This is a genomic window from Paeniroseomonas aquatica, from assembly GCF_030409335.1.
GTDB classification, from domain to species: domain Bacteria; phylum Pseudomonadota; class Alphaproteobacteria; order Acetobacterales; family Acetobacteraceae; genus Belnapia; species Belnapia aquatica.
Genome location: NZ_JAUFPN010000127.1, coordinates 1 through 56,198 on the forward strand (window position 1 = coordinate 1; position 56,198 = coordinate 56,198).

A 56,198-nucleotide genomic window follows, 5' to 3' on the forward strand; every position below is an offset into this window, starting at 1 on the left:
GCTCGCCGTGCTGCGCCGCGGCCACCCTTCGGCGGCAGCGGACCACGCCTGGGCGGTCGGCGCCGCCGCGGCCGGGCAGGCGCCGGCGGTGGCGGCCTGGCTTGCCACGCCGGCCGGCGCGGCGCTGCCCGTGGACCTGCTGCAGGACCTCCTGCACCTGGCCGTCGATGCCCGGGCGCTGCCGCTCGCCCTCGAGGTCGCGGAGCGCCTGGAGGCCGCCCGGGGCGCGACCGAGGACCGGCAGCAGGTGATCCGGCTGCTGCTCGAGCTCGGCCAGCCGCGCCGGGCGCTGGACCGGCTGCGCGGCCTCCCCGAGGGCGACGCATTCCCGGAGGCGCTGCGCGAGGCGGTGCTGCTCGATGCCTGGCGGCAGGGCGCGCCGGTACTGGACGAGGCACGGGCGATCGCCCGGCAACGCCTCGCCGCGGCGGCGACGCCGGCGGCGCGGGACGCGGCGGTCACCCTGCTGCTGGAGCTGCGGGCCGAGGCGGAGGCGCTGCCGGTGCTGCGCGCGCTGGCCGTGGAGGCCCCGCAGCGCTGGCTCTGGGCGCATGAGCGGGCGGCCGTCGCGGCGGGACGGCGCGGCGAGGCGCTCGCCCTCTGGGCCAGCCTCGCCGCCCGGCCGGGCGTGCCGGCCGAACTGCGGCGCCAGCTCGCCTTCCGGCTGCTGGAGGCCGGCGACAAGCGGGGGGCGGAGGGCGGGCTGCGGCTGCTCGCCGCGGCGGCGCCGCCCGAGAGCCCGGATGTGCGCCAGCTGCTCTACCTCTGGGGCCCGCGCCCGGGAGGCGAGGCCCTGGACTGGATCGAGGCGCGTGCGCGGCGGGCGGAGGGGGCGGAGCGGGCTGCCTGGATGCGGGTGCTGACCGACCGTGGCGCCCCGGCCCGGGCCGTGGCGGTGCATCGCGCCGGGGCCGGGGCGGCGCTGCCCGCCGGGACCGCCGCCTGGCTGGCGGCGCTGGAGGCGCAGGACGATCGTGTCGCCCTGGCGGCGGCGGTGCGCGAGGTGCTGCCGGGCGCCACCTCCGGCGACCTGCTGCGGCAGCTGGCGCGCCTCGCCGCCCGGGCCGGCGAGGCGGAGCTGGAGCGGCAGGCGCTGGAGCGGCTGGCGGCCAGCGGCGGGGCGGGGCCGGAGACGCAGCGCCGGCTCGGCGTGCTGGCGCATCTCCGGCGCGACCGCGCCGCGGCGGAGCGGCTGCTGCAGGCCGTCGTGGCCGCCGAGGCGGACGACTACGAGAGCTGGACCATCCTCGGCGACATCGCCGCCGCCCGGCGCGACCCCTCCGCCGCGCGGCAGCGCTACGCCGAGGCGCTGCGGCGGCTGGAGGAGGCCGCGGACCGCTCCACCCGGGCGCGCGTGCTGCGGGCGCATCTGCTGCACGGCCTGGGGCGCGAGGCGGAGGCGGCACGGCTCTATGAGGCGCTCCTCGTCGAGCGGCCGCGGGACCGGTCGCTGCGGGCCGATTATGTCGCCCTGCTGATGGAGCAGGGGGCGGTGCGCGCGGCGCGCGCGGCGCTGGTGCTGCCGTGAGGCCTGCGCTGCTGCGCGGCCTGGCGATGCTGCCGGCGCTGCTCCAGGCCGGCGCCGTCGCCGCGGCGGCGCTCTGCGGGCCCGGGGGGGCGACCGCGGTGCCGGGGGAGGCGGCCGCCATCCTGCTGCCGGGGCTGTCCGGCGCGGCCAGCCGGCAGACCGGCCGCGAGGTGCTCCTCGCGGTCCCGGGCGCGCTGCCGCCGGTCGACGCCGAAGCCCTGGCCGCCTGCGCCGACGGGCTGCTGCAGGGCGTCAGCCTCGGCTACGACAGGCTGCTGCTCACCCTCGCCCCGGGCGTCACCCTGGCGACGCGGCCGACCGCCGAGGGCCTGCGCCTCGCGCTGGCGCGCGAGCCGGCGGCCGCGGCGCCGGATGCCGCGGCGGGGGAGGGCGATGCTCCGGCCGAGGACGCGGGCACGCTCCGGCTGCGGCTGCTCGAGGCCCAGCTGGAAGCGCGGACCGGCCAGCTCGCCCGGGCGCGCGACGGCTTCGAGGCGCTGCGCGGCGCCATGCCCGACAGTCCCGAGCCCCTGGCGGGCCTCGCCGGCATCGCCGAACGCAGCGGCCGCGGCCGCGAGGCGATGGCCCTCTACCGGGAGGCGCGGGGGCGCGACCCGGAGGCCCCCGACCTCGCCGAGGCGATCGCCGCGCTGGAACGCAGCGCCGGGCCGCGGTTGCGGGCCGACCTGGAATACCGCGAGTCGCAGGGCGGCGTGGGCACCGGCCGGGCCAGCGCCGTCATCGGCGGGCTCGACCTGCAGCAGCCCTTCGGCGACGGCTGGCGGCTCGGCCTCGCGGCCGAGGTCGCGGGCATCGACGCGGCCCAGGTACAGCGCGGCGACGGCCGGGTGGGCTCCTTCGCCGGGGCGCGCGAGCGCGGCGAGCTGTCGCTGCGGCGCGACTGGATGGGCGGCCAGGCCGTGGTCGGCTCGCTCTTCCTGACCGAGGGCACGGCGGGGCTCGGGCTGCGGGCCGAGCTGCCCGACGATGCCGGCGCCACCCTGCTGCGGGCCGAGCTCCGCCGGCCCTACTGGGACTTCTTCCAGGCCATGATCGACCGCGCGACCCGCGACCGGGTCGCCGCCGGCCGCCGGCAGGTCCTCGCCAACGACCTCACCGGCAGGCTGGAGGTCGGGGCCAACCGCTACGGCATCGCCGGCGACCGGGATGTCGGCAGCACCGTCTCGCTGACTGGCGAGCTGCGGCTGGGCAACCTGGCCGGCCTGCGCGGCCTCTCGGCCGCCTATGTCCTGGAGGCCGAATACCTGCTGCGGCGGGACGAACGCACCGGCGCCGCCGGGCAAGGCTACGCGCCGCTGCAGCTGCTGGACCGCGAGGTGCATGCCGTGGTCCTGGGCCACGCCCGGTCCTGGCGCACCGGCACACCTGGAGGCGTGGTCACCACCGAGCTCTCGGCCGGCTACGGCGTGGACCGCTACGGCCGGGCGGGGCCGATCGTCGGCGGGGCGTTAGGCTATGCCTTCGACCGGTTCGAGCTGCGGCTGCGCGGCAGCCGTGTCGAGAACATCGGCCGGGCACGGGGTACCACCTCGGTGTTCGGCGCCAGCCTCAGCTGGTACTTCTGACATGACTCCAGCCCCGGTTGCCGCCGAAGGCCTGCCGCGCCGCTGCCTCGGCCTCCGCCTCGCGGCCATCCTCGAGATCCTCGCCCTGCTCGGGGCGATGCTCCTGCTCGACCGGCTGGCGCTGGGCAACGACCGCTTCGCCAGCCTCTCGCCGCATCCGTTCTGGATCGTGGTGCTGCTGGCCGCCGCGCAGTACGGCGCGCGGGAGGCGCTGTTCGCGGCGCTGCTCGCCACCGTCGCGCTGCTGGCTGGCCAGCTGCCCGAGCAGGCCTTCGGCGAGGATCTCCCGGCCTGGCTGCTGCGGGTCAGCACGGTGCCGGTGCCCTGGTTCGTCGCCGCCGTGCTGCTGGGCGAGATCCGCGACGGCCACCGGCGCCGCGCCGAGGGGCTGGCGCAGTCGCTGGCCGAGCTGCGCATCCAGGCCGCGGCGATCACCCAGGCCTATGAGCTGCTCTCGGCGACCCGCGCCGAACTCGAGGCCCGGGTCGCCGGCCAGGTACGGACCGTGCGCGCGACCTATGCGGCGGCCCGGGCCATCGAGCGGCAGGAAACCGAGGAGGTGCTGATCGGCGTGGCGTCCCTGGTGCGGGAGATGCTGAACGCCTCGCAATTCTCGCTCTTCCTGCTGAACGGCCAGCGGCTCGAGCTGGCGGCGGCGGAGGGCTGGGGCAGCGGCGACCGCTTCAGCCACGGCTTCGATGCCGCCTCGCCGCTGTTCCGCGCGGTGGTGGCCGAGCGGCGGGTACTGACCACGGTCCGGCCCGGGGACGAGGCCTTGCTGCGGGGCGAGGGTATCCTCGCCGGGCCCTTGGTCGGCGGGGAGACCGGCCGGGTGGTCGGTATCCTGAAGGTGGAGGCCATCCCCTTCCTCGAGCTCAACCCCACCACCGTGCAGAATTTCCACATCCTCTGCGACTGGATCGGCAGCGCCTTCGACAAGGCGCTGCAGCATGAGCGCCTCCTGGGCACCCCGGCGGACGCACCAGCGGACGCGCCGGCGAAGGCCCTGGCACCATGAGCGTCGCCTCCCCCGCGGCCGCCCTTTCGCTGGCCTGCCTGGCGACGACCGGAGCCGAGGCGGCGGTCGCCTGGGCGGCCTTCGACGCCGCCTTGCCGGCGACGACGCTGCTGGCCTCGCAGGCCGCGCTCTCGGCCGTGCTGCTGGCCGGCTGCGGGCTCCTGTACCGCGGCGGCGCGCGCAGCCCGCCCGGCCTGCTGCTGCTGCTCGGCAGCGCGGCGATGGGGCCGGCCGGGACGGTGGGGGCGGTCCTGGCCCTGCTGCTCCATCGGCTCTTCGCGCGCCGCGCCACGCCCTTCGCGGCCTGGCATGCCGCACTCTTCCCGGAGGTCGAGGTCTCGCCGGTCCGCGCCCTCTATGAACGCATCGTCCTGCGCGGCGCCGGGCCGGATGCGCGCGGCGGCGTGGCGCCCTTCGCCGACATCATGGCGCTCGGGACCGTGGCGCAGAAGCAGCTGGCGATCAGCGTGATCGCCGACGAATTCCGGCCTGCCTTCGCGCTGCCGCTGCGCGCGGCGCTGAACGACGCCGAGCCGGCGATCCGGGTGCAGGCCGCGACCGCCATGGCGCGCATCGAGAACCGCTTCCTCGAATGCGCCATCGCGCTCGAGGAACGGCGGTCGGAGAGGCCAGAGGATCCCCTGTCGCTGCTCGCCCTGGCGCGGCACCACGACGCCTATGCCCATACCGGCCTGCTCGATGCCGGGCGTGCCGCCTCGGAGTGGCGCCAGGCGCTCGAACTCTATGAGCGGGTGGCGGCGCTGCGGCCGACGGATGCCGGGCTGGAGCAGGCCCGCGGACGCCTGCTGCTCCGCCTCGGCCGGCCGGCGGAGGCGCTGCAGCGGCTCGCGCCCCTGGTCCGGCAGGGCGCGGCGCCGCCGGAGGTGCTCGCCTGGTACCTGGAATGCCTCTACCGGCTCGGTGACCGCGGCGCCCTGCGCCGGGCGGCCGCCGAGCTGGCACCGCAGATCGAAGGCTCGGCGCTGCCCTTCGAGGTGCGCGAGGCGGTCAGGCTCTGGGCCGCGCCGGATGCCGCGACGAAGGAGCCCTCGACATGCGCCTGACGACCCGCCCCCCGGCCCGCGAGGCCGATATCTGCATCGTGCTCGAGGGCGCCTATCCCTTCATCGCCGGCGGCGTCTCCTCCTGGACGCATGAGCTCATCCGGGCGCAGTCCGACCTCAGCTTCCACCTGGTCACCCTGACCGCGGACGAGACGCCGAAGCCGCTGCGCTTCGACCTGCCGGCGAACGTCATCCAGATGACCGAGATCCCGCTGCAATGCGTCGAGACCCGGCTCGAAGGCGGCCGCGAGGTCGAACGCCTGATCGGCGCGCTGGCGGAGCCGCTGGGACGGCTCTGCGCGGGCGGCGGCCTCGAGGCCTTCAGCGGCGTGCTGGCGGCACTCAAGCGGCACCCGCGCGCCGCCATGCGGGCCGCCCTGATGAATTCGGAGGCGAGCTTCCGCATGGTGCAGGCGATGTACGAGGCGACGGTGCCGGGCAGCTCCTTCCTCAACTACTTCTGGAGCTGGCGGGCGCTGGCCGGCGGGCTGTTCTCGGTGCTGCTGGCGCCGCTGCCGCGGGCGCGGGTCTACCACGCCATCTCCACCGGCTATGCCGGCCTGCTGGCGGCGCGCGCCGCGCTGGAGACGGGGCGGCCCACCCTGCTCACCGAGCACGGCATCTACACCAACGAGCGGCGCGTCGAGATCGCCATGGCGGAGTGGCTGGCCGACCGGCTGCCCGGGCTGCTCGGCATCGAGGCGCGGCGGCGCGACCTGCGCGACGTCTGGATCGACGCCTTCACCGGCTACTCGCGCGCCTGCTACGAGGCCTGCAGCCGGATCACCACGCTCTACACCGGCAACCAGGTGCTGCAGCTGCGCGACGGGGCGCCGGCGGACCGCCTGCGGATCATCCCCAACGGCATCGACTACGAGGGCTTCTCCGCCATTCCGCGGGATCCGGCGCCACGGCCGCCCACGGTGGCGCTGATCGGCCGCGCGGTGCCGATCAAGGACGTCAAGACCTATATCCGCGCGGCCGCGCTGCTGCGGGCGAAGGTGCCGGAGGTCCGCGTCCTGCTGCTCGGACCGACCGAGGAGGATCCCATCTACTTCCGCGAATGCGAGGAGCTGGTGGCGCATCTCGGCCTGCAGGGCACCTTCGAGTTCGCCGGGCGGGTGAAGCTGCACGACTATCTCGGCAAGGTCGACGTCGTGGTCCTGACCAGCATCAGCGAAGCCCAGCCGCTGGTGCTGCTCGAGGCCGGGGCCGCGGGGGTGCCGAGCGTCGCCACCGACGTGGGGTCCTGCCGCGACATCATCGAGGGCCGGGCGGACGAGGACCCGCCACTGGGCCCGGCCGGCTTCGTCACCCCGCTGGCGGATCCGACCGCGACGGCGGAAGGCATCGCGGCGCTGCTGCTGGATCCCGCCCTGCGCGCCCGCTGCGGCGAGGCGATCCGGCAGCGGACCGAGCGCAGCTACAACAAGCAGGTGGTCGACCGGCTCTACCGCGAACTCTACGAGGAGCACCTGGCGCTGCCCGACCGCCCGGCGCCGCGGGTGGCGGCCTGATGGCGGGCGTCGGCTTCGCGCTGCGCCGCCTGGCGCAGCAGGACACGCTGACCGCCGGGGTGCGCGCCTATGCGCATGCGGCGGTGATCTCCTCCGGCCCCTGGCTGCTCACCATCCTCGCGCTCGGCGGCGTCGACCTGATCGGGCGCGGGCTGCTGGAGCCGGAGGCGCTGCGGCGGTTCTCGCTGGTGGTGATCTACAATTTCGCCTTCTCGCTGGTCACCACGGGTCCCATCGTCATGGTAGTCACGCGGCGGCTCGCCGACATGATCCATGCGCGGGAAGCGGCGGAGGCGCCGGGCATGTTCCTCGGCGGCCTCGCCGTGGTGCTCGCGCTGCAATCGGCCATCGGCCTGGCCTTCTACGGCTTCGCCGTGGACATGCGCTTGGCCGAGCGGGTGCTGGCGGTGGTCGGCTTCCAGCTGGTGGGCGGGATCTGGCTGGCCGCGGCCTTCCTCTCGGCGCTGAAGAGCTACGGGACGGTGTCGGCGAGCTTCGCCCTGGGGATGGGATGCGGCTTCCTCGGCGCCGCGCTGCTCGCGCCGGCTCATGGCGTGCTGGGCATGCTCTTCGGCTTCACCGCCGGCCTTCTCGTCCTGTTCTTCGCGCTGGCCGCCCGCATCCTGGCCGAGTATCCCGGCCCGGCCCTGCGGCCCTTCGCCTTCCTCGGCGAGGTCCGCCGCTACTGGGAGTTCGCCCTGGTCGGCCTGCTCTACAACGCGGCCATCTGGGTCGACAAATGGATCATGTGGCTGGGCCCGGGGCAGCTGACGACCGCCGGCGCGATGCCGTCCAACCCGGCCTACGACGGGGCGATGTTCCTGGCCTACCTGACCATCGTGCCGGCGATGGCGGTCTTCCTGCTGGCCGTCGAAACCCGCTTCTTCGAGCGCTACCTGCGCTTCTACCGCGCCATCGAGGCGCATGCGACCTTCGCCGAGATCGCCGAGAACCACCGCGGCATCCTGCGCGAGCTGGGGGAGGGGCTGCGGAACCTCGCCGTGCTGCAGGGGGTGGTGTGCTACCTGGCGATGCTGGTCGCGCCCGGCCTGGTCGGCATGGCGCAGGGCGGGGTCGAGATGGTCTCGATCTTCCGCTTCGGGGCCCTGGGCGCCATGTTCCACCTGCTGCTGCTGGCCGTGATGGTGGTCGTGGCCTATTTCGACGTCCGGCGGCTTCTGCTGTCGATCGCCGCGGTGTTCCTGGTGCTGAATGCCGGCCTGACCCTGGGCGCGCTGCAACTCGGCCTCGGCTACAGCGGCTACGGCTATTGCGCTGCGGCGCTGCTGACCCTGGTCTATGCCTATTCGATGACCGCCTCGCACATCCTGCGGCTGCCCTACATGACTTTCGTCGGCAACAATCGCGGGCTGCGCTGATCCGTGGGGCTTCCGTGCGGATCAGGCCCTGGTCGGGCCAGGCCAAGCCGGCATCGCGCGGGGAAAGCGGCCGAAGCGTGGCCATGATCAGGGGTGGAGCCGGCTAGCCGCGCCGTCCTATGCCGGCAAAGGCGGGCCGACTTCAACGCTGTCAGTCGATGAACGCCTGATGGCGTCCCCAAGGGGAGGGGAATCCAAAGCATCAAAATATCCCGTTTTCTCTAAGTGCGAGGCTTTTCCTGGACTATAGCCCGAAACGTTGCTACGAAACGATGCTACAAAACAGTCCGAAGCAACCTAATGCCATCCCTCCCGAAGTACCTCCACCTGCGCGGCACCACTTACTATGTCCGCCGCCCGATCCCGCCCGACCTCCAAAGCGCCTTCGGGAAGAAGGAGCTATGGATCAGCCTTGGTACAACCGTGCGGAAAGAGGCGGAGGGTAAGTCCCATGGGGTCCTGGCGAACCTTGAGCGGGACTTTGAGGCCAAGCGAAGGCACCTGGACGCCGATAGGGCCGAAGGAGAGTTCCTGGCCTCTCCAACCTTCAACGGCGTTCTTGAGACGACGGCGAGGCTGGCCTTGGACCTCCACGTGGGGGGCGGGTCATATGCGCCAGCCACAAAAAGCGAAGCCGAGGCAAGGGCCGTGGCTTTTGCCCTGCTCACCGGCTTTCAACAACCTCGGCCTATATCCCGCGAACAAGCCCTCGGGGAGGTTGACCGCGTCATCGACGAGATTGATGTGCAGGCCGCCACGGCAACACTTGTCATCGGCAAGGACGAGGACGGAGGGCCAATCTTCGGCGTGCCGGAGCGGTACGTTGAGCCGGTGATGGCATACATTCAGGAACTGGCCGACGCGGATAAGCGGACCTTGTCGGCCCAAAAGCAATTGATCGCGGGTGCCGGGGGGACGGCGCCTTATAGTCCTACCAGTAGCGTTCCTAGCGCGTCCCTTACCGCCCTTTCGACCCAGTGGGTGGCCGAGCGGAAGCCAGCAAAGTCATCTCAGGCAGATATGCGGACGGCCATCACTCGCTTCGAGCGGGTAAACGGCGCGCTTGGGTTTGCGGATATCACGGATGAACACGCACGTCGGTTCAAGGCTAGCCTGATCGCTGATGAGGGCCTTAAGAACGCTACCAAGCGGAAGTTATGGGGGATGCTTGGAGCGTTGATGAGCGTTGCTGTGAACGATCGGTTGGTAGAGGACAACCCCTTTGCGCGCGTCAAGATTTCCCTCAACGACGATTCAGCAGCGCGTGAGGTCCTTACCTCGAACGATCTGGCAAAGGTGTTTGGGAAGCTACCGCTCGAAGAATGGTGGATTGCTCGGATTGGCCTCTACAGTGGGGCGCGGCTTGGCGAAATCTGCCAACTAACCAAAGGTGATATCCAAATTATCGATGGCGTTGCCTGCATAGTCATCAGGCCTGACGCTGAGGCTGGTAAATCCGTCAAAACCCGTAGCTCGATCCGAAAGGTCCCTATTCATCGGCAACTGTTTGCGGACGGACTGCTAGAGTGGGTTGAAGGGCGGCCGGGCGATCGCTTGTTTACCTTTGACCACGCAGCCGCCAGCAAGCGTTTGAACCGCCGAATGCGAGACGCAGGAATGGGTGAAGGCAAGGTGTTCCATAGCTTCCGACATACATTCAAGGGCGTGGCAAGGCGCTATATGGAGCAAGAATGGCACGACCATTTGACGGGACATGCAGCGGCTTCGGTGGGGCAGACGTATGGAGACTATGACCTGCGTACTCTAAAGGAGAAATTGGACCTGATCGACTTCGGATTCGATCGATTCACGAACATTTAGCTGCTATTACTGGCAGCTCTCAGGTCTTCCCACAGTGCGCCTGTCCCGAACTGGGCTGCCGGAATTCACGCTCGCCGAATTTATGGCGCCACAACGCAGTGAGTCGATGATAGCTCAATCCTATTAAGTCGTTCGCTTGATTGCACAGCTAGCTGCGGCAGGCATTTCAGTTAGTTTTCGGGGTCTACAAGCCTCCCCTCGTCACGCACCCGCCGCCGCAAGCCAATCAAAAAATGTTCGAGTCAATATTCCTGGTCTTGAATAGATGCTGTGGCGCGGCGGTAGATCAGACACCCTAGCTTTAGCCCAACTTGCCTGGAAGGTGGAATCACTCCCACCTTCCATTTCAAATCGGGCGAAAGACGCACAGAAACAACGTTGAGCCCAGACAAAATAGCAGCCCGAAATGTATATAAACTGAATATTATTTTATTTGGCGAAATGCCTCGACGTCGCGGTAATCTGCAGCATTTAGACACGCCACCCCAAGGACACTATTTCCGACTTCCTGGGCTAGGCCGGCGTTACCCTTGCGGTTTGCAACGCACCAACGGTGTATGGCAGCTACGCAGTCAGGGGCTTGTGCCTTCCCAGTACTGTCGCAGCCTCCGTGATGGGTCCGAAGGTAATCGATTGGCACATCTTCGTAGACGTTGGGCTGGAAGCAAGCGACTCCCCAAGCGTCGAGTCCAACTTCCTGCACAAGCCCTGCACCGCCTCTTCCTTCGGCTGCACACCACCGATGACTTGCGGACATACATTCCGAACTTTGTGACTTTGCATCAGCATCGCATCCTGGGTGCAACTGCCTGATTTGCGTCCGACGCACGTCCCCATACCAGGAAGTTCTAAAGCAAGCCACACCAATAACATTGCTTCCTACTTCCTGGGAAAAGCCGCCACCACCGCGGCTCTCACAATATCTGTGGATCGCTGCCGCGCAATCGGGGGACCGGGAGACATTTGGAAAACACCCGTCATGGTAAGCATTTAGGTTTTCTGCGGCAAAGGCGCTTGAAGCATAGAATATTTGTGCGAGCCCAATTAGGGCCAGAAGGCCGATTATTTTTATTCCCATTTTTTTCATGGATGCCTCCATAAAGATAAAACAGGCACAACCGCGGCGGCGCACGGTGCAGGCCTCCTAGAAACATAAGTCGGCTGCTTTTGAAACCATGGCCCGCCATCATCTACCTTATGCCTAACCTTGCTGTTTTGCCAGTTTTTTTAGCTTCCCTCGCGCAGCTAAACCTCGACCGCTGGCGCTCAACATCACTGCGGCGCCGCAGGAGTTAGTTGGTACACTAAAGATAGAACTTCTCTCTGCGCATTAAATGAACGGGTTGAGTTGGTATGCCACTATCGATGATTAATGCATCAACAAATCGATACTGCAAGTTAGTTAAAATAATCATGCAGTGAAGATCAATATGGCTTTATCGCCAATGATGTATAATGAGGTGGCCCGGATCAGTCAGACAGATTGATGGCCGGGATAAGCCCGATCCTGTTTGTCGTAAGAATGCCAATTTCGTCCCTTCTTCTGCCACATACACGTCGTCGAAGGTCTACCCCGCCGGAGCGTTGTGGGGGTGAGCGGCCCTAAATAGCTAATTCACTTAGACCGAACCGCACCATGACCTCCTCCGACTTTCAGGCAGGAGCCGATTCATAGTGTTCTACACGCGACAGGCCAACAGCTTGCGCGTTGCCCAGTCATCACCACGACCATAAAGAGCAAACCGCGCCGTATGGGCAGGAGGCTAATATCGGCGCAGCGTAGCGTTCGATTTGATGCAGGAATTACTTCGTCTCGGTCGGATTTATGTGCCAACACTCGGCTTTGACTCTTGGCCTCAGTTTGGTAGGCATGGCGACGCGACCGAAAATGACAGAGATGCTACTATAGCCTATGCAACCTCATCCACATCTTGCTCCAAAATATTGGCAGCAATGTTGGCACGCGAAACTGTCAGCTTGGCTGTAACGGAAGCTTCGCGTTCGGCAGCGACGCGTAGTAGGTCACAAGTCAGCTTCTCAGCGGATGCTGGAACAAGGATTCCGTCATGCAGGGGAAGCCCTAGGGTCCTTTTGTTTTGGAGCCCCTGCACGACTGTGAGCATGATATCGGACTCGATACCCATCAGCATATGCGGCAATACCCGCTTCGGGTCCGCAACATGGGTAAACTCTACCGCTACGCGCCAAGGCTCTCCTAGCCAGGGGTAGCGGCGCAGGACGGCAGCCATAACCGCGAGTGGATCAATGTCCGCGAGGGATGGAGTGGCAAGGAGGCGGTCCTTTGCCCACTTACGAACGGGGCTACCCTTGCCTAGTGTGGCGTTGATCCATGCCTTAACCACTTGCCTGGAAAAACCGGGCACATCGTACAAATCCCCATCAGGCAGTTTGAGGCCCATCAGGCCATGCATGATCGACAGATGCGACGCGCTGATGTCGATTTCCGATACGGCCTCACCGGCAATGCGGATTTTAGCGAGGCGCTCCGAAGCCGGCATACTTTGGTAGTTGCCTTCGCCAGCCGCGTGCAAGCGTCCATAGAGTCGGAAATCGCCTTTGAAGTGCCGCGACCAGCGCGGTGGGCGGCAACCCACCACCGGCACTGTTGCCGCAAAGCGGTTGAGGGCCTCGACTTCGGCGCTCAACGCAGAGCCAATGGGATCATCAGACGGAATCGCTAGGTTAGGCCCTCGCACCGCGTTCGGATGTGCGGGGATGGCTTGCAGGACAATCGGCTGGCGAACCTTTGGCACCTTTGACGTGGGGTCACGGCGCCAACCGAAATCGGTGGCGACGGTGTCGATATCGATCCCGTATTCATGGGCAAGGTTGAGGTGTGGATTCCAATCCAAGGCGGCCAGGTATTCCAATCTGNGAACCAGACCTCGATCCGCTCAGCCTCGGGGTGGTCGGCCGCGACCTGCGCGAGGGCTTGCACAAAGCCCCCTTTTTGAACCGCTCCTGGGCGGCGCGGTCGGTCTCGGCATGGCGGGATCGCGGCGTCTGCCAGGACAGGTCGAGGCTGCGCATCAGCTTGCCCATGCCGGTCTCGCTGTAGCTCACGCCGAAACGCTCCTGCACGATCTGGCAGAGGTCGATCAGCCGCCAGGTCGACACCCCGTCCGCTTCCGGATCCGGCCCCTGTGTGGATTCCAATCCAAGGCGGCCAGGTATTCCAATCTGATGGCGGCCACCCTACCGATCTGATGGCGGCCACCTTTCCAATCTGATCCCGGCCACCCTCCACAGAGCAGGAGGTTCGCCCGGATCGGAGATCGTTTCGAAGGTCAGTGTTCACCTGGCTCCAGCGTTCCCCCGTCGCAATCGATGGAGGGGATGGGATGCCGACGGAGAGACTGTCCATGCGGCGGATACGGCAGGTCCTGCAGTTACATTTCGGGGCGCGCACAAGTGCCCGGGTCATCGCTCGTGAGGTGGGGGTGGGCCGCAGCACGGTGCAGGACTACCTGGCACGCGCGGGCGCGGCGGGGCTTGGCTGGCCGCTGGCGCCCGAGCTGACGGATGCGGCGATCGAGCAGCTGCTGTTTCCCGCGCCGAGCTGCAAGTCGGGTGCCCGGCGCTACCCCGAGCCGGACTGGGGAGCGTTGGCGCGAGAGATGAAGCGTCCCGGGGTCAGTTTGATGATCCTTTGGGAGGAATACGCGGCGGTTCATCCGCAGGGGTATGGCTATAGCCGGTTCTGCGAGTTGTTCCGGGCGTTCGAGCGGCGCCTGTCGCCGACCATGCGGCAGACCCATGTTGCCGGGCACAAGGCCTTCGTTGATTACTCCGGCAAGAAGGTGCCGATCGTCGACCCGCTCACTGGCGAGGTGCGCCTGGCGGAGATCTTCGTCGGCGTGCTCGGCGCGTCGAACCTGACCTATGCCGAGGCGAGCTGGACGCAGAGCCTGCCGGATTGGATTGGCGCGCATGTCCGGATGTTCCGGTTCTATGGGGCGGTGCCGCGACTGCTGGTGCCGGACAACCTCAAGAGTGGCGTCACCAAGGCCTCGTTCTATGATCCCGAGTTGAACCGCACCTATGGCTCGATGGCGGCGCACTACGGCGTCGGCATACTGCCGGCGCGACCCAACAAGCCCAAGGACAAGGCGGCGGTTGAGGCCGGAGTACGTTTTGCGCAGGGCTATATCCTGGGCCGCTTGCGGCATCTCACGTTCTTCTCGCTGGCCGAATGCAATGCCGCGATAGCCGCGGCCCTCGAGCGGATGAATGACCGCGAGATGCGTCGCCTGGGTGTCAGCCGCCGCCAACTCTTCGAAGCTGTCGAGCGCGCCGCCATGCAGTCCCTGCCGGAGCAGGACTATGAGTACGCCGAATGGCGTCTCGCCCGCGTCGGGCTCGACTATCATGTCGAGGTCGCGGGCTTCTGCTACTCGGTGCCGCATGCGCTGCTCCGCGAGCAGGTCGATACCCGCGCCACCGCCCGCACCATCGAGGTGTTCCACCGGGGCAAGCGGGTTGCGGCTCACCTGCGGCACTACGCCGGTCCGCGACATCACACCCAGCCCGAGCACATGCCCAGCGCGCATCGGCGCTATGCCGAATGGACCCCTGAACGCCTGCAGCGGCAGGCGCGCGACATCGGCCCCAGCACGGAGGCGCTGATCCTTGCCGTGCTGGCCCGGCGGCCGCATCCGGAGCAAGGCGTCCGAAGCTGTCTCGGGGTGTTGCGGTTGTTCCGCGGCATTGCGGCAGCGCGGGCGGAGGCAGTCAGCAGCCGGGCGATTGAGATTGGGGCGCTGTCGCACGACAGCGTTGCCTCGATCCTTAAACACCGGCTCGACCAGAAGGCGTCGCCGCAAGCCGCGGACGGCACGCCTCTGCTGCACGACAACATCCGCGGATCTCGTTATTTCCATTGAGGAGAGCAGCCTTGCTGAACCACCCGACACTGGATCGCCTACGCGAGCTTGGCCTGAACGGCATGGCCAAGGGCTTTTGCGATCTGGCGGCCAATCCCGAGAGCAGCGCTCTCGAGCATGCCGAATGGCTGGGCCTGCTGGTCGAACAGGAGGCAACGCTACGGCAGCAGAAGCGTTTCGAGGCCCGCACGCGCACTGCCAAGCTGCGCCATGCCGCCAGCATCGAGGATGTCGATTTCCGAACCCCGCGCGGTCTCGACCGGGCGTTGTTCCTGCGCCTGGCCAGCGGCGATTGGATCCGCGAGCATCGGCACTGTCTGATTACCGGGCCCTGCGGCACTGGCAAGTCGTGGCTGGCCTGCGCCCTGGGCGACAAGGCCTGCCGTGACAACTTTTCGGTGCTCTACCAGCGCAGCTCGCGGCTGTTCGCCAGCCTGGCACTGGCGCGCGGTGACGGCCGGTACGCCCGACTGATGCGGCAACTCGCCCGGGTCGACTTACTGATCCTGGATGACTGGGGACCGGAGCCCCTGGCGGCCGAGCAGCGCCGCGACCTACTGGAGATCGTCGAGGATCGCTACAATACCGGCTCGCTGATCATCACCAGCCAAGTGCCGATTGGGCGTTGGTATGAAATCGTGGGTGACCCCACCCTGGCCGAGGCGATCCTTGACCGGGTTGTCCACGCCGCCCATCGCATCGAGCTCAAGGGGGAAAGCCTGCGCAAACTGCGCGCCTCTGCTTGACCCTGATTACCTGACCATGACATGAGCAAAACCGACCTGCGAGGATGATCGGGCCTGGCCGCCATCAGATTGGAATGGTGGCCGCGATGAGATTGGAATTGGTGGCCGCCTTCGTCGGAATCCGCAGTTGAGGAAGCGGTTGTCAGGCCAAAACCTTGAAACGATGCCCGCTTGCCCATCCTTGGAACGCCCGCCTTGCCGCTGTTGGATCAGTCCAGCCGCCTTCATCCCGCCTAAAGCTGCCAAGAAAGACCTTCGGCCTACGTCCTCCCCGGTGAAGCTATGGACGTTCAGCGTGCGGGAGGTAGCGGCGGGAGGCGTGCAGGACCACGCTCCCAGGAGGTTGGCGACGAGAGCCCCTGTTGCCTGATGGAACTGCCGTTGGGCGCTTTCGCTACGCCTTCTTTGCCGCAAACCTTTGTAGGCCTCAGCGCGGCAAATCTTACGAATGACCTCGGCAGTGAAAGCCTCCGCAGCGGGCGTCAATGGCGTCCGATGCAGGCTCAACAGTTTTGAAGCTGCGACTTGCTTTAACTCAAGCCGGTCAGGGGCAAGGGCGAACCCACCCGGTCGACGCAGGTTGGAAGGCGGCCTAACCGATGGCACCGGTTCGGCAAAGGCCGCCGCAGACCTTGGAGATAGCGGCTTCGTCGCTTTAGCCAAAAACAGCCATTCCTTCGCTTGTCGCTCTTTCGGTTTAAGAGTCGGATTGTTTTCCCTTTCAGGTTGATAATCCAAGCTAAGAATGTGTTTGGATGCTTCTTCTTCCGGTTTGTCCAAAACACTTGGAGTGATAGGAGAAAAAGAATCCTCTAAATTATCCTTATCTCTATACGCCCCCCCTCCGGGGAGCCTACTAATACCATTAAGGAAATCATCCCAATCGTCGTCGGCGTCGGTATTCGGTAGTACCTTGATATCATCAAGCATGATTCATCGCTCACCCCCGAGGGGGCTGTTAAAGGTTGAACATGCGGAATTGGTCGCATCGCCCGCGTTATGGGTTCGACGTCGCCAATATGATTGCAAAGGGGGTATGGGTACCGGTTGCGGTACAGAGTACAAGATCGGGAACACCCCAAATCCTGACCTCCAACATGGGCAAAAAGCTGGCGCTACGTCAAGCTAATTAGAGCCGCGCTTTGCGCAGTGGTTGCGCGCTAAGTCCGCGGTTTTCCGGAGCCTGGGTGTATGAGATATCGGGGGTACCCCCTGAGCCCAAGCCCACCCCTGCGCCTCCGTATGCCAGGAGGCCACTCCCATACAGAAGCCGATTTAGAGATCGTGGCGGGCGTTTATGGCTGCCCTGACCGGTGGTGGTCGATGATACCCCTGAGGCACACTATAATGGCTTCCGAAATGCCTTTTTCCTAATCCTTACGCACTAGTGCATTCTCAAAAATAGTCGATTCAGACCCCTCGGATGCGTGTCAAGATGGGCGAATGGCCAGAACGCTCGTACGTGGCAGGTGGCACCGTCGCCTACCGTTCGCCGATGAATGGCGTTTGCAGTCCATTCAGCCAACCCTAACCCATGGGTGAAGGAACCGCCGGGGCATGGATATCAACACCCTAACCACCCTATGTTTTCGGTAAAGAAGCATGCAAGTATGGTCTTGGCTAAGCCCATAGTCACCTGAATAACCTGTTCCTAGTACACGGTGCTTGGCCTTGGGAGGATACGACATGACAGCCTACCTAATCGCCAACATCACAGTCACCGATCCTGAGCGTTACCCGCCTTACCGGGCGCAGGTGCCCGGCGTCGTCACGCAGTATGGGGGACGCTTTCTCGTCCGCGCTGGAGCGGTTCACCCGTTGGAGGGCGAGTTGGGCTTCGATCGCTTTGTAGTCATCGAGTTCCCTTCGCTCGAAGTCGCCAAGCAATTTTACGGCAGCCCTGAGTATGCTCCGCTACTCAAGTTGAGGATGGAAACCACGCGGTCCCAAGTCGCGTTTGTGGAGGGTGCTTCACTTTAATACTCAGACCCTTTCGGAAGATGCAGGCGCCAGCGAAGTCGTACCTGTCCACCACGAGGTAGGCAGTAACAGCTTGTATCTTCCGTCTGTGTCGCTGCACTGGTCGGGTGTGCACTTGGTGTCATTGGGCACTAACTTTTGTCTTAGTGTCCGTCCGGGATCAACCTGTGTCTTATCATACTAATAGCCTTGGTTGATAACCGGTTTCGACTGTGAATAGGCTTTCATCCTCAGCTTCGATCAGCGGTAGATTGGGTATGACTTGGGACGACGCGCTCGCAATCGGATTGCAACTGCCCGGAATGGAGGCTTCCACCTCCTACGGCACACCCGCCCTCAAAGTGAGAGGCAGGCTCGTGACACGTCTGCTCACCGAAGATGACAGCCTCGTTCTCCTAAGTGTCCCACCGGACGAACGCGCAGTACTAATTGAAATAGACTCTCAAGTCTTTCATATTACTCCCCATTATGAGGGGTACCCGGCTGTTCTTGCCCGATTGGCAACCTTGGAATCCGAACGGCTTTTGCCGTTCCTGAAACGTCGCTGGCGAGAAGTTGCGCCAAAGCGCGTCGTCGCCAGCTACGAAGAGGCGCGGGTCAAAAGCCGATAGGGTGGAATTTTACACGCTGCGGATGAACCTCCTGTTTTTTCGTTAAGGCTATTGCGAAGCATTGAATGAAGCTGGACTTGCTTTCCTTCACTTATCCGCTTGTCGCCGCTTCGAAAAATTTCTGACGGACTCTTAGACTGTGTCTCGTCCTATCGGGCACTTGCTCTAAGCCAAGTTTGACTGATGCGCCTGCCAGTCAGTGCCCAACTAAACCTGAGAAGGTGAGGTCGTCGTCACAACTCAGACTAAGATAAAATAGTAAATATATCCGAAAACAAACATTAAGCTAGTTGAGGCAAAAACGCCCAAAGTCCCCATGACAAAGACGAAGAACATCAGCATCAAATCATGTAACTTACCTCGCACGGTTCGGTACATGCTTTTCTGTTATTAGCTTTGACTTGTCGATTCCATAAACCAGGATGGCCCGAATGCGCCCTCCCCACATTCGGGCCACTGGCGGATGCATGGCTGATGGACTAGCTACACATCCACGACTGCAACGCTACCTGGGCTCGCGTGCAGGCGCTGGGGCCAACGACTCACCAGGGGTAGACCGCGCTTGCCTAACCGCGGCCTCGCGGTCGGCATCGTTATCTTCCGCGCCAAGCCACCGCGCGACAAACCCGGCCACCACGGCTCCTAGGATTGGAGCGATCCAGAACATCCATAGTTGACCAATGGCCCAGCCACCCTGAAACAGAGCGGGGCCGGTACTGCGAGCCGGGTTTACGCTAGTATTAGTGATCGGGATGCTGATCAAATGCACCAACGTCAGCCCAAGACCGATCGCAATCGGGGCAAAGCCTTTTGGTGCCCGTTCGGACGTTGACCCCAAGATGATGGCTAAGAAGAAAGCCGTCATCACCGCTTCGGTTAAGAAAGCGGAGCCGAAGTCGTAGCCGCCTGGGCTATGTTCACCGTACCCATTGGAGGCAAAACCCGAAACGACTGCATCAAAACCTGTTTTGCCATTGGCGATATAGTACAGAATAAAGGCGCCGACGATGCCTCCGGCGACCTGTGCAGCAATGTAGCCGGGAGCCCGTCTTGCCTCGAAACGTCCGGCTGCGACCAAGCCAAGGGTGACGGCGGGATTCAAATGGCAACCTGAAATGTGCCCAATCGCGAACGCCATTGTTAAAACTGTGAGTCCGAAGGCGGCTGACACGCCAAGAAGTCCAATACCTACTTCGGGAAACGCGGCGGCGATCACCGCGCTACCGCAGCCTCCCAAAACTAGCCATAATGTTCCAAGAAATTCAGCCGTCAGTTTGCGGGCGCTTGGCATACGAAGATCCTTTTGGCTGAAATATGTATCGCACCAAAAAACCGACTATTATTGGGTTTTTGCCGACGATGTCGGCAAAGTGAACAATTGTGTCGAGGATAATTTCCAGTTTTAATCAGTCGGCTAATTTTCTTCCTAGAGATATATCAGGTCTGGTTAATTGGAATTCAATGGTTGATTAAATTCCACGTAGTATATGGTAAAACACTTTGACTGAGTCATCTTGACCGCAAGCCTTTGGTTCCACAACAAGTATCTATATCTGGAAAAACCAGCAACTTGGAGTTGGTATAGGAATCCGGTCACCGGGCCTTAGGCCAAACTAATGTCAAGCCTGAATGTGCAGATGAATTTTAAATACATCCATCGCAGGAGATCGGGATAGGGCTTCCGGCGAACACTTTGGGTCAGGGCTACAGGCTCGAAACCGCCGTCGCCAGCTAGACAAGGCTGCACCTGTAAAGCCCGACACTGGATTGCAGCGGAGGCCGCTACAAAATGATGCTACGATCTGCGCCAATCCGACAGACCTAAGCGAATGATATTGCTCGATAAACGCCTGATGGCGTCCCCAAGGGGATTCGAACCCCTGTTACCGCCGTGAGAGGGCGGTGTCCTAGGCCTCTAGACGATGGGGACCCGGCAAGGCGCGCCTTCTACCCTCAGAGCGCCGGGGGATCAAGCACCCTTCCGCCGTTTTTCTGCCGCCGCCGTCGCCGCCTGGTACCGGCCCTCCCGGCAGGCGGCCGAGCAGTACCTGACCTCCTCCCAGCAGCGGGCCCATTTCTTCCGCCAGGCAAAGGGCCGGCCGCAGCCCGCGCAGATCTTGTCCGGCACGCCGCCGCCCGTCCGGCTCACCGGCCCAGCCGGATTTCGCCGATGACCTTGCCGAGCTTCGGCTCCACCACGACCACCCGGTCGCCGTCCGGCCGTTGGACCCAGACCCCGATGCCGCCGTCGGTGCCGGCGATGCCGGCGATTCGCGCGCCCTCGGGCTGGGCCAGCGCCGCCTGCCAGCTGCTGCCCGCCGCACCCCCGCCGGCACGCTGGACGAGCATCGCAACCAGGGTCACGGTGCCGCCGATGATCAGCACCCCCATCACAATGACCATGACCTTGAGCGCAGCCACCGATACCCCTCCCTCTGCCGAAACCCTGACAGTCGTCGCCGGCCCGGACCATGCCGGCCTGCGCGTGGACCGTTTCCTCGCGGAGGCGATAGGTTCGCTCTCCCGCTCCCGCGTCAAGGCGCTGATCATCGAGGGGGCGGTCAGCCGGGACGGGGTGCCGATGCGCGATGCCTCCGAGGCGAGCCGCCCGGGCAGTACCTACGCCGTCCGCATCCCCGCCGCCGTCGCCGCGATCCCCCTGCCGCAGGACATCCCGCTGACCATCCTCTTCGAGGACCGCGACCTGATCGTCCTCGACAAGCCGGCCGGCCTCGTCGTCCATCCCGCGCCCGGAAACCAGGACGGCACCCTGGTGAACGCCCTGCTGGCCCATGCCGGGGAGGATCTGCCGGGCATCGGCGGCGAGAAGCGCCCGGGCATCGTGCACCGCCTCGACAAGGACACCTCCGGCGTCATGGTCGTGGCCAAGACCGAGCAGGCGCTGCGCAGCCTGTCGGAGACCTTCGCCAGCCGCGACCTGGACCGCGAATACTTGGCGCTGGTCTGGGGCCTGCCGCAGCCGTTGAGCGGGGAGGTGAGGGGCGACATCGGCCGCCACCCCGCCGATCGCAAGCGCATGGCCGTGGTCGCCCGCAACGGCAAGCATGCGCTCACCCACTACGCCACCCAACGCGCCTGGGGCACCGCCTGCGCCCTGCTCCGCTGCAAGTTGGCGACCGGCCGGACGCATCAGATCCGGGTGCACCTCACGGAGATCGGCCACCCTCTGGTGGGGGATCCGGTGTATCTTCGGCGGACTCCGGGCGCGGCGAAGCTGCTGGCCGAACCGGCCCGGTCCACGCTGCTGGCCTTTCCGCGTCAGGCGTTGCATGCCGCGACGCTGGGCTTCCGCCATCCGGTGACCGGACAGCCGCTCAGCTTCTCGGTGCCGCCGCCGGCGGATTTCGCGGGATTGCTGGGAATGCTGGACCGTAACCGGGAGTAACCAACCTGCACGGTCGGTTTTTGTTGCCTCCGGGCACCACCTTTGCTAAAAAGCGGTCGGCAGCGTTCGACGGGTGCCGATGACCCACTGCTAAAGCCTTGCTCGCCTCGTCGTGACCGGGGCAGGCGCGGTCGGGTGGGCCCGGCGGACGTTCAGACTGCCAGATTTCATCGCTGAGCCGGATCCCGCCGTCACGGGGAGGTCCACCAGCGCAGGAGGCAGATACCCGTTATGGCTTCCAGCTCGGTCATTCCGATCGCCCCAGAGGGCAACCTCTCCCGCTATCTGCAGGAGATCCGCAAATTCCCCATGCTGGCGCCGGAGGAGGAACTCTCCCTCGCCAAGCGTTGGAAGGAGAGCGGCGACGAACGGGCCGCGCACAAGCTCGTCACCAGCCATCTCCGCCTCGTCGCCAAGATCGCCATGGGCTATCGCGGCTACGGCCTGCCGGTGGGCGAGCTGATCTCCGAGGGCAACGTCGGCATGATGCAGGCGGTGAAGCGCTTCGACCCGGAGCGTGGCTTCCGCCTGGCGACCTATGCCATGTGGTGGATCCGTGCCGCCATCCAGGAATACATCCTTCACAGTTGGTCGCTGGTGAAGATGGGGACGACGGCTGCCCAGAAAAAGCTCTTCTTCAATCTTCGTCGCTTGAAGGGCCAGATGGCCGCGCTCGAGGACGGCGACCTGAAGCCCGAGCAGGTGGAGAAGATCGCCCGCGTCCTGGCCGTGCCGGAGCAGGACGTGGTCTCGATGAACCGCCGCCTCGCCTCGCCCGACCACAGCCTGAATGCCCCCGTCCGCGCCGACAGCGAGGGCGAATGGCAGGATTGGCTGGTCGACGAGGGCGAGACCCAGGAGAACGAGCTGGCCGATCGCCAGGATCTCTCGAACCGCCGCATGCTGCTCGGCGAGGCGCTGAAGACCCTGAACGAGCGCGAGCGCCATATCCTGATCGAGCGCCGGCTGAAGGACGAGCCGACCACGCTGGAGGAACTCTCCCAGCAGTATGCCATCAGCCGGGAGCGGGTTCGCCAGATCGAGGTCCGCGCCTTCGAGAAGCTGCAGAAGAGCATGAAGACCCAGATCGTCGAGCGCCGCCTCGCGGTCTGACCCTCCAGGGTTGCGGTGACTGAGGCGATGGCGGCGGGGCGACCCGCCGCCATCGCCAATTCCGCCGCATGACCATCATCGCATCCGGTGATTGGCTCCGGCGGGCCGGAGGCCCCATCCTGCCGGCACAGGAGATTCCCATGGCCGATGCCCCGCAGCCCGCCCCCGCCGCCGCCATGCCGGCCCATCCCGGCCTGCGCATCGGCCACGTCCACCTGAAGGTCGCCAGGCTCGACCGCGCCCTGGCCTTCTGGCACGGGGTCATCGGCCTCGGCATCACCCAGCGCATGGGCGACCAGGCCGCTTTCCTCGCCGCCGGCGGCTACCACCACCACATCGCCCTGAACACCTGGGACAGCGCCGGGGGGGACTGGCCGGCCGCGGGCACCACCGGCCTCTACCATGTCGCCCTGCTCTATCCCGATCGCGCCGCCCTCGGCGCCGCGCTGAAACGGGTGCTGGATGCCGGCATCGCGCTGGAGGGCGCCTCCGACCACGGCGTCTCCGAGGCGATCTACCTCCGCGACCCCGATGGCAACGGCGTCGAGCTCTACCGCGACCGCGCCGAGGCCGAATGGCCGCGGGATGCCGGTGGCGGGCTGGCGATGTTCAGCCGCCGCCTCGACCTCCCGGCGCTGCTCGCCGAGGCCGCCTGACGCCGCGCCGCCTCAGAAGGGGAGGTCGATCCAGGACAGGTGGCCGCCCTTGCCCGCCCCGGTGTCGAGGAAGACCGCGCGCCCGCCGCCTTCGCCCGCCTGCACGAAGGGCCGCCCGTCGGTCGCCCGGCGCTCGTGCCCGCAGTAGAGGGTGAAGCCGGCGGGGATGCGGTCCACCCAGTCGTGCAGCCGCTCGGGGAAGCCGTCCGGCATCATGCGCCCGGTCACCTGGCCGAACAGCGCCCGCGACAGCAGCGGATCCGGCTTCTGTGCCCCGGCCTGCGGCGGGGAGGGCTCCCGCAGCATCCGCGGGTGCCAGCCGCCGTGCACGAAGAGCCACTGGCCCAGCCGCAGCCAGGCGGGCGCCGTGCCGATCTCGGCGATGGCGCGGGCGGTCAGCGCCGGCCCGTCCGGTGCTGCGGCGAGCTGCGCCAGCGTCCGCCCCAGCCCCTCCGCCGTCATGCGCACCCGCTGGCCGAGCAGCGCGCGGCGCAGCTTGTGGTCGTGGTTACCCAGCAGAAAGCGCCCCCGCCGGGTCTCCAGCAGCGCGAACATCCGCCGCAGCACGTCCGGGCTGTCCGGCCCGTGGTCGGTCAGGTCGCCGAGTTGCAGCAGAAACAGGCCGGCCGCCTCCGCCCCCGCCACGGCATGCTCGAAGGCGGCCGCGTCGCCATGCACGTCGCCCACGACCCGCAGGCCGACGAAGCCGCGGGCCCGGAGGTCGGCCTGGACCGCCGGCATCAGGCTGCCGCGCCTTCGGCCTGGGCTTCGGCCGCGGTGACCATCTGGGCGAGGGCCTCCAACGCCCGCCGGCGCCCCTCGGCATGCTCGACCACCGGCCGGGGATAGTCCCGGTCCAGGATCAGCCCGGCCTCGCGCAGCGCTGGCTCCGGCGCCTCCCAGGGGCGGTGCAGGTAGCGGTCGGGCAGCTTCGCCAGCTCCGGCACGAAGCGACGGACATAGCGTCCGGAGGGGTCGAACTTCTCCCCCTGCAGGATCGGGTTGAAGACCCGGAAGTAGGGCGCCGCGTCGCTGCCCGACCCGGCCACCCACTGCCAGCCGGCGCTATTGGCGGCGAGGTCGGCATCCACCAGCGTGTCCCAGAACCAGGCCGCCCCGTGCTGCCAGGGCTGCAGCAGGTGCTTCACCAGCAGGGAGGCGGCGATCATCCGCACCCGGTTGTGCATCCAGCCGTGCCGCCAGAGCTGGCGCATCCCGGCATCGACGATCGGATAGCCGGTCCGCCCCCGCTCCCAGGCCCGCAGCAACGCCGCGTCCGGCGCCCAGGGGAAGGCGGCGTAGCGCTGGCGCAGCGGCGCCTCCGGCAGACCCGGCCGGTGCCACAGGACATGGTAGGAGAACTCCCGCCACAGCACCTCCGACAGGAACGTCCAGGCCGGCGCGCCCGGCACGACCTCGCCCGGCATCGCCGCCTGCACCGCCGCCCAGACCTGGCGCGGCGAGATCTCGCCCCAGTGCAGGTGCGGCGACAGGCCGGAGGAGCCGTCGACGCCGGGGTCGTTGCGCCGCGCCGCGTACTGCCGCACCGGCCCCGCCGCGAACTCCGCCAGCCGCGCCGTCGCGCCGGCCTCGCCCGGGGTCCAGACGGTGGCGAAGGCGTCGGCCCAGCCACGGCGGGGGAGCAGCGCCCAATCCGCCAGCGCCTCGCCCGGCGGCGGCGCCTCCAGGCCCTGCAACCGCTCCGGGGCCGGCAGCGGCGCCGCCGGCCCGCCCATGGCGGCCATCGCCTTGGCGAAGGGCGTGTAGACGGCGTAGGGCTTGCCGCTGCCGCTCCTGACCTGCGTCGGCTCCCGCAGCAGCGAGGAGGTCGACAGCCGCAGCTGCCGTCCCGCCGCCTCAAGCGCCTCGGCGATCCGCTGGTCGCGCTCGCGCGCCCAGGGCTCGTACAGCCGCCCGGCGAAGACCTCCGCCGCGCCGACCGCATCGGCCAGGGCGGGGATGACGATCTCCGCCCGGCCGCGCACCAGCAGCAGCGGCGCCCCGCATGCCGCGAGCGACCGGCCGAGCGATTCGAGGGAATAATGCAGCCACCAGCGCCCGGCACCGCCCGGTGCCCAGCGGCCGGCGGCATCCGGATCCAGGACATAGACCGGCAGGATGCGGCGGGCCGCGGCCAGGCCTCCGGTCGCGGCCGCCAGGGCAGGGTTGTCGGCGAGGCGGAGGTCCTGGCGGAACCAAACGAGTGCCGGCGGCGATGAGCTGTGCATCGCTCCCATTTAGGTCTTCCCCGATAAAACGCGACCTCCCCCTGCGGTGAACACGGGCGAACCGATGCGGGCCTGTCGCGTTGCGCAATCGAACGGGAGCGCTTCTCTTCCGTTGGCCTGGATCAGGCCTGCTCAACCAGTCGCTGCAAGACGAAGGATAAGAGCCTCATGATACACGCCAATCGCCGCCACCTGCTGGCCACTGCGGTCGCCGGCGGGGCGCTGGCACTGGGCCTGCGCCCCGCCCAGGCGCAGAACCGCAACGTGATGGAGACGCTGGCTGCCGACGGCCGCTTCAACCGCTTCATCGAACTCATCGGCCGCGCCGGCGCCACCGACCAGCTCCGCTCCACCGCCGGCGTCACCATCTTCGCCCCGGTCGATGCCGCCTTCGACGTGGTCAATGCCCGCATGACCGACCTGCTGCAGCAGGGCGCCGGCGGCGGCATCAGCCAGACCAGCGTCGACCCGCTGCGGCTGCGCGAGCTGATCGCCTACCACATCGTCCCCGGCTCCATGCCCTCCTCGGGCCTCACCGGCGACCGCCGCTTCAAAACGGTCAACGGCGCCGAGCTGCGCGTCGCCAACGAGGGCGGCAAGATCGCCGTCACCAACCCGGCGCCCGCGCAGCAGTCCGGCAGCTTCGGCGCCGGCGGCCTGAACGTGCAGGCGCCCGCGCTGGTCGTCGGCCCGGACATCATCGCCAACAACGGCATCATCCACGCCGTCAGCCAGGTGCTGTTCCCCTAAGCAGCCCGCGGCAACGCGGCCGGACACCGACGCAGGGCGCCCCGCGGCGCCCTGCGCCACCCCGCTCAGGCGAAGGGCGCTGCCGGCGCCGGCACCGCCGGCATGCGGCAGGGCCCGGTCGGCATGCTGAACAGCCGTTCCCGTCCCAGCAGGAAGGCACGCGCGCCCCGCGGGAACAGGTCGGCGATCGCCGGGTCGCGGACGTCGAGCCCACCGGTGAAGGCACCGAAGGCCGGCAGCATCACCCGCCGCCCGTCGGCGAGGAAGCAGGGCCGGGTGATGCCCCCGGCGCGCGTCGCCATGGTCGCCTTGGGATGGAAATGCCCCGAGATCTCCGCCCCCGGCTGCGTCGCGAAGCGGGAGGCGGGCGGCAGCGCCTGATGCCGGAAGACCAGCCGGCCATCCGTGAACTCCTCCGCCGCCAGCCCCGGCAGCCCTTCCGGCGGGTCGGGGTCATGGTTGCCGAGGACCCAGACCATCTCCAGCCCGGCCAGCATCCGCCGCAGCGCCTCGGCCTCGGCCAGCGGCAGCCGGGCGGCGCCGCCGCGGTCGTGGAAGCTGTCGCCCAGCGCGATGATCCGCACCGGCCGCCAGCGGCGCAGCAGCAGCGCCAGCCGCTCCAGCGTCTCGCGCGTGTCGTAGGGCGGCAGGAAGCGGCCTGCGGCAGCGAAGGAGCTGCCCTTCTCCAGGTGCAGGTCGGCGACCACCAGGGTGCGCCGGGCCGGCCAGTGCAGCACGCCGGCGGGGTCGAGCATCAGCCGCTCGCCGGCGACATGGATCGGCGCCGCGGTCATGCCCCGGTCACGCCGCGCGGTGCGGTGCGGATGAAGCGGGCGTTGCGCGGGCGGCGTTCGCGGTGGCGCGGCTTGTCGACGATGCCGGCGCGGACCCGCACCGCCTCCGTCACCTCGGCCAGCAGGCCGGAGAAGGCCTCCGCCCCGCCGGTCACGTCATCGACCATCGCCTCCGCCTCGGCCAGCAGCGCATCCTCGGCGCCACCGGCGACCCATTCGCGGCCCTCCTCGATCAGCGCCGGCACCGCCAGCGGCGAGACCCGGTCGAGCGCCATGTGCTTGATGCGGCCCTTGGCGCGGGCCAGCACCAGGCCGATGCGGGCCACGTCGGTCAGGCCGCCGGCGGCCTCCTGCCGGGTCGCCCGCAGCAGCACGTGGTCGGGCTCGTGCTTGCGCAGCACGTCGTAGATCAGGTCGGCATTCATGGTCATCTGGCGGGGGCGCTTTTCCTGGCCGGGGTAGTTCTTCTCGAGCAGCCCGGCGATGGTCGCGATGTTGCGGAAGGTGCGGCGGAGCATGGAGCTTTCGGCCATCCACTCCTCCAGCTCCTCGCCGAGGATGTCCTCCTCGAAGAACTGCGCGACATCGGTGGGCTCGAAGGCGCTCCAGGTCGCCAGCACGTAGTCGGTGGCGAGGTAGCCAAGCGGGCCGAAGCCGAGCCGCTCCATCCGCTTGGTCACCAGCATCCCGAGCGTCTGATGCGCCAGCCGTCCCTCGAAGCAGTAGGCGACCATGAACCAGCGGCTTCCGCGCGGGAAGGTCTCGACCAGCATGCCGTCCTTCTCCGGCAGCGCCGACTGCTTCTGCTGCAGCCGCAGCCAGTCGCGCACCGGCTGGGGCAGCAGCCGCCACTTCCGCGGGTCGTGCAGGATCTCCCGCACCCGCGCCGCCAGCCAGGTGCTGAGCGGCAGGCGGCTGCCGGCATAGGCGGGCACGCGCGGGTCGCCCTCGCCGCCGCGCGAGACGACGGCGCTCATCGCGTCCAGCGCCTCGAAGCGCAGGGTCTGGCCGGCGAAGATGAAGCAGTCGCCGGCGACGAGCGTCGAGACGAACCATTCCTCGACCTCGCCCAGCACCGGCCCGCCGCGGAGGCGCACCTTGATCAGCGGCGTCTCGACGATGGTGCCGAGGTTCATCCGCAGCTGCCGCGCCACGCGGGTGTCCCGCACGTGCACCAGGCCCTCGGCATCGCGGAACAGCTTGCGGAAGCGCTCATAGACCTTCAGCGCATAGCCGCCGTCCTCGACGAAGCGGACCACGTCGTCGAAGTCCCGACGCGACAGGGTTGCATAGGGCGCCGCCCGGGTGACCTCGGCGAAGAACTCATCCGGGTGGAAGGGCGCGTGGCAGGCCATGGCCAGCACGTGCTGCGCCAGCACGTCGAGCCCGCCCGGCCGCGGCGGGTCGCCGTCCAGCTCGCCGTGGCGCACCGCCTCCAGCGCCGCGGTGCATTCGATGACCTCGAAGCGGTTGGCCGGCACGAGTATGGCGCGCGAGGCCTCGTCCATCCGGTGATTGGCGCGGCCGACCCGCTGCAGCAGCCGCGCCACGCCCTTCGGCGCCCCGACCTGGATCACCTGGTCGACGTTGCCCCAGTCGATCCCGAGGTCGAGCGAGGCGGTCGCCACCACCGCCCGCAGCTTCCCCGCGGCCATCGCCGCCTCGACCTTCCGCCGCTGCTCGACCGTGAGCGAGCCGTGGTGCAGGGCGATCGGCAGGTTGTCGTCGTTCAGCCGCCACAGCGCCTGGAAGCAGAGCTCGGACTGCGCCCGGGTATTGACGAAGACGATGGTGACCCCGGCCTCGCGGATGCGGCGGTAGACCTCGGGCATCGATGCAAGGCCCATGTGCCCGCCCCAGGGCAGCCGGCCCTCGGGCAGGGTGATGGAGAGCTCGGGCGGGGCGCCGCCCCTGACCTGCACCAGGCGCACATCCCCGGCGCGGCCGCTCGGGCTGAGGAAGGCGCGCAGCGGCTCCGGCCAGGCGACCGTGGCGGAAAGCCCGACCCGCCGCGCCGCCGGCGCCAGCCGGCCCAGCCGCGCCAGGCCGAGCGCCAGCTGGTCGCCGCGCTTGCTGCCGGCCAGGGCATGGATCTCGTCCACCACCACCGCGCCGAGGCCGCCGAAGAATTCCCCGGCCTCGGGCTGGGAGAGCAGCAGCTCCAGGCTTTCCGGCGTGGTCAGCAGGATATGCGGCGGGTCGTCCTTCTGCCGCGCCCGGCGGTTCTGCGGGGTGTCGCCGGTGCGGGTCTCGATGCGGATCGGCAGGCCCATGTCCTCGACCGGGGCCATGAGGTTGCGGGCGATATCCACCGCCAGGGCCTTCAGCGGCGAGATGTAGAGGGTATGCAGCGCGCCCGGCCCGGGCGGTCGCGGGGTCCGGTGCAGGGTCACCAGGCTGGGCAGGAATCCGGCCAGGGTCTTGCCGCCGCCGGTCGGGGCGATCAGCAGCGCCGAGTCGCCCGCCGCCGCGGCCCGCAGCAGGGCGAGCTGGTGCGGCCGCGGGGTCCAGCCGCGGCCGGCGAACCAGGCGGCAAAAAGTTCCGGCAATGTTCCCATGCCTGGGCAATATGGCCGGGCTCACCCCGCCTGGGAAGCCTCCCCGGGGTGCATCCCCCGAGCCCAGATCCTGGGCGGACGCCGGCTCAGGCGCAGGCGAAGCGCAGGGTCACCCGGGTGCCGTCGTCGTTCTCGATCCGCAGGCTGGCATGGGCCTGGCGGGCCAGCCGGGGCACCAGGTGCAGCCCGAGGCAGCCCTCCGGCGTGTTGCGCTGCTGCCCGTCCGGCAGGCCGATCCCGTCGTCGGAGACCACCAGCTCGCCAAGCCCGGGCGCCGCCTGGCGCAGCTCGAGCCGGACGGTGCCGCCACGGCCGTCGGGGAAGGCATGCCGGGCCGAGTTGACGACCAGCTCGTTCACGATCAGCGCCAGGGGCGTTGCCAGCGAAACCGGCAGCGCCAGCCGCTCCTCGGCCCGCACCTCCAGCCGGATGCGCGGCTTCGCCACCACGTCGAGCGCGGTCTGCGCCGTCGCCGCCAGCTCCGGGCCGAGGTCGATCTCGGCGCCTTCGGCCACGCGGAACATCCGGTCCTGCACCAGCGTCGCCAGCATCACCCGCATCGCCGCGCCGCGGAGCGCCGCCGCCACCTCCGGGTTGGTCGCCCGGCTGGCCTGCAGCCCAAGGAAGGAGGTGGTCGCCTGGGCGTTGTTCTTCACCCGGTGATGCAGCTCGGCCAGCAACAGCTCCCGCTCCGCCAGCGCCCGCCGCCGTTCGTCGAGCGCCTGCTTCATGTCGGTGATGTCGACGCAGGAGCCGAAGTAGCCGGCGAAGGCGCTGTCCTTGCTGAAGGGACGGGCGGTGTCGAGCAGCCAGCGCCAAGCGCCGTCGTGGCGGCGCAGCCGGTAGTCGATGGAGAAGGGCTTGCGCGCCTCGAAGGCTTCGGCGGCCGCGGCCTCGAAGCGGGCGCGGTCCTCGTCATGCAGGCCTTCGGCCCAGCCGAAGCCCAGCTCGGCATCCAGCGTGCGGCCGGTGAAATCCAGCCAGGGCTGGTTGAAGAAGGCCCGCGAGCGGTCCGGCGTCGCGTGCCAAATCATCATTGGCGCATGGTCGGCCAACAGGCGGAAATGCGCGTCCAGCGCTATGCCGCCACCTCTTGCCGCCTCCGCCTGCACTGGCGACATCCAACACCCTTCATCCCTGCATCACGCAGCAATCGGCCCATCGCGGGCCCGACTTCGATTGACGCGCGAGACTGCGCGGGGTTCCCGCCCCGGGCCTCCCTAGCCGAAGAAGGGAAATACTTTCCCAAGTTCCGTGAAGCCGTCGTCATGGCGCCGTAACCCGCCCGACCGTCACGCCCTGCCGACATATCCCGCCCGCACCCTGCCGCGCCACAGGGAAATGGCCGCACCGCCGTGTGAGGCCCCGTCACCCACGACCATAGCCATGCCGGCACGGGACCTGCCAGTATCCCCGTCGAGCGGGGAAGGAAGCGGCGATGCGGCTGATGCAGTTGATCTACACCTCACGGCCCTTCGGCTTCGGCCCCGAGGCGCTGGACGACATCCTGATGAGCGCCCGCCGCCACAACCGCGCGAACGGCATCACCGGCGCCCTGATCTGCCGCGCCGATCTCTTCGTGCAGCTGCTGGAGGGGCCGCGCTCCGCCGTCACCCGCACCTTCGGCCGCATCCTGCAGGACGACCGCCACCTCGACGTCGCCCTGCTGCACGCCGATGACCTCGAGACCCGCCTCTTCCCCGGCTGGGACATGCGCGACGACCCGCCGCGCAGCTGGATGTGGAGCCTGGCCGAGGTCCGGGCCGGCGCCGCACGGGAGGCGACCGCGGCCTCGGTCCGCGCGATTTTCGCCCGGCTCGCCCAGGAGGTCGCCGAGCCCGTCCGCGGCTGAGCGGGTTCGGCGCGGGGCGGCGGCAACCCTCGCCGCCGCCAGGCATTTGAACGGATCACGAACGGGCCGCCCCGCCGCATGCCGCATCCCGAGACCTGGCTTCGCCCCACGCCTTCCGGCCTCTTCTGCGAGCCGGGCGGCTTCTACATCGACCCGGGCCGCCCGGTGGAGCGCGCCGTCGTCACCCATGGCCACGCCGACCACGCCCGGCCCGGCCATGCCGCGGTCCTCGCTACGCCGGAGACGCTGGCCATCATGCGGGCACGGATGGGGCAGGGGGCGGGCGCCACCCAGCAGCCGCTCCGCTACGGCGAGGCGCTGCGGCTCGGCGAGGTCACCCTGCGGCTGGTCCCGGCCGGGCATGTGCTCGGCTCGGCCCAGGTGGTGCTGGAGTGGCGCGGCAGCCGCGCCGTCGTCTCCGGCGACTACAAGCGCCAGGCGGATGCCACCTGCGCCCCCTTCGAGCCGGTCACCTGCGACGTCTTCGTCACCGAGGCGACCTTCGCCCTGCCGGTCTTCCGCCACCCACCGCCGGCGCAGGAGATCGCCAAGCTGCTGCACAGCCTGACGCTGTTCCCCGAGCGGACCCATGTCGTCGGCTGCTACGCGCTGGGCAAGTGCCAGCGGCTGATCACCCTGCTGCGCGCCGCCGGCTGGGACCGGCCCCTCCACCTGCACGGCGCCCAGCAGACCCTCTGCCGGCTGTACGAGGAACTGGGCGTCCCGCTGGGGGAGCTGCTGCCGGCGACCGTCGCCAACAAGGCGGCGCTGAAGGGCGCCATCGTCCTCGCCCCGCCCTCGGCCATCGCCGACCGCTGGGCCCGGCGGCTGGCCGAGCCGGTCACCGCCGTCGCCAGCGGCTGGATGCGGGTGCGCCAGCGGGCCAGGACCCGCGGCGTCGAGCTGCCGCTGGTCATCAGCGACCATGCCGACTGGGACGAGCTGAACCGCACCATCGACGAGACCGGCGCGCCCGAGGTCTGGGTCACCCATGGCCGCGACGACGCGCTGATCCATGCCCTGGCCCTGCGCGGCATCCGCGGCCGGGCGCTGCACCTGATCGGCCTGGGCGAGGACGAGGACGATGCCCTCCCGGCTGAGCCGGGTGCTTCCCCCATCCTGGCGGAGCCGGGTGCCGCCCCCCTCCCGGCCCCCGAGGCCACGGCATGAGCGTCGCCGCCTTCGCCGAGCTGCTGGAACGCCTGGTCTTCACCCCCGGCCGCAACGCCAAGCTGGCCCTGCTGCGGGACTGGTTCGCCACCCAGCCGGACCCCGAGCGGGGCATCGGCCTCGCCGCACTGACCGAGGAGCTGGTCTTCAGCGTCGCCAAGCCGGCGATGATCCGCGACCTCGCCGCCGGCCGCACCGACCCGGTGCTGCTCGCCCTCAGCCACGACTACGTCGGCGACCTCGCCGAGACGGTCGCCCTCATCTGGCCGGAACGCCAGGGCGTGAATGCCCCGCCGCCGCTGCTCTCCGAGGTGGTCGAGGCGTTGGAGGTCACGCCCAAGGCGGAGCTGCCGACACTGATCGCGGGCTGGCTGGACACGCTCGATTCCAGCGGCCGGCTGGCGCTGATCAAGCTCATCACCGGCGGCCTCCGCGTCGGCGTCTCCGGCCGCCTCGCCCGCGTCGCGCTGGCCGAATGGTCCGGCCAGCCGGTCGAGGCGCTGGAGGAGCTCTGGCATGGCATCCCACCGCCCTATGGCCCGATCTTCGACTGGCTCGAGGGCCGCGCGCCCATGCCGGACCCGCGCGACGCCCCGGTCTTCCGCCCGCTGATGCTGGCCCACCCCCTGGAGGACAAGGACCTCGCGGCGCTGGACCCCGCCGCCTGGCGGGCCGAGTGGAAATGGGACGGCATCCGCGTCCAGCTCACCGCCGGCCCCGGCGGCAGGCGGATCTGGAGCCGCGGCGGCGAGGATGTCTCCGCCGCCTTCCCGGAGATCCTGGCGGCGATGGACTTCCACGCGGTGCTGGACGGCGAGCTGCTGGTCATCCGGGACGGCGCCGTCGCCCCCTTCGCCGACCTGCAGCAGCGGCTCAACCGCAAGACCGCCGGGCCGAAGCTGCAGAAGGACCACCCCGCCGGCGTCCGCCTGTACGACCTGCTGTTCGACGGCGGCGAGGACCTGCGTCCGCTGCCTTTCGATGCGCGGCGCGCGCGGCTGGAGGCCTGGGTCGAGCGCCACGCCCCGCCGCGCATGGACCTCTCGGCCCAGATCGCCTTCGCCTCCGTGGCCCAGCTCGGCGAGGTGCGGGACGGGGCGCGGGCCGCCTCGATCGAGGGGCTGATGCTGAAGCGGGCCGACAGCGCCTATGTCGCGGGCCGGCAGAAGGGCCTCTGGTGGAAGTGGAAGCGCGACCCGCTGAGCATCGACGCCGTGCTGATGTATGCCCAGCGCGGCCATGGCAAGCGCAGCAGCTTCTACTCCGACTATACCTTCGGCCTCTGGCGCCCGGACGGGGAGGGGGGCGAGGAGCTGGTCCCGATCGGCAAGGCCTATTCCGGCTACACCGATGAGGAGCTGGGCTGGCTCGACCGCTGGATCCGCAACCACACCACCGGCCGCTTCGGCCCGGTGCGCGAGGTGGAGAAGGCGCTGGTGCTGGAAGTCATCTTCGACGCCGCCCAGCTCTCCGGCCGGCACAAGTCCGGCGTCGCGCTGCGCTTCCCCCGCATCGCCCGCATCCGCACCGACAAGCCGGCCAGCGAGGCCGACCGGCTGGAGAACCTGATGGCCTATGTGGAATCGCGCGAAGCGGTGGACTGAGCCGCGCGCAAAGAAGCCGGGGGCGCCTTCTCCGGCAGCGGGAACAGCGTCACGAAGCGCCCGGCCAGCGCCCGGTCGCCGGTGAGGCGCAGCACCCCCGCCGCCTCCAGCGCCGCCAGCGGCTGGCCGCCGTAGATCGCGCCGGCGATCACCGCCGGAGCGCCGTCGAAGACCACATCGGCGCCATCCAGCGGCCCGGCCGCGATCTCGATCCGCCCCGCCGCCAGGACGCCGAGATACCGCTCCGCCCCCAGCCGGAAGCCGATCCGCGCCGTGAGCCCTGCCGCCCGCCCCGCATCCAGCATGGTCCGCAGCGACAGCAGCAGCGAGGCCGCGCTGAAGGGCAGGGTGGGGTCATGCGCCGGGGAGCGTGCCGCCCAGCGGCCCAGCGCCTGGAAGATCGGCTCGCTCTCCAGCCCCCAGGGGGTGAGCTCATAGACCTGCACCGCCCCCGGCGGCGGCAGCCGGCGGCGCAGCAGGATACCGGCCGCCTCGAGCCCCTCCAGCCGCTGGGTCAGCACGTTGGCGCTGATCCCCGGTAGGCTGGCGCGCAGCGCGCTGAACCGGCGCGGCCCGAACATCAGCTCCCGCATCACCAGCAGCGCCCAGCGCTCCCCCACCAGATCGAGCGCATGGGCGGCGGCGCAGGCATCCGCGTACCAGCGATGCGGTGCAACGGTTGAAGTTATTTTTTCTGACTTCATGGTTGTATTTCATAACTTGATGCGGCAGGCTGGTCAAACACCAAGCGGAAGGCAAGCACCATGGCCCGGCTGATCTTCGTGAACCTGCCCGTCACCGACCTGCCGCGCTCGATCCGCTTCTACGAAGCCATCGGCGCCAGGCTGAACCCGCAGTTCAGCGACGACACCGCCGCCTGCATGGTCTTTTCCGAGACCATCCACGCCATGCTGCTCACCCACGCCAAATACGCCATGTTCACCACGAAGCCCGTGGCCGATACCCACAAGACCAGCGCCGCCCTGATCTGCCTCTCGGCCGAGGACCGCGCCGGGGTGGACCGCATGGCCGAGGCGGCCGCGCCCGCCGGCGGCCGCACCGACCCCGGCCCGGTGCAGGACCATGGCTTCATGTACGGCCGCAGCCTCGAGGATCCGGACGGCCACCACTGGGAAGTCATGTGGATGGACCTCTCGGCCATGCCGCCCCAAGCGGCCTGAGGCTTGCCGTGGCGCAAGGGCGCATGACGCCGGCGGGTCCCCGGGCTAGGCTCCGGCAGCCCCCGGAGCCGGCCCCGCCATGCAATTCAACCACGTCGCCAACCGCCTCGCGCCCGAGTATTTCGAGACGGTGGTGGAGATGCTGACCACCCAGCTCCGCTTCGTCATCCTCCGCCGGACCGAGCGCGCCATCTGGCTCCGCCAGCCCGGCGCCAACGTCGACCTCCAGTTCAGCCGCAGCCCCACCCCGGGACGCGATGCCGACAAGCTGCGCTCCCAGGTCGCCTTCCTCAGCGAGACGCCGCGGCAGGATCTCGAGGCGCTCGCCGCCTGGGCCGCAGCACATGGGATGGAGGCGTCGGTCGGCGCCTATTCGGACCGCGAATTCTACCTCGATGCCCCCGCCGCCTTCGTCGATTTCGTCATCGAGGCGATGCGGCCGGAGCTGGCCGATTACGGCGTCACCGCCTGAGCCGGTCGCGGGCCTGCCGCGCATGCTCCCGGGCTTGCATCCCTCACTCCCCCCTGCCAAACCCGCGCCCGCATGACCGATGATGTCCCCAATCCAGCCCTGCTCCCCGCCGGGCTCATGGATCTGCTGCCGCCCGAGGCCGAGCGCGAGGCGGTGCTGGTCGAGGCGCTGATGGCGGCCTTCGCCGGCCATGGCTACGAGCGCGTCAAGCCGCCGCTGCTGGAATTCGAGGACAGCCTGCTCGCCGGCTCCGGCGCCGCGGTCGCCGAGCAGACCTTCCGGCTGATGGACCCGGTCAGCCAGCGGATGATGGGGCTGCGCGCCGATACCACCCCCCAGGTCGCCCGCATCGCCGCCACCCGCCTCGGCCTGCAGTCCCGCCCGCTGCGGCTCTGCTACGCCGGCCAGGTGCTGCGCGTCCGCGGCACCCAGCTCGCCCCCGAGCGGCAGCTGCCGCAGACCGGCATCGAGCTGATCGGCAGCGCCGCGCCGGAGGCCGATGCCGAGGTCGCCCTGGTCGCCGCCGAAGCCCTGGCCCGGGCCGGCGTCGCCAGCGTCTCGCTGGACGTCACCCTGCCGACCATGACCCCGGCCCTGCTGGAGGCCGCCGGCGTCCCCGCGGCGCTGCGCCAGCGCCTGGCCCTGGCGCTGGACCGCAAGGATGCCGCCGCCACCGCCGAGCTGGCCGCGCAGGCCGGGCCGCTCGCCGCCGCCCTGCCGGTGCTGCTCGCCGCCGCCGGCCCGGCCGATGGGGCGCTGGCGGCGCTGGCCTCGCTCGACCTGCCGCCCGCCGCCCGGGCCATCGCCGACAACTCCCGCGCCGTCATCGCCGCCATCCGCGCGCGGGAGCCCAGGCTCCGCATCACCCTCGACCCGGTCGAGTTCCGCGGCTTCCGCTACCACGTCGGCGTCGCCTTCACCCTGTACGGACCCGGCGCCACCGGGGAGCTGGCCCGCGGCGGCCGCTACGTCTCGGCGAATGACGAGCCGGCGACGGGCATGAGCCTCTACCCCGATGCCGTGCTCCGCGCCGCCACCCGGACCCCGCCGCGGCCGCGGGTCTTCATCCCGCTCGGCGCGCCGCAGGATGCGGTGCGGGCGCTGCGGGACCAGGGTTTCGCCACCGTCGCCGCCCTGGCACCCACGGATGCCCCGGCCGCGCTACGCTGCACCCATGTCCTGCGGGACGGTGCCGCATTGCCATTCAACAAGGACGACTGAGCAATGGCCAATGTCGCGGTGATCGGCGCCCAATGGGGCGACGAGGGCAAGGGCAAGGTGGTGGACTGGCTGGCCAGCCGGGCCGATATCGTCGTGCGCTTCCAGGGCGGCCACAACGCCGGCCACACGCTGGTCGTCGGTGAGCAGACCTACAAGCTCAGCCTGCTGCCCTCCGGCGTGGTCCGCGGCAAGCTGGGCATCATCGGCAACGGCGTGGTGCTGGACCCGCAGGCGCTGCTGGACGAGATCGCCAAGGTCGCGGCCCAGGGCCTCTCGGTCACGCCCGAGAACCTCCGCATCGCCGAGAACACCCCGCTCATCCTGCCGCTGCACCCGGCGCTGGACAAGGCGCGCGAGGCCGCCCGCGGCGAGGACAAGATCGGTACCACCGGGCGCGGCATCGGCCCGGCCTACGAGGACAAGGTCGGCCGCCGCTCCATCCGCCTCTGCGACCTGGCCGAGCCCGCCACCCTCTCGGCCAAGCTCGATGAGCTGCTGCTGCACCACAACAGCCTGCTGCGCGGCCTTGGCGCCCCGGAATTCGAGAAGCAGGCGCTGCTGGACGGCCTGCTGGCGCTCGCCCCGAAGCTGCTGCCCTTCTCGGAAGCCATCTGGGAACGGCTGGACGCGACCCGCCACAACGGCCAGCGCGTGCTCTTCGAGGGCGCCCAGGCCGTCATGCTCGACGTCGACCACGGCACCTACCCCTACGTGACCAGCAGCAATACCTGCGCCGGCGCGGCGGCGGCAGGCGCCGGCATCGGACCGGATGCCATCGGCATGGTGCTCGGCATCGCCAAGGCCTATTCGACCCGGGTCGGCAGCGGGCCTTTCCCGACCGAGCTGAAGGACGAAATCGGCCAGGGCCTCGGCGAGCGGGGCCGCGAATTCGGCACCGTCACCGGCCGCCCGCGCCGTTGCGGCTGGTTCGACGCCTGCATGGTCCGCCAGGCGGTCAAGACGGGGGGCATCCAGGGCCTGGCGCTGACCAAGCTCGACGTGCTCGACGGCCTGACCGAGCTGAAGATCTGCACCGGCTACACCATCAAGGGCGAGACCTTCCGCCGGCTGCCGGCCGCCGCCGGCGCCCAGGCCGCGGCCGAGCCGGTCTATGAGATCCTGGAAGGCTGGACCACCTCCACCCGCGGCGCCCGTTCCTACGGGGAACTGCCGGCGGCGGCGGTGAAATACGTCCGGCGGATCGAGGAGCTGGTCGAGGCCCCGGTGGTGCTGCTCTCCACCAGCCCGGACCGCGACGACACCATCACCCTGCGCGATCCCTTCGCCGGCTGATCCGGGTGGCGGACACGGTCTTCGTCGTCACCGACATCGAGGCCGACGGGCTGCGCCCGGGCGAGCATTCGATGATCAGCTTCGCCTCGGTCGCCATCACCGAGGCGACCGGCGAGGACGTCGGCCGCTTCGCCGCGACGCTGCGGCCGGTGCCGGGCCTGGCCACCGAGCCGGCGACCATGGACTGGTGGCGGACCGAGCCCGAGGCCTGGGCCGCCGCCACCCGCGACCCGCGTGACCCGGCCGCGGTCATGGCCGATTACGTCGCCTGGGTCCGCGCCCTGCCGGGTCCGGCGGTCTTCGTCGGCCAGCCGACCCTGTTCGATGGCGCCTGGATCGCCTGGTACCTCTGGCGCTTCGCCGGGGTCCGGCTCCTCCATGGGCCCCGGCCGGGCAGGCCGTTGTTCGAGGGCGGCGGCCTCGACCTCGCCTCCTTCGCCATGGGCGCCACCGGCCGCCGCTATGCCGAGAGCGACCGGTCCCGTTGGCCGGCTGCCTGGTACGGCGGGCATGGGCACACCCATTGTGCCCTGGATGATGCCCTGGGCTACGCCGCCGCACTGCGGCACCTGCTGGCCACGGCGCGGCGGCAGGCCAGCCCAGAGCAAACTCCGATCTGATGGACTCATCAGACCGGAGATGTTTGCTCGCCAGAACAACAGGCTAGAGCGGGCTCCGTGAGCCGGTGCGAACGGAACCCGCTCTAGCCCAGGAGGTGCAGGCCGTGGCCGAGCTGGGTCAGTTCGTCCCGCGCTATGGTGAAGGCGTCGTTGCCCGTCGCCACCGCATCGGCCCGCAAGGCGCCGGCCCAGGCCTCGAACAGCCCCTGGGCGGCCTGCGGGTCCCGGCCGTCGCCGTCGTAGATGGCCCGCAACGCCAGCAACCCGGCATCGGCCACCGGCGCCTCCGGCACCACCACCTCCTGCTCCGGCTGCGCCGCCGCCAGGGCGACGCTGCCGGCATAGAGCTCCGGCGCATGCTGGCCGACGTCCAACTGGGCCAGCCCGGCCACCGCCGCCGCCGGCGAGACCACCCCGTCGTGCCCCGGCAGCACCACGAGCTCGCCACGGTTCTGGTAGTTCACCGTCAGGCTGCCGAGGCTCGCCAGGGCCTGGTCCGCGGTCAGCCCGGGGAAAGCCGCTGCCGCCTCACGTGCGGCAAGCTGCGCCAGGGCCGGCTCGGCACGCAGGATCTCCCCTACCTCGGCCCGATGCGCGCCGAGCGCCACCGCGGGATCGTCGGCGATGACGAAATTCGTCACCCGCGCATCATCGCCGGCCGGCAGGAGGGCACCGGGCGAGCCGAAGGTGGTCGCGTCATGGGCCAGGCCACCGGGCTGGTCCGGGTGCTCCGCCATATAGAGCTGCGCCATGGCGCCGCCGAGGCTATGGCCGGTGACCACCACCTGGTCGTAGCGGCCGCTCGCCGCCGCCGCGTCCACCGCCTGGATCAGCGAGGCGAACAGCGGGTAGTCCGCGTTGATGTTCTGCAGGTCGTGCAGGCTGTCGGTCGCGTCGTCGCTGCCGCGGAAGGCGACGATCAGGCTGTCCTTGCCGTCGAGGGTCGCCTCGGTGGCGAGGGCGGCGGCATTGGCGCTGTGGAAGACGCCGCCGGCGTAGGTCTCGCCGGCGCTGAGGGTCACCGGCAGGCTGGCGGCGACGAAGCCGGTCGGCAGGACCGGGGTGTCGGCATAGGCGTCGAGCGAAAGCTGCGCCAGAACGGCGTCCGTTGCGGTCGTCAAGGATGTCTCTCCTGCGAGGGCCGCCCGGGTCAGGGGCGGGGAGGCGGGTCGGCACCCTCAAGGGGTGGGCCACGCCGGGGCCGCGGGTCGCGGCACTCACGGATGAAACACACCGGACGGCGCCAGGGTTCCGCCGCCAGACCGTGAACCGCGCTTCCGGCAGCGCGGATCACGGTCCAGCTCATTGTTTGGTCACGCGATTCACGCCTTTCGGTGGGTCCACCCGGACGATCGCGCTCTACCGCTTGATCAGCTCCAGCCCATGCTGTTCCCGCACCGCATGGAAGCGCAGCATCGGCCATTCCTCCTCGGCCCGGTTGCGCCGCCAGTCGGAGCTGAAGAAGGCCACCAGCTCGCCGTCGTGATCCTCGCCGGCATCCCGCCGGCTGGCGGTGGCGAAGCGGTCCAGCGCCGCCTTGTCGGCGGCATCCACCGGGGTGACCCAGCGCATCATCGACCAAATGGTGTCGTCGAAGCCGGCGGGGACGCCGTATTCCACCTTCAGCCGGCTGGCAAGCACGTCGAGCTGCAGCTGCCCGACGACGCCGACCACCGGGTTCGACCCGTCCAACGGCCGGAACAGCTGCACCACGCCCTCCTCGGCGAGCTGGGAGAGCGCGGTCTTCAGCTTCTTCGCCAGCATCGGGTCCTCGAGCCGGACGTGGCGGAGGATTTCCGGCGCGAAGCTCGGCACCCCCCGGAAATTCAGCGCCTCTCCCTCGGTCAGGGTATCGCCGATCCGCAAGGTGCCGTGGTTGGCGACGCCGACCACATCCCCCGGCCAGGCTTCCTCCGCCACCTGGCGGTCCTTGGCGAAGAAGAACAGCGGCGCGTTGACCGGAACCTGCTTGCCGGTCCGGGTCTGGCGCAGCCGCATCCCCTTCACCAGCTTGCCGGAACAGAGCCGGACGAAGGCCACCCGGTCCCGGTGGTTCGGGTCCATGTTGGCCTGCACCTTGAAGACGAAGCCGGTCAGCGCCGGCTCGCCCGGCTCCACTGCGCGGGTATCGGCGCTGCGGGCCTGCGGCGGCGGGGCGTAGCGGGCGAGGCCGTCCAGCAGGTGGCCGATGCCGAAGTCGCGGAGCGCGCTGCCGAAGAAGACCGGCGTCAGGGTGCCCTGGCGGAAGGCCTCCAGGTCGAATTCGGGGCAGCCGGCCTCGGCCAGGCCCACTTCCTCGGCCAGGGCCGCGGCGCGGGCGGCACCAACCAGCCCGGCCAGCTTCGGGTCCTCCGGCCCGTCCATGTCGACGGCGGAGCGGTCGTCGGCGTCCACCGGCAGGAAGTGGCGGTCGAGCATGTCCCAGGTCCCGGCGAATTCCGAGGCACGCCCGACCGGCCAGGCGACCGGGGCGGCGTCGAGGGCCAGGGTCTGCTCGATCTCCTCCAGCAGCTCGAAGGGCTCGCGCGCCTCCCGGTCCATCTTGTTGATGAAGGTGATGATCGGGATGTCGCGCAGGCGGCACACCTCGAACAGCTTCTTGGTCTGCGCCTCTATGCCCTTCGCCGCGTCGAGCACCATGACGGCGGCATCCACCGCGGTCAGGGTACGGTAGGTGTCTTCCGAGAAATCCTCGTGGCCCGGCGTATCCAGCAGGTTGAAGACCAGCCCGCCGCGCTCGAAGGTCATGACCGAGGTGGCGACCGAGATCCCGCGGTCCTGCTCGATCTTCATCCAGTCCGACCGGGTCCGCCGGGCATTGCCCTTGGCCCGCACGGCCCCCGCGAGCTGGATGGCGCCGCCGCGCAGCAGCAGCTTCTCGGTCAGGGTGGTCTTGCCGGCGTCGGGGTGGGCGATGATGGCGAAGGTGCGCCGCCGGGCCGCCTCGGCCGAAACCTGGTTCGGGGCCTCCGCAACGGATTCGGCCGGAGTAAGGGCGTCCACGGGCAGATCTCTTCTCGGGTCAGGGTTGCCCACGATCTAGTCGTCCGGGGCCCCCAAGACCAGAGCCCCGAGGGGGGATGGTGTGGACAGGACGGCCCGGCGGGACAATGTTAGCCGCCAAACGGAGGGACTGGGCATGGAACTGGGACGTCTCGGGGTCTGGTACCCGACCGACCGGCTGGACGCTGCCCAACTGGCGGCGCTGGCCCGCAGCGTGGAGCAGCTGGGCTACGGCACCTTCTGGTACCCGGAGAGCCGCGGCTATGAATCCTTCTCCCTCGCCGCCCATCTGCTGGCCTCGACGACGACCCTCAATGTCGGCAGCTCCATCGCCAATATCTATGCCCGGGATGCCTTCACCGCCCAGCGCGGCATGGCGACGCTGAATGCGCTGAACGGCGGCCGCTTCATCCTCGGCCTCGGCGTCAGCCATATCCCGATGGTCGAGGGCCTGCGCGGCCACCGCTACGACAAGCCGATCCCGGCCATGCGCGCCTATCTCGACGGCATCCAGAAGGACACCACCGAGGACTGGCCCATTGCGCTGGCCGCCCTTGGCCCGAAGATGCTGGAGCTCGCCGGCAAACGCACCCGCGGCGCCGTGCCCTACAACGTGACGCCGGAGCATACGGCACTGGCCAAGTCCATCCTCGGCCCCGACAAGTGGCTGGCGGTGGAGCAGAAGGTCTGCGTCGAGACCGACCTTGCCAAGGCCCGCGCCCTGGGGCGGAAAGAACTCTCCCGCTACATGGCGCTGCCGAACTACGCCAACAACTGGCTGCGCATCGGCTTCACTGAGGCCGACCTGGCCGATGGCGGCAGCGACCGCTTCATCGATGCCATGGTCCTCTCGGGCGACGCCGCGGCGGTCAAGGAAAGGCTCCGCGCCCATTTCACCGCCGGCGCCACCCATCTCTGCATCCAGCCCGTCCATGCCGAGGGCGACTTCGCCGCCCGCGACGCCATGTTCGCCGCGCTGGCGGATACGTAAGGAAGACCCATGCTCACCATCGGCTACAAGGCGTCCGCCGAGCAGTTCGCGCCAAGCAAGCTGCTCGACTTCGGCATCCTGGCGGAGCAGGCCGGGTTCGACAGCTGCTTCATCTCGGACCACTTCCAGCCCTGGAAGCACACCGACGGCCACGCGCCCTATTCGCTGGCCTGGCTCGGCGCGCTCGGCGCCCGCACCTCGAAGCTGGTGATGGGCACCAGCGTGATGACGCCGACCTTCCGCTACCACCCCTCCATCGTGGCCCAGGCCTTCGGCACGCTCGGCGCCATGTTCCCCGGCCGCGTCATCCTCGGCATCGGCACCGGGGAGGGGTTGAACGAGGTGCCCTCCACCGGCGCCGTCTGGCCGGAGTTCAAGGAACGCTTCGCCCGCATGCGGGAAGCCGTCACCCTGATGCGCCAGCTCTGGTCCGAGGAGCGCGTCACCTTCGAGGGCACCTACTACCGCACCGAGAAGGCCACCATCTACGACAAGCCGGAGCAGATGGTGCCGATCTACGTCGCCGCCGCCGGCGCCCTGGTCGCCAAATATGCCGGCCGCGCCGGCGACGGCTTCATCTGCACCAGCGGCAAGAAGCCCGAGCTCTACACCGAGACCCTGCTGCCGAACGTGGCTGCGGGGCTGGAAGCCGCTGGCAAGCCGAAGCCCAACTACGACCGCATGATCGAGATGAAGGTCTCCTTCGACACGGACAAGCAGCGTGCGCTGGAGGACACCCGCCACTGGGCGGCGCTGGCGCTCTCGCCCGAGGAGAAGATGTCGGTCGAGGACCCCGCCGAGATGGAGCGCCTGGCCGATGCCCTGCCGCTCGAGCGCGCCGCCAGCCGCTGGATGGTCTCGAACGACCCGGAGGAGCTGGTCGAGCGCATCGGCACCTACGTCGCCCTCGGCTTCAACCACCTGGTCTTCCATGCCCCCGGCCCGGATCAGGCGCGCTTCCTGACCCTGTTCGGCGAGCACGTCGCCCCCTTGCTGCGCCGGCGCTTCGGCTGAGGCGATGCGCCGGCTGGAACTGATCGCGCTGCCCGGCCTGCCGATGGTCGCGGCGGGAGACGATCTCGCTGCGCTGATCGAGGCCGGGCTCGCCCGCGCCGGGTTGGCGCTGGTCGAGGGCGACGTGCTGGTCCTCGCCCAGAAGATCGTCAGCAAGGCCGAGGGCCGCAGCGTGGCCCTGGCCGATGTGCAGCCCACGCCGGAGGCCGAGGCGCTGGCCGCGCGCACGGGCAAGGATCCGCGCTTCGTCCAACTGGTTCTTGCCGAAAGCCAGCGCGTGGTCCGCGCCCGGCCGGGGTTGCTGATCGTCCAGCACCGGCTCGGCTTCGTCTCCGCCAATGCCGGCATCGACCAGTCGAACCTCGGCCAGGAGGGCCATGCGCTGCTGCTGCCGCGGGACCCCGATGGCAGCGCCGCCGCGCTCGCCGCCCGGTTCGGCTGCCCCGTCGTCATCTCGGACAGCTTCGGCCGGGCCTGGCGGCGGGGGACCGTCGGCGTGGCGATCGGCGCCGCCGGCCTGCCTGCGCTGTGGGATTTGCGCGGCCGGCCGGATCTGTTCGGCCGCACCCTGCAGGTCAGCATCAGCGGCTTCGCTGACGAGATCGCGGCTAGCGCCTCCCTGCTTCAGGGCCAGGGCGCCGAGGCGCAGCCGGTGGTGCTGGTCCGCGGCCTCGCCTGGGACGCCCCGCCCAACCCCGCCGCCGAGTTGATCCGCCCGGAGTCCGAGGATTTGTTCCGATGATCATCGCGCTCTCGGGCGGCATCGGCGGCGCCAAGCTGGCGCTCGGCCTCAGCCAGGTGCTGCCGCCCGGGGAGCTGCTCATCGTCGCCAATACCGGCGACGACTTCGAGCACCTCGGCCTCAGCATCTCCCCGGATATCGACACGCTGACCTATGCCCTGGCCGGGCTCGACAATACCGAGCTGGGTTGGGGCCGGCGCGACGAGACCTGGTCCTTCATGGAGACGCTGGGGGCGATCGGCGGCGAAACCTGGTTCCGCCTCGGCGACCGCGACCTGGCGCTGCATGTGGAGCGCACGCGGCGCCTGTGCGCGGGTGAGACGCTGTCGGCCGTGACCGCCGATGTCGCCCGCCGCCTCGGGATCGCGCCGCGGCTGCTGCCGATGAGCGACGATCCGGTCCGCACCCGCATCCTGAGCGATGGCGTCTGGATCGACTTTCAGGACTGGTTCGTCCGCCAGCGCTGCGCCCCGGCCTTCCACGGGCTGGAATTCGCCGGTGCCGCCGAGGCCCGGCCGCAGCCCGAATTATTGGCCGCGCTGCGGGCCGGGCCGCGGGCGGTGGTGATCTGCCCCTCCAACCCCTTCATCAGCATCGAGCCGATCCTGGCCGTGCCGGGCCTTCGCGCCGCCATCGCCGCTTGCGGCGCGCCGGTCATCGCCGTCTCCCCGATCATTGCCGGCCAGGCGGTGAAGGGGCCGACCGCGACCATGTTCGCGCAATCCGGCACGGCGCCCAGCGCGGCCGCCGTCGCCGCGCGCTATGCGGATATCCTGACCCATTACGTCATGGAGCCGGGCGACGACGCGGCCGGCATCGCCGCCCGGGTCAGCCGCGCACCGATCTTGATGCGGACGCTGGAGGACAAGATTTCACTCGCTCGTGCCGTACTGGCCGCCATCGGATGATCTGGGCGATCCTGCCGGTGAAGGAGCTGGAGGGCGCCAAGCAACGCCTCTCGCCGCATCTCCCGCCCGATCTCCGCCGCGCGCTGATGCAGGTGATGATCGGGGAGGTGCTGGAGGCGCTGCTCGCCGCGCGCGGCCTCGCCGGGGCGATGCTGGTGACGCTCGATCCCTGGGCCACGGCGCTTGCCGCGCGGCTCGGCGCCCGGGTGACGACCGAGGGGGCGCGGGATGGCCATACCGGCAGCGTCACCGCCGGTGCGCGCCTATTGGCCCGCGAAGGCGCCAGCGGCGTCCTGACCATGCCCGGCGACATCCCCGCGGTGACCGCGGCCGAGGTCGAGGCGGTGCTGGCCGCACATGGTCCCGCGCCCGCCTTCACCATCGCCCCCGCGCATGACGAACTCGGCTCGAACGCCGTGCTGATGTCGCCGCCGCTCGCGGTGCCGCTGCGCTTCGGCGAGGACAGCTATGTCCCGCATCTGGCCGCCGCCCGCGCCGTGGGGATCGAGCCGCGTGTCGTGCCCTTGCCCGGCATCGGCATGGACATCGACCACCCCGCGGATTTGCTCGCCTTCGCCCGCCTACCGGAGGCGAAGGGCACCCGCACCCTGGCATTCCTGCACGAACACGGCCTGACCTAACTCAGAAAAAGGAATGGGGGGGCTTGGGGAGGAAACACCTTTTCCTCCCCAACCTTGCCTCACTCCATCGTCGCGCCGGACTGCTCCACCAGCGCCTGCCACACCTTCTCCTGCGCCTGCAGGTATTCGCCGAAGGCTGCCGGCGTCGCATCGGCGACCGGGGTGAAGCCGATCGGCTCCATCCGCTGGCGGAAGGCGTCCGAGTTGACGACCTCGGTGATGGCCTTGTGCAGCAGGGCGATGCGGTCCGCCGGCACGCCGGTGGGGGCGTTGACCGCGTACCAGCTCTGCATGTCGATGTTGGCGTTGGGCAGCAGCTCCTTCATCGCCGGCACCTCGCGCAGCTCCGGCACGTAGGTGATGCGCTCGGCGCTGCCGACGGCGAGCGGGCGGAAGCTGCCCTCGCGGATGTTGCCGATCGCCGCCGGGATGACGTCGAACATCATGTCGATGTTGCCGGCCAACAGGTCCTGGAAGGCCGGCCCGCCGCCGCGATAGGGCACGTGGGTGATGTCGACGCCGGCCGCGCGCTTGAGGGACTCGATGGCCAGGTGGCTGACGGTGCCGGTGCCGGAGGAGCCCATGGTGAGCTTGCCCGGGTCCTTCTTCGCCGCGGCGATCAGCTCGGCGAAGGTCTTGATCGGGCTGCGGCCATTTACGATCAGCACCACCGTGCCGGTCGTCACCCGGGTGATCGGCGCCAGCTCGCGCAGCGGGTCCAGCGGCATCGACTTGCGGAACAGGAACTTGTTGGCACACAGGATGGAGGCCGAGCCCAGCAGCATGCTGTAGCCGTCCTTCTCCGCCTTGGCGACGGCATCGGCACCGATGTTACCGCCGGCGCCGCCCTTGTTCTCGACGATCACGGTCTGCCCGAGGATCGTCCCCAGGCGCTCCGCCAGGAAGCGGCCGGTGAGGTCCACGGCGCCGCCGGGGGCGAAGGGCACCACGATCCGCAGCGACCGGGTCGGGAAGGCGGCCTGGGCGGAGGCCGAGGAGAGGGCGGGCAGGGTGAGGGCGGCAGCCCCCAGCAGGGCGCGACGATGCAGCATCGGTGGTCTCCGGCAGGGTTCTTTGGCGCAGCCTTAACGCGCCACCGCCGAAAAGACGATGGCCGGCCGCCGGTCGAACCGCCCGCGGATCAACCGGCCAGCGCCGGCTTCCGCCGTGGCGCGGTCTGCACCACCGCGGTCAGCTCGGCCGCGGCGTAGGAGGCCTGCTTCCGCTCCTCCGGCACCGCGCCGTAGAGGGTGGTGCGCTGCTCGGGATGCCGGCCGATGGAGCGGATCAGGGATTCCATCGCATCGGGCGGGAATTCCTGGCCGTGCTGGGTGCCGGCGGCGCGGCTGATGCTCTCGTTCATCAGGGTGCCGCCGAGGTCGTTCGCCCCGGCCTGCAGCGCCAGCGCGGCGCCGGCCGGGCCCATCTTCACCCAGCTTGTCTGGATGTTGGTGATATGGGGGTGGAGGACCAGCCGCGCCACGCTGTGCATCAGCACCGCCTCGCGGAAGGTCGGCCCGCGCCGGGCCAGGCCCCGGAGGTACATCGGCGCTTCCATATGCACGAAGGGCAGGGGGACGAATTCGGAGAAGCCGCCCGTTTCCGCCTGGAGGTCACGCAGCGCCAGCAGGTGCCGGGCCCAGTTCTTCGAGGTCTCGACATGGCCGTACATGATGGTGCTGGTGGTGCGCAGCCCGAGGCCATGCGCGGTGCGGGCGACCGCCAGCCATTCCGCGGTGTTCACCTTGTCCGGGCAGATGATGGCGCGGATCTCGTCGTCGAGGATTTCCGCCGCCGTGCCCGGCAGGGTGCCGAGCCCGGCCGCCTTCAGCCGCGCGAGATAGTCGTGCAGCGAGAGGCCCAAGGTCGCCGCGCCCTGCGTCACCTCCAGCGGGGAGAAGGCATGGATATGCATCTCCGGCAGCACCGCGCGAATCGCGGCGCAGATGCCGGCATAGGTATCCCCGGTGTAGTCCGGGTGGATGCCGCCCTGCAGGCAGACCTCGGTGGCGCCACGGTCCCAGGCCTCCACCGCGCGGCGGACGATCTCGCCGTGGTCGAGGTCGTAGGCGGGACCGCGCAGCGCCTCATGCGTCTTGCCCTTGCTGAAGGCGCAGAAGGTGCAGCGGTAGGTGCAGATGTTGGTGTAATTGATGTTGCGGTTCACGACGTAGCGGACGGTCTCGCCACTGACCGCCCGGCGCAGCGCATCGGCCGCCGCGGTGACATGGGCATGGTCGGCATCGCGGGCCGCGAAGAGGTGCATGATGTCGGGCGCCTCCAGCCGCGCGCCCGCGGCGCCGCGTTCCACCAGCCGCGCCAGCCCGGCATCGGCGCGCGTCAGCCGGGCCGCCGGCAGCGTCGGCGGCGTGGTCTCGCCGGGGGACCAGCTATCGCCCCGCGCCCATCCCTCGGCATCGCTCGCCTGCCGCACCAGAGTCGCCACCGCCGGCGCCAGCCAGGCCTCCGGCGCGCGGGCATAGGCCGGGTAGGCCGGCAGCCGCTGGACCAGCACCTTGCCGCCCTCCGCCGTACGGGCCGCCAGGGCTTCCAGCGCCGGCCAGGGTGCCTCCGGGTTCACATGGTCCTGGGTCACCGGGGAGACCCCGCCCCAGTCGTTCAGCCCCGCCGCCACCAGCCGCTGATAGACACCCGGCGAGAGGTTCGGCGGCGCCTGGATATTGGCCTCGGCGCCCAGGATCACCCGCGCCGCGGCGATGGTCCAGAGCAGGTCCTCGAGGTCCGGCTCCTCCGCCTCGGCCAGCTTGGTCGCCGGCTTGGCGCGGAAATTCTGGATGATGGTTTCCTGGATATGGCCGTGCTCGGCATGCAGCGCGGCGATGGCCCGCAGCGCCTCCAGCCGCTCCGCCCGGGTCTCGCCGATGCCGATCAGGATGCCGGTGGTGAAGGGCACCCGCAGCTCCCCGGCCAGCCGCAGCACCTCCAGCCGCGCCGCCGGGTCCTTGTCCGGGCTGCCGTAGTGGACGCCGCCGGCCTCGCAGAGCCGGGTGCTGGTGCTTTCCAGCATGATCCCCTGGCTGGCGGTGACCTCGCGCAGCGCGGCGATCTCCCCCCGCGTCATCAGCCCCGGATTCGCATGCGGCAGCAGCCCGGTCTCCCGCAGCACCAGCCCGCACATCGCCACCAGGTAGTCGATGGTGGTGGCGTAGCCGAGCGCCGCCAGCCCCTCCCGCGCCGCGCGCCAGCGCAGTTCCGGCTTGTCGCCCAGGGTGAAGAGCGCCTCGGTGCAGCCCGCCGCCGCCCCGGCGCGGGCGATCGCCAGCACTTCCTCCGGTGAGAGGAAGGCGGCATGCCCCTCGCGCGGCTTCTCCGCGAAGGTGCAGTAGTGGCAGACGTCGCGGCATAATTTGGTGAGCGGGATGAAGACCTTGCGCGAATAGGACACCAGCCTTCCATGGCCGGCATCGCGCAGCGCCGCCGCCTCCGCCATCAGCGCGTCCAGCGGCATCGTCAGAAGCCGGTCCTGCACGGTATTCATTCCCTTACCCTTGCTCGCCTCGGCGACTGGCCGCATCGTGTGGGAAGGCCCGGCGGGATGCAATGCGCGGGGAGGAGGACCCACCCATGCAGATCGGATTCAGCGCCCCCGCCGGCGGACCCCTGGCGACCCCCACCGCCATGACCAGGCTGGCGGTGGAGGGCGAGGCCATGGGCTTCGACTATGCCACCTTCAGCGATCACATCGTCATCCCGACCGATATCCACGCGAAATACCCCTATACCGATACCGGCGAATTCCCCGCCGGCTCGCGCGGCGAGCGGCACGAGCAGCTGACCCAGGTGGCCTTCATCGCCGCCAAGACCCGCAAGTTGCGGCTCGTCACCTCGGTCATGGTGGTGCCGCACCGCCCGGCCATGCTGACCGCCAAGATCCTTTCGACCATCGACGTGCTGTCGGAAGGGCGGCTGACGCTGGGCATCGGCGCGGGCTGGCTGCAGGAGGAGTTCGAGGCGCTGCAGACCGAGGATTTCGCCGCCCGCGGCAAGGTCACGGATGAATACATCGCCGCCTGCCGCGCCCTCTGGACCCAGGAGGTGCCGAGCTTCGCCGGCGAATACGTCCAGTTCGGCAACGTCACCTTCGCGCCGAAACCGGTGCAGTCGCCGCTGCCGGTCTGGGTCGGCGGCGAGAGCGGCCCGGCGCTGCGCCGCACCGCCCGGCTCGGCGACGGCTGGTACCCGATCGGCACCAACCCCTCCTTTCCGCTCGACAGCCTGGAGCGCTACCAGGCCGGCGTCGCCAAGCTGCACGGCCTGCTGAAATCCGCCGGGCGCGACCCGGCCGGCGTGGCGCTGGCCTACCGCGTGCAGAAATACGGCGCCGAGGTCCCGGCCCAGGCCGGCGACGGCAACCGCCGGATGTTCGGCGGCAGCCCCGACGACATCGCCGGCGACCTCCGCGCGATGAAATCCCTCGGCGTCGCCGCCATCGACTTCAGCTTCGCCGGCACCACGGTCGAGGACGTGCTGGCCGCCATGCAATCCTTCCGCGACAGCATCCTCGCCAAGGTCTGACAATAATGAAACTCGGCATCACCATCGGCATGATCCGCGGCGCCAGGCCGCGCCTCGAGATGGACCTGGTCCTCGAGGCCGAGCGCCTCGGCTACGACGCGGTCTGGTGCGGCGAAGCCTATGGCACCGATGCGGTCACCCCCATCGCCTATGTCCTGGCGCAGACCACCCGCATCAAGGCCGGCACCGGCATCATGCAGATGCCGGCGCGCACGCCGACCTGCGCGGCGATGACCGCGATGACCCTGCAGGCGCTGTCCGACAACCGCTTCCTCTGCGGCCTCGGCCCCTCCGGCCCGCAGGTGGTGGAGGGCTGGCATGGCCAGCCCTATGGCAAGCCGATCGGCCGCACCCGCGAATACATCGCCATCATGCGGCAGATCCTGGCCCGCGAGGCGCCGCTCGAGCACGAGGGCGAGCACTACCAGATTCCCTACAAGGGCCCCGGCGCCAGCGGCCTCGGCAAGCCGCTGAAGAGCATCATCCACGGCGACCCGGGCCTGCCCTTCTACACCGCCTCCATCACCCCCGGCGGCATGCGGCTCTCGGGCGAGATCGCCGACGGCAACCTGCCGATCTTCATGTCGCCGGAAGCCGCCGACGCGGTGGTCGGCCCGACGCTGGAGGGCATGGCCAAGGCGGGCCGCGCGCCGGACCTCTCGAACTACGACATCGCGCCCTATACGAAAATCCGCATGGGCGACGACCTGCAGGCCTGCCGGGACGCGGTGAAGCCGGAACTTGCGCTCTACATCGGCGGCATGGGCGCGCGGGGCAAGAACTTCTACAACGACTACTGCAAGCGGCTCGGCTACCCCGATGCCGCGGTGGCGATCCAGGATGCCTTCCTCGAGGGCCGCAAGGGCGAGGCCGCCGCGGCCGTCCCGGACAAGCTGGTGGACGAGATCGCCCTCGTCGGCCCGGCCGACCGGATCAGGGGCCGCCTGGAAGCCTGGAAGCACGTGGCGAAGGACCGCAAGGTCGGCACGCTGGTGCTGACCGGGGCGACGCCGGAAGCGCTGCGCGTGGTCGCCGAAGCCGTGCTCTAGGCGCCGGCGGGCCGCCATGTTTCATTCGGCAACCGGCGCATCCCCGGGCTGACGGCGGCGTTAGCCGTGGGAGTGAACATGGCCGGCGGCCTTCGCCCCGCCGTGGTTCCTCCCCGGGGAGCAGGACATGGTCGACATCAGGGATTTCACGCTGGCGCAATTCGCCAGCACGGCGTTTCAGAATGCGCCGGCCGGCCTGCCCGGGGGCTTCACCCCGCTCTCGGCCGCGGCGCTGGGCGTGGTCGTGGATGCGCCGGGCGAGAGCTACGCCAACGGCCTCTATCGCCAGGACAATGCCGCCGCGCTCGTCGGCACCGGCACCCTGGGCGGCCAGGACACCCTGGTCCTCGCCTTCCGCGGCGCCGACGACCGGGCGGATTCGAACACCGTGCTGCGGAACCCCGCCGCGGATTACGGCAAGTTCGCCGAGCTGGTCGCGGCCGTCGACCGGCTGGCGGCCAGCGGCAGCTACGAGCAGGTGGCGATCACCGGGCATAGCCTGGGCGGCTCGCTGACGCAGATCTTCATGGCGAGCCATCCCGCCGGCACCACCCCGGTGCGGTACATCGCCGATACCTTCGGCTCGCCCGGCGCGCTGGTGCCGGACGCCAACGACGGGCGCATCACCAATTTCGTGATCGTGGACGACCCGGCGGTCTTCCTCGGCGAGAACCGCGCCGGCGTCGGCAGCGCGGTCTCCGGCAATGCGGTGCTGGAGCGAGGCGCCGCCGCGGTCGCCAGCCAGGCCTTCCCCGGCCTCACCGAGGATGATGCCCGCAGCGCCATCCCGAGCTTCACCAGCAACTACGAGAATGCCGGCGCCACCGTGAACCTCCCCGGCAAGACCGGCGGCACCGGCCCGATCAGCAGCGTCACCGGCCTGCTGCAGGCCGACCCGGGGCAGCATGCGGTCTCGCTCTATGTCCGGGAGGTCGGCGACCTCGCCCTCCGCCTGCCGGCCGGCGGCACCGATCCGCTGTTCGACCGGGGCTTCTACCTCGCCCAGAACCCGGATGTCGCAGCGGCCGGCGTGGATGCGAAGCAGCATTTCGACAGCAACGGCTGGCGCGAGAGCCGCGACCCCTCGGCCCTGTTCGATACCAGCTTCTACCTGCAGCACGGCCCCGATGTCGCCGCCGCCGGGCTGAACCCGCTGGTCCACTACCTGCTGTTCGGCTGGAGCGAGGGCCGCAACCCCGGCCCGGATTTCGACGGCGGCGACTATCTCGCGGCCAATGCCGATGTCGCCGCCGCCGGCGTCAACCCGCTGGCGCACTACCTGCAGCATGGCATCGACGAAGGACGCCTGATCGCCTGAGGCGCGGGCGGGCGGCGCGCCGCCTCAGATCCGCCGCGCCGCCTTCACCGCCGAGGCGCTGCCCCAGCCGACGATGCCGCCCCAGAGCCGCGCCGCCAGCCCGCGCCCCGGGCCGAGCAGCCCGGCCGCCTCGTCCCGGTGCTCGACCTCCTCCAGCCGGCAATGCTCCAGCAGCGCCCGCAGCGCGCCTTCCTCGCCGGTGGTGCCGAGCCGGTCGATCTGGGCGCGGTAGTGGTGGTCGACGAAGCTCTCCACCGCCTCGATCGTCACCTGCACCGCAGCGGGCCCGACCAGGGCCGGCAGCGCCCCGGTCAGCCAGCCCGCCACCCGCCAGATCGGCAGCAGCCGGCTGTGCCCCGCGGGCGGCAGCATCGCCTCCAGCAGCCGCAGGTGCCCCGCCTCGGTCTCCAGGTGCCGCGCCGCGAAGTCGCGGATGCCGGGGTCCCGGGCGAAGGCCAGGATGCCGCGGTAGATCATCACCGCGCCCGTCTCCCCCGCATGGTCCGAGCGCAGGTCGCCGAGCAGGCCGGGAAGGCGGGCGCAGAGCCGGGCGACCGCTGCGGCGCTCGGGGCAGGCGGGGCGGGCGAATGCATGTCCATGCGGCGCAGATGGCATCCATCGGCCGCGCAACAACCCCCTCAGGCGACGGCGCGCACCAGGGCCGCCCAGCGGTCGAGCTCCGGCAGGATCACGTCGCGCTTCGCCGCTGCCAGGCTGAGCACCACCCGGTCCACCCCGAGGTCGCGGTCGGCCAGCAGCGCCTCCCGGTCCTCCCGCACGCCCCAGATGGTGATGGGCAGCTCCGCCTCGCCCCGGCCGGCCGCCGCCGCCTCGGCGCGGAACTGCGGGATCAGCGCGGCGACGTCGGCATAGTGCTGGCGCACCCGGTGCGGCATCCAGCCGTCGCCGTAGCGGATCGCCCGCTTGGCGCCCCAGGGCCAGGCGCCGCCGACGATCACCGGCGGATGCGGCGTCTGCACCGGTTTCGGCCAGGCCATCATCGGCTTGAAGTCCACGAATTCGCCGTGGTACTCGGGCTTCGACGTCGTCCAGATCAGCTTCATCGCCTCGATCCGCTCCCGCGCCAGCTTGTGGCGGGTGGCGAAGGCGGTGCCGTGGTCCTCGATCTCCTCCTGGTTCCAGCCATTGCCGACGCCGAACAGGAACCGCCCGTCCGAGATCCGGTCGATGGAGGCCACCGACTTCGCCGTCTGGATCGGGTCGCGCTGCACCACCAGGCAGATGCCGGTGCCGACCTTGAGCGTGCTGGTCGCCGCCGCCGCCGCGGTCAGCGTCACGAAGGGATCCATCACGTCGTAGTACTGCTTCGGCAGTGCCTCGCCGCTCGGGTGCGAGACCCGGCGGACCAGCGGGATGTGCGAATGCTCCGGCGCCCAGAGGCTGTCGAAGCCGCGTTCCTCCAGCGCCACGGCGAGTTCCGCCGGGCCCATGGAGTAATCCGTGAAGAACATCGCCGCGCCGATCTTCATTGAACCCGCCTCCCGTTTTCCGGCAGGCTGGACCTTCGGGCGCGGCGGCTCAAGAGGCGAAGAGGCGGCTCCGCGGCCGGGCCAGGCCGAGGTGGTCGCGCAGCGTCGTCCCCGCATACTCCCGCCGGTAGAGCCCGCGTTCCTGCAGGATCGGCACCACCATGTCGACGAAGTCGTCGAAGGCGCCGGGGAAATAGGCCGGCAGGATGTTGAAGCCGTCGCAGGCCCGCTCCTCGAACCACTGCTGCAGGGTATCGGCGATGGTCTCCGGCGTGCCGCAGATCACCCAATGCCCGCGCGCCGCGCCGGTCAGGTTGAACAAATCCCGCCAGGTCATCCGGTCGCGCAGCGCCTTGGCCAGCATGGCGCGGGCGAAGCCATGCGAGCTGTCCGGCAGCGGCAGCTCCGTCACCAGATCGTCGGGCGGGAAGCGCGAGACATCCTGACCGAGGCGGGAGGAGAGCATCGACAGCGCATTCGTCGTGTTCACGAAGCCCTGCAGGGTGTTCAGCTTCTCCCGCGCCTCGGCCTCGGTGCGGCCCACCACCGGCATGACCCCCGGCAGCACCGCGATCTCATCCCCGTGGCGGCCGAAGGCGGGCATGCGCGACTTCAGCGCGACATAGCCGGCCTTCGCCTCCTCGAGGTCCTGCACCACGGCAAACACCACGTCCGCGGTGCGCGCCGCCAGCGCCAGCCCAGGGCCGGAGGAGCCGGCCTGGAGGATGATCGGCTGGCCCTGCGGCGTGCGGCTGGTCGGCAGCGGCCCCTTCACCTGGAAGAACCGCCCCTTGTGGTCGAGCGTGCGCACCTTGGCCGGGTCGATGTACTGCCCGGTCTCGAGGTTGCGCACCACGGCGCCATCGTCCCAGCAATCCCAGAGCCCGCGCACGACATCGACGAATTCCTCGGCGACCTCGTAGCGCGCGTCATGCTCCGGGTGGATGCGGCCGAAATTCTCCGCCGCCTTGCCGCCCGAGCTTGTCACGGCATTCCAGGCCGCGCGGCCGTGGCTGAGGTGGTCGAGCGAGGCGAAGGCCCGGGCCACGTTGTAGGGCTCGTTGTAGGTGGTCGACGACGTCGCCCCCAGCCCGACATGCGTCGTCGTCGCGGCGAGGGCCGCCAGCATCGTCAGCGGCTCGAAGCGCGCGGCGAAGGAGGGATGCATCCCCGGCTCGGTCGCCAAGTTGTCGCCGAGGAAGATCAGGTCGAACTTCCCCCGCTCGGCGATGCGGGCGATCTCCTGCACGACGGAGAGGTCCTCGAAGCTCTGCGCCGCCCCGGGGTAGCGCCAGCCGGCGATGTGGTTGCCGGTCCCGAGGACGAAGACCCCGAGATGCATCTGGCGGCCGGGCGTGGTCATGCGGCGGAACTCCTGAACGATCGTCCGCGGTGCAGCAAGATCCGTGCCCCGGGACGGCTGGCGTCGCCCG

The 56,198-nt window shown here is 69.4% G+C and carries 50 protein-coding genes and 1 tRNA gene; 31 read left to right on the forward strand and 20 right to left on the reverse strand.

The genetic code is table 11. The features are described 5' to 3' along the window. The 7 genes from QWZ14_RS11515 to QWZ14_RS11545 all read left to right on the forward strand — a co-directional run. On the forward strand, positions 1 to 1,528 hold a 1,528-nt coding region (locus QWZ14_RS11515; RefSeq protein WP_456307237.1), incomplete at its 5' end, for a hypothetical protein. After that, complete coding sequence (locus QWZ14_RS11520; protein ID WP_290316805.1) at positions 1,525 to 3,114, forward strand: tetratricopeptide repeat protein; 1,590 nt, start codon at positions 1,525 to 1,527, stop codon at positions 3,112 to 3,114. The genes QWZ14_RS11515 and QWZ14_RS11520, both read left to right, overlap by 4 nt. Before the next feature lies 1 nt (position 3,115). Continuing rightward, a complete protein-coding gene (locus tag QWZ14_RS11525; RefSeq protein WP_290316806.1) occupies positions 3,116 to 4,132 on the forward strand; it encodes a GAF domain-containing protein in 1,017 nt (338 codons plus the stop codon). Then, the gene (locus tag QWZ14_RS11530) at positions 4,129 to 5,196 is read left to right on the forward strand and encodes a tetratricopeptide repeat protein (protein WP_290316807.1); all 1,068 of its coding nucleotides are present in this window, start codon (positions 4,129 to 4,131) and stop codon (positions 5,194 to 5,196) included. The genes QWZ14_RS11525 and QWZ14_RS11530 overlap by 4 nt, the downstream gene beginning before the upstream one ends. Next, the gene (pelF, locus tag QWZ14_RS11535) at positions 5,187 to 6,713 is read left to right on the forward strand and encodes a GT4 family glycosyltransferase PelF (protein ID WP_290316809.1); all 1,527 of its coding nucleotides are present in this window, start codon (positions 5,187 to 5,189) and stop codon (positions 6,711 to 6,713) included. Before QWZ14_RS11530 ends, pelF begins: the two co-directional genes overlap by 10 nt. Continuing rightward, positions 6,713 to 8,092 (forward strand): exopolysaccharide Pel transporter PelG, encoded by a 1,380-nt coding sequence (pelG, locus tag QWZ14_RS11540; RefSeq protein ID WP_290316810.1) that lies wholly within the window; start codon positions 6,713 to 6,715, stop codon positions 8,090 to 8,092. Before pelF ends, pelG begins: the two co-directional genes overlap by 1 nt. Before the next feature lie 300 nt (positions 8,093 to 8,392). After that, entirely contained in the window at positions 8,393 to 9,913 is a 1,521-nt protein-coding gene (locus tag QWZ14_RS11545; RefSeq protein ID WP_290316811.1) for a site-specific integrase, read from the forward strand. Positions 9,914 to 11,823: 1,910 nt separating this feature from the next. On the opposite strand, the gene QWZ14_RS11550 is transcribed toward QWZ14_RS11545, so the two are convergent. After that, positions 11,824 to 12,804 carry a hypothetical protein gene (locus tag QWZ14_RS11550; RefSeq protein ID WP_290316812.1) on the reverse strand — a complete coding sequence of 327 codons (981 nt, stop codon included), beginning with the start codon at positions 12,802 to 12,804 and terminating at the stop codon, positions 11,824 to 11,826. Then, positions 12,752 to 13,051: a helix-turn-helix domain-containing protein gene (locus tag QWZ14_RS31980; RefSeq protein WP_353959300.1), complete on the reverse strand. Its 300-nt coding sequence runs from the start codon at positions 13,049 to 13,051 to the stop codon at positions 12,752 to 12,754. Before QWZ14_RS31980 ends, QWZ14_RS11550 begins: the two co-directional genes overlap by 53 nt. A gap of 245 nt (positions 13,052 to 13,296) precedes the next feature. Between QWZ14_RS31980 and istA the strand changes: the two genes are divergently transcribed. Then, positions 13,297 to 14,817, forward strand: coding sequence for an IS21 family transposase (gene istA / locus QWZ14_RS11555; protein WP_290316814.1), 1,521 nt, complete (start codon positions 13,297 to 13,299; stop codon positions 14,815 to 14,817). An 11-nt stretch (positions 14,818 to 14,828) separates the two neighbouring features. Further along, positions 14,829 to 15,563 carry an IS21-like element helper ATPase IstB gene (gene istB, locus QWZ14_RS11560; protein WP_290316815.1) on the forward strand — a complete coding sequence of 245 codons (735 nt, stop codon included), beginning with the start codon at positions 14,829 to 14,831 and terminating at the stop codon, positions 15,561 to 15,563. 6 nt (positions 15,564 to 15,569) lie between these two features. On the opposite strand, the gene QWZ14_RS11565 is transcribed toward istB, so the two are convergent. Next, positions 15,570 to 16,493, reverse strand: a complete 924-nt coding sequence (locus QWZ14_RS11565; protein ID WP_290316816.1) for a hypothetical protein — start codon at positions 16,491 to 16,493, stop codon at positions 15,570 to 15,572. A gap of 756 nt (positions 16,494 to 17,249) precedes the next feature. On the opposite strand from QWZ14_RS11565, the gene QWZ14_RS11570 reads away from it, so the two are divergent. Then, positions 17,250 to 17,543, forward strand: a complete 294-nt coding sequence (locus tag QWZ14_RS11570; RefSeq protein WP_290316817.1) for a DUF1330 domain-containing protein — start codon at positions 17,250 to 17,252, stop codon at positions 17,541 to 17,543. A gap of 257 nt (positions 17,544 to 17,800) precedes the next feature. Then, positions 17,801 to 18,154: an MmcQ/YjbR family DNA-binding protein gene (locus QWZ14_RS11575; protein WP_290316818.1), complete on the forward strand. Its 354-nt coding sequence runs from the start codon at positions 17,801 to 17,803 to the stop codon at positions 18,152 to 18,154. A 505-nt stretch (positions 18,155 to 18,659) separates the two neighbouring features. Here QWZ14_RS11575 and aqpZ read toward each other — a convergent pair. From aqpZ to QWZ14_RS11595, 4 genes are all read right to left on the reverse strand, one after another. Further along, on the reverse strand, positions 18,660 to 19,445 hold the full coding sequence (gene aqpZ / locus QWZ14_RS11580; protein ID WP_290316819.1) for an aquaporin Z: 786 nt from the start codon (positions 19,443 to 19,445) through the stop codon (positions 18,660 to 18,662). Between the two features lie 563 nt (positions 19,446 to 20,008). After that, positions 20,009 to 20,084 (reverse strand) — tRNA-Glu (locus QWZ14_RS11585). Positions 20,085 to 20,123: 39 nt separating this feature from the next. Beyond that, positions 20,124 to 20,303: a DUF2256 domain-containing protein gene (locus QWZ14_RS11590; RefSeq protein ID WP_290316820.1), complete on the reverse strand. Its 180-nt coding sequence runs from the start codon at positions 20,301 to 20,303 to the stop codon at positions 20,124 to 20,126. Further along, positions 20,300 to 20,575, reverse strand: a complete 276-nt coding sequence (locus QWZ14_RS11595) for a DUF6476 family protein (RefSeq protein WP_290316821.1) — start codon at positions 20,573 to 20,575, stop codon at positions 20,300 to 20,302. Before QWZ14_RS11595 ends, QWZ14_RS11590 begins: the two co-directional genes overlap by 4 nt. Here QWZ14_RS11595 and QWZ14_RS11600 point away from each other — a divergent pair. The 3 genes from QWZ14_RS11600 to QWZ14_RS11610 all read left to right on the forward strand — a co-directional run bounded on the left by QWZ14_RS11600 (position 20,556) and on the right by QWZ14_RS11610 (position 23,329). Next, positions 20,556 to 21,560 carry an RluA family pseudouridine synthase gene (locus QWZ14_RS11600; protein WP_377750283.1) on the forward strand — a complete coding sequence of 335 codons (1,005 nt, stop codon included), beginning with the start codon at positions 20,556 to 20,558 and terminating at the stop codon, positions 21,558 to 21,560. The two genes, QWZ14_RS11595 and QWZ14_RS11600, sit on opposite strands and share 20 nt — an antisense overlap. A 231-nt stretch (positions 21,561 to 21,791) precedes the next feature. Beyond that, the gene (gene rpoH, locus QWZ14_RS11605) at positions 21,792 to 22,673 is read left to right on the forward strand and encodes an RNA polymerase sigma factor RpoH (RefSeq protein ID WP_290316822.1); all 882 of its coding nucleotides are present in this window, start codon (positions 21,792 to 21,794) and stop codon (positions 22,671 to 22,673) included. 140 nt (positions 22,674 to 22,813) lie between these two features. After that, complete coding sequence (locus QWZ14_RS11610; protein WP_290316823.1) at positions 22,814 to 23,329, forward strand: VOC family protein; 516 nt, start codon at positions 22,814 to 22,816, stop codon at positions 23,327 to 23,329. A gap of 12 nt (positions 23,330 to 23,341) precedes the next feature. On the opposite strand, the gene QWZ14_RS11615 is transcribed toward QWZ14_RS11610, so the two are convergent. Next, positions 23,342 to 24,070, reverse strand: coding sequence for a metallophosphoesterase (locus QWZ14_RS11615; RefSeq protein ID WP_290316824.1), 729 nt, complete (start codon positions 24,068 to 24,070; stop codon positions 23,342 to 23,344). Further along, positions 24,070 to 25,566, reverse strand: coding sequence for a cryptochrome/photolyase family protein (locus tag QWZ14_RS11620; protein ID WP_290316825.1), 1,497 nt, complete (start codon positions 25,564 to 25,566; stop codon positions 24,070 to 24,072). Before QWZ14_RS11620 ends, QWZ14_RS11615 begins: the two co-directional genes overlap by 1 nt. Before the next feature lie 159 nt (positions 25,567 to 25,725). On the opposite strand from QWZ14_RS11620, the gene QWZ14_RS11625 reads away from it, so the two are divergent. Further along, the gene (locus QWZ14_RS11625) at positions 25,726 to 26,307 is read left to right on the forward strand and encodes a fasciclin domain-containing protein (RefSeq protein WP_290316826.1); all 582 of its coding nucleotides are present in this window, start codon (positions 25,726 to 25,728) and stop codon (positions 26,305 to 26,307) included. A 65-nt stretch (positions 26,308 to 26,372) separates the two neighbouring features. Here the strand turns inward: QWZ14_RS11625 and pdeM are convergent, their stop codons facing one another. The 3 genes from pdeM to QWZ14_RS11640 all read right to left on the reverse strand — a co-directional run bounded on the left by pdeM (position 26,373) and on the right by QWZ14_RS11640 (position 30,780). After that, the gene (gene pdeM / locus QWZ14_RS11630) at positions 26,373 to 27,101 is read right to left on the reverse strand and encodes a ligase-associated DNA damage response endonuclease PdeM (protein WP_290316827.1); all 729 of its coding nucleotides are present in this window, start codon (positions 27,099 to 27,101) and stop codon (positions 26,373 to 26,375) included. Further along, positions 27,098 to 29,659: a ligase-associated DNA damage response DEXH box helicase gene (locus tag QWZ14_RS11635; RefSeq protein ID WP_290316828.1), complete on the reverse strand. Its 2,562-nt coding sequence runs from the start codon at positions 29,657 to 29,659 to the stop codon at positions 27,098 to 27,100. Before QWZ14_RS11635 ends, pdeM begins: the two co-directional genes overlap by 4 nt. An 86-nt stretch (positions 29,660 to 29,745) precedes the next feature. Then, positions 29,746 to 30,780: a sensor histidine kinase gene (locus tag QWZ14_RS11640; RefSeq protein WP_290316829.1), complete on the reverse strand. Its 1,035-nt coding sequence runs from the start codon at positions 30,778 to 30,780 to the stop codon at positions 29,746 to 29,748. 317 nt (positions 30,781 to 31,097) lie between these two features. Here QWZ14_RS11640 and QWZ14_RS11645 point away from each other — a divergent pair, with 317 nt between their 5' ends. The 3 genes from QWZ14_RS11645 (at position 31,098) to QWZ14_RS11655 (ending at position 34,285) form a co-directional block, all read left to right on the forward strand. Further along, positions 31,098 to 31,511: a BLUF domain-containing protein gene (locus QWZ14_RS11645; protein WP_290316830.1), complete on the forward strand. Its 414-nt coding sequence runs from the start codon at positions 31,098 to 31,100 to the stop codon at positions 31,509 to 31,511. Positions 31,512 to 31,589: 78 nt separating this feature from the next. Continuing rightward, positions 31,590 to 32,681, forward strand: a complete 1,092-nt coding sequence (locus tag QWZ14_RS11650; protein WP_290316831.1) for a ligase-associated DNA damage response exonuclease — start codon at positions 31,590 to 31,592, stop codon at positions 32,679 to 32,681. Continuing rightward, the gene (locus tag QWZ14_RS11655) at positions 32,678 to 34,285 is read left to right on the forward strand and encodes a cisplatin damage response ATP-dependent DNA ligase (protein ID WP_290316832.1); all 1,608 of its coding nucleotides are present in this window, start codon (positions 32,678 to 32,680) and stop codon (positions 34,283 to 34,285) included. Before QWZ14_RS11650 ends, QWZ14_RS11655 begins: the two co-directional genes overlap by 4 nt. Here the strand turns inward: QWZ14_RS11655 and QWZ14_RS11660 are convergent. Beyond that, positions 34,255 to 34,989 (reverse strand): winged helix-turn-helix transcriptional regulator, encoded by a 735-nt coding sequence (locus tag QWZ14_RS11660; protein WP_290316833.1) that lies wholly within the window; start codon positions 34,987 to 34,989, stop codon positions 34,255 to 34,257. The genes QWZ14_RS11655 and QWZ14_RS11660 overlap by 31 nt on opposite strands. Before the next feature lie 60 nt (positions 34,990 to 35,049). On the opposite strand from QWZ14_RS11660, the gene QWZ14_RS11665 reads away from it, so the two are divergent. The 5 genes from QWZ14_RS11665 (at position 35,050) to QWZ14_RS11685 (ending at position 39,072) form a co-directional block, all read left to right on the forward strand. Continuing rightward, positions 35,050 to 35,466 (forward strand): VOC family protein, encoded by a 417-nt coding sequence (locus QWZ14_RS11665; RefSeq protein WP_290316834.1) that lies wholly within the window; start codon positions 35,050 to 35,052, stop codon positions 35,464 to 35,466. Between the two features lie 79 nt (positions 35,467 to 35,545). Then, positions 35,546 to 35,938: a hypothetical protein gene (locus QWZ14_RS11670; protein ID WP_290316835.1), complete on the forward strand. Its 393-nt coding sequence runs from the start codon at positions 35,546 to 35,548 to the stop codon at positions 35,936 to 35,938. 72 nt (positions 35,939 to 36,010) lie between these two features. After that, complete coding sequence (locus QWZ14_RS11675; RefSeq protein ID WP_290316836.1) at positions 36,011 to 37,159, forward strand: ATP phosphoribosyltransferase regulatory subunit; 1,149 nt, start codon at positions 36,011 to 36,013, stop codon at positions 37,157 to 37,159. Between the two features lie 3 nt (positions 37,160 to 37,162). Further along, positions 37,163 to 38,452: an adenylosuccinate synthase gene (locus tag QWZ14_RS11680; protein ID WP_290316837.1), complete on the forward strand. Its 1,290-nt coding sequence runs from the start codon at positions 37,163 to 37,165 to the stop codon at positions 38,450 to 38,452. A 5-nt stretch (positions 38,453 to 38,457) separates the two neighbouring features. Next, the gene (locus QWZ14_RS11685) at positions 38,458 to 39,072 is read left to right on the forward strand and encodes a DNA polymerase III subunit epsilon (protein ID WP_290316838.1); all 615 of its coding nucleotides are present in this window, start codon (positions 38,458 to 38,460) and stop codon (positions 39,070 to 39,072) included. Between the two features lie 83 nt (positions 39,073 to 39,155). Here the strand turns inward: QWZ14_RS11685 and QWZ14_RS11690 are convergent, their stop codons facing one another. Together QWZ14_RS11690 and QWZ14_RS11695 are read right to left on the reverse strand one after the other, a co-directional pair. Continuing rightward, the gene (locus tag QWZ14_RS11690) at positions 39,156 to 40,193 is read right to left on the reverse strand and encodes a lipase family protein (protein ID WP_290316839.1); all 1,038 of its coding nucleotides are present in this window, start codon (positions 40,191 to 40,193) and stop codon (positions 39,156 to 39,158) included. A 238-nt stretch (positions 40,194 to 40,431) separates the two neighbouring features. Beyond that, positions 40,432 to 42,075 (reverse strand): peptide chain release factor 3, encoded by a 1,644-nt coding sequence (locus tag QWZ14_RS11695; RefSeq protein ID WP_290316840.1) that lies wholly within the window; start codon positions 42,073 to 42,075, stop codon positions 40,432 to 40,434. Between the two features lie 136 nt (positions 42,076 to 42,211). Here QWZ14_RS11695 and QWZ14_RS11700 point away from each other — a divergent pair, with 136 nt between their 5' ends. Genes QWZ14_RS11700 through cofC form a run of 5 tightly spaced genes read left to right on the forward strand, consistent with a single transcriptional unit; the run spans position 42,212 to position 46,371 of the window. Then, positions 42,212 to 43,066: a TIGR03620 family F420-dependent LLM class oxidoreductase gene (locus tag QWZ14_RS11700; RefSeq protein WP_290316841.1), complete on the forward strand. Its 855-nt coding sequence runs from the start codon at positions 42,212 to 42,214 to the stop codon at positions 43,064 to 43,066. 9 nt (positions 43,067 to 43,075) lie between these two features. Continuing rightward, positions 43,076 to 44,080: a glucose-6-phosphate dehydrogenase (coenzyme-F420) gene (gene fgd / locus QWZ14_RS11705; RefSeq protein WP_290316842.1), complete on the forward strand. Its 1,005-nt coding sequence runs from the start codon at positions 43,076 to 43,078 to the stop codon at positions 44,078 to 44,080. 4 nt (positions 44,081 to 44,084) lie between these two features. Continuing rightward, positions 44,085 to 44,822, forward strand: coding sequence for a coenzyme F420-0:L-glutamate ligase (gene cofE / locus QWZ14_RS11710; protein ID WP_290316843.1), 738 nt, complete (start codon positions 44,085 to 44,087; stop codon positions 44,820 to 44,822). Further along, the gene (gene cofD / locus QWZ14_RS11715) at positions 44,819 to 45,730 is read left to right on the forward strand and encodes a 2-phospho-L-lactate transferase (protein WP_290316844.1); all 912 of its coding nucleotides are present in this window, start codon (positions 44,819 to 44,821) and stop codon (positions 45,728 to 45,730) included. The genes cofE and cofD overlap by 4 nt, the downstream gene beginning before the upstream one ends. Further along, the gene (cofC, locus tag QWZ14_RS11720) at positions 45,727 to 46,371 is read left to right on the forward strand and encodes a 2-phospho-L-lactate guanylyltransferase (RefSeq protein WP_290316845.1); all 645 of its coding nucleotides are present in this window, start codon (positions 45,727 to 45,729) and stop codon (positions 46,369 to 46,371) included. Before cofD ends, cofC begins: the two co-directional genes overlap by 4 nt. A gap of 59 nt (positions 46,372 to 46,430) precedes the next feature. On the opposite strand, the gene QWZ14_RS11725 is transcribed toward cofC, so the two are convergent. Both QWZ14_RS11725 and cofH read right to left on the reverse strand, forming a co-directional pair. Next, positions 46,431 to 47,423: a Bug family tripartite tricarboxylate transporter substrate binding protein gene (locus QWZ14_RS11725; RefSeq protein WP_290316846.1), complete on the reverse strand. Its 993-nt coding sequence runs from the start codon at positions 47,421 to 47,423 to the stop codon at positions 46,431 to 46,433. A gap of 89 nt (positions 47,424 to 47,512) precedes the next feature. Beyond that, entirely contained in the window at positions 47,513 to 49,861 is a 2,349-nt protein-coding gene (gene cofH / locus QWZ14_RS11730) for a 5-amino-6-(D-ribitylamino)uracil--L-tyrosine 4-hydroxyphenyl transferase CofH (RefSeq protein ID WP_290316847.1), read from the reverse strand. A gap of 95 nt (positions 49,862 to 49,956) precedes the next feature. Between cofH and QWZ14_RS11735 the strand changes: the two genes are divergently transcribed. The 3 genes from QWZ14_RS11735 (at position 49,957) to QWZ14_RS11745 (ending at position 53,274) form a co-directional block, all read left to right on the forward strand. Further along, positions 49,957 to 50,907 carry a TIGR03619 family F420-dependent LLM class oxidoreductase gene (locus QWZ14_RS11735; protein ID WP_290316848.1) on the forward strand — a complete coding sequence of 317 codons (951 nt, stop codon included), beginning with the start codon at positions 49,957 to 49,959 and terminating at the stop codon, positions 50,905 to 50,907. A gap of 5 nt (positions 50,908 to 50,912) precedes the next feature. Continuing rightward, entirely contained in the window at positions 50,913 to 51,956 is a 1,044-nt protein-coding gene (locus QWZ14_RS11740) for an LLM class F420-dependent oxidoreductase (protein WP_290316849.1), read from the forward strand. A gap of 127 nt (positions 51,957 to 52,083) precedes the next feature. Continuing rightward, positions 52,084 to 53,274: an alpha/beta hydrolase family protein gene (locus tag QWZ14_RS11745; protein WP_290316850.1), complete on the forward strand. Its 1,191-nt coding sequence runs from the start codon at positions 52,084 to 52,086 to the stop codon at positions 53,272 to 53,274. A 24-nt stretch (positions 53,275 to 53,298) separates the two neighbouring features. On the opposite strand, the gene QWZ14_RS11750 is transcribed toward QWZ14_RS11745, so the two are convergent. The 3 genes from QWZ14_RS11750 to QWZ14_RS11760 are packed head-to-tail and all read right to left on the reverse strand — an operon-like array spanning position 53,299 to position 56,128. Then, entirely contained in the window at positions 53,299 to 53,874 is a 576-nt protein-coding gene (locus tag QWZ14_RS11750) for a demethoxyubiquinone hydroxylase family protein (RefSeq protein WP_290316851.1), read from the reverse strand. A gap of 39 nt (positions 53,875 to 53,913) precedes the next feature. Then, complete coding sequence (locus QWZ14_RS11755; protein ID WP_290316852.1) at positions 53,914 to 54,765, reverse strand: TIGR03619 family F420-dependent LLM class oxidoreductase; 852 nt, start codon at positions 54,763 to 54,765, stop codon at positions 53,914 to 53,916. 49 nt (positions 54,766 to 54,814) lie between these two features. Next, complete coding sequence (locus tag QWZ14_RS11760) at positions 54,815 to 56,128, reverse strand: LLM class flavin-dependent oxidoreductase (RefSeq protein WP_290316853.1); 1,314 nt, start codon at positions 56,126 to 56,128, stop codon at positions 54,815 to 54,817. Positions 56,129 to 56,198: the final 70 nt, after the last annotated feature.

Coding starts and splice junctions, on each gene's coding strand:
- QWZ14_RS11735 (WP_290316848.1), top strand. CDS start 49,957: ATGCAGATCGGATTCAGCGCCCCCGCCGGCGGACCCCTGGCGACCCCC.
- QWZ14_RS11660 (WP_290316833.1), bottom strand. CDS start 34,989: ATGAAGTCAGAAAAAATAACTTCAACCGTTGCACCGCATCGCTGGTAC.
- QWZ14_RS11525 (WP_290316806.1), top strand. CDS start 3,116: ATGACTCCAGCCCCGGTTGCCGCCGAAGGCCTGCCGCGCCGCTGCCTC.
- QWZ14_RS11575 (WP_290316818.1), top strand. CDS start 17,801: ATGACTTGGGACGACGCGCTCGCAATCGGATTGCAACTGCCCGGAATG.
- cofE (WP_290316843.1), top strand. CDS start 44,085: ATGCGCCGGCTGGAACTGATCGCGCTGCCCGGCCTGCCGATGGTCGCG.
- QWZ14_RS11760 (WP_290316853.1), bottom strand. CDS start 56,128: ATGACCACGCCCGGCCGCCAGATGCATCTCGGGGTCTTCGTCCTCGGG.
- QWZ14_RS11675 (WP_290316836.1), top strand. CDS start 36,011: ATGACCGATGATGTCCCCAATCCAGCCCTGCTCCCCGCCGGGCTCATG.
- QWZ14_RS11615 (WP_290316824.1), bottom strand. CDS start 24,070: ATGCCGGCGGTCCAGGCCGACCTCCGGGCCCGCGGCTTCGTCGGCCTG.
- aqpZ (WP_290316819.1), bottom strand. CDS start 19,445: ATGCCAAGCGCCCGCAAACTGACGGCTGAATTTCTTGGAACATTATGG.
- QWZ14_RS11755 (WP_290316852.1), bottom strand. CDS start 54,765: ATGAAGATCGGCGCGGCGATGTTCTTCACGGATTACTCCATGGGCCCG.
- QWZ14_RS11610 (WP_290316823.1), top strand. CDS start 22,814: ATGGCCGATGCCCCGCAGCCCGCCCCCGCCGCCGCCATGCCGGCCCAT.
- pelG (WP_290316810.1), top strand. CDS start 6,713: ATGGCGGGCGTCGGCTTCGCGCTGCGCCGCCTGGCGCAGCAGGACACG.
- QWZ14_RS11640 (WP_290316829.1), bottom strand. CDS start 30,780: ATGTCGCCAGTGCAGGCGGAGGCGGCAAGAGGTGGCGGCATAGCGCTG.
- pdeM (WP_290316827.1), bottom strand. CDS start 27,101: ATGACCGCGGCGCCGATCCATGTCGCCGGCGAGCGGCTGATGCTCGAC.
- QWZ14_RS11665 (WP_290316834.1), top strand. CDS start 35,050: ATGGCCCGGCTGATCTTCGTGAACCTGCCCGTCACCGACCTGCCGCGC.
- fgd (WP_290316842.1), top strand. CDS start 43,076: ATGCTCACCATCGGCTACAAGGCGTCCGCCGAGCAGTTCGCGCCAAGC.
- QWZ14_RS11625 (WP_290316826.1), top strand. CDS start 25,726: ATGATACACGCCAATCGCCGCCACCTGCTGGCCACTGCGGTCGCCGGC.
- cofD (WP_290316844.1), top strand. CDS start 44,819: ATGATCATCGCGCTCTCGGGCGGCATCGGCGGCGCCAAGCTGGCGCTC.
- QWZ14_RS11670 (WP_290316835.1), top strand. CDS start 35,546: ATGCAATTCAACCACGTCGCCAACCGCCTCGCGCCCGAGTATTTCGAG.
- QWZ14_RS11635 (WP_290316828.1), bottom strand. CDS start 29,659: ATGGGAACATTGCCGGAACTTTTTGCCGCCTGGTTCGCCGGCCGCGGC.
- istA (WP_290316814.1), top strand. CDS start 13,297: ATGCGGCGGATACGGCAGGTCCTGCAGTTACATTTCGGGGCGCGCACA.
- QWZ14_RS11740 (WP_290316849.1), top strand. CDS start 50,913: ATGAAACTCGGCATCACCATCGGCATGATCCGCGGCGCCAGGCCGCGC.
- QWZ14_RS11680 (WP_290316837.1), top strand. CDS start 37,163: ATGGCCAATGTCGCGGTGATCGGCGCCCAATGGGGCGACGAGGGCAAG.
- QWZ14_RS11700 (WP_290316841.1), top strand. CDS start 42,212: ATGGAACTGGGACGTCTCGGGGTCTGGTACCCGACCGACCGGCTGGAC.
- QWZ14_RS11650 (WP_290316831.1), top strand. CDS start 31,590: ATGCCGCATCCCGAGACCTGGCTTCGCCCCACGCCTTCCGGCCTCTTC.
- QWZ14_RS11645 (WP_290316830.1), top strand. CDS start 31,098: ATGCGGCTGATGCAGTTGATCTACACCTCACGGCCCTTCGGCTTCGGC.
- QWZ14_RS11750 (WP_290316851.1), bottom strand. CDS start 53,874: ATGGACATGCATTCGCCCGCCCCGCCTGCCCCGAGCGCCGCAGCGGTC.
- QWZ14_RS11545 (WP_290316811.1), top strand. CDS start 8,393: ATGCCATCCCTCCCGAAGTACCTCCACCTGCGCGGCACCACTTACTAT.
- QWZ14_RS11655 (WP_290316832.1), top strand. CDS start 32,678: ATGAGCGTCGCCGCCTTCGCCGAGCTGCTGGAACGCCTGGTCTTCACC.
- pelF (WP_290316809.1), top strand. CDS start 5,187: ATGCGCCTGACGACCCGCCCCCCGGCCCGCGAGGCCGATATCTGCATC.
- QWZ14_RS11745 (WP_290316850.1), top strand. CDS start 52,084: ATGGTCGACATCAGGGATTTCACGCTGGCGCAATTCGCCAGCACGGCG.
- cofC (WP_290316845.1), top strand. CDS start 45,727: ATGATCTGGGCGATCCTGCCGGTGAAGGAGCTGGAGGGCGCCAAGCAA.
- QWZ14_RS11565 (WP_290316816.1), bottom strand. CDS start 16,493: ATGCTTGATGATATCAAGGTACTACCGAATACCGACGCCGACGACGAT.
- QWZ14_RS11530 (WP_290316807.1), top strand. CDS start 4,129: ATGAGCGTCGCCTCCCCCGCGGCCGCCCTTTCGCTGGCCTGCCTGGCG.
- QWZ14_RS11570 (WP_290316817.1), top strand. CDS start 17,250: ATGACAGCCTACCTAATCGCCAACATCACAGTCACCGATCCTGAGCGT.
- rpoH (WP_290316822.1), top strand. CDS start 21,792: ATGGCTTCCAGCTCGGTCATTCCGATCGCCCCAGAGGGCAACCTCTCC.
- QWZ14_RS11620 (WP_290316825.1), bottom strand. CDS start 25,566: ATGGGAGCGATGCACAGCTCATCGCCGCCGGCACTCGTTTGGTTCCGC.
- QWZ14_RS11600 (WP_377750283.1), top strand. CDS start 20,556: ATGACCTTGAGCGCAGCCACCGATACCCCTCCCTCTGCCGAAACCCTG.
- QWZ14_RS11725 (WP_290316846.1), bottom strand. CDS start 47,423: ATGCTGCATCGTCGCGCCCTGCTGGGGGCTGCCGCCCTCACCCTGCCC.